General features: G+C 64.9%; 52 protein-coding genes and 1 pseudogene (2 of these 53 only partly in view). 25 read left to right on the forward strand and 28 right to left on the reverse strand.

What is annotated here, in order from left to right; genetic code table 11:
• Together YUU_RS0120205 and phaR are read right to left on the reverse strand one after the other, a co-directional pair.
• On the reverse strand, positions 1-1,189 hold the beginning of the coding sequence (locus YUU_RS0120205; RefSeq protein WP_027524033.1) for a PAS-domain containing protein. The gene continues 1,679 nt to the left of window position 1, outside the view; the window shows 1,189 of its 2,868 coding nt (coding positions 1-1,189); it begins with the start codon at positions 1,187-1,189; its stop codon lies beyond the left edge, outside the window.
• 394 nt (positions 1,190-1,583) lie between these two features.
• Entirely contained in the window at positions 1,584-2,174 is a 591-nt protein-coding gene (gene phaR, locus YUU_RS0120215) for a polyhydroxyalkanoate synthesis repressor PhaR (RefSeq protein WP_027524034.1), read from the reverse strand.
• Between the two features lie 316 nt (positions 2,175-2,490).
• Between phaR and YUU_RS0120220 the strand changes: the two genes are divergently transcribed.
• From YUU_RS0120220 to YUU_RS0120230, 3 genes are all read left to right on the forward strand, one after another.
• A complete protein-coding gene (locus tag YUU_RS0120220) occupies positions 2,491-3,669 on the forward strand; it encodes an acetyl-CoA C-acetyltransferase (RefSeq protein ID WP_027524035.1) in 1,179 nt (392 codons plus the stop codon).
• Positions 3,670-3,880: 211 nt separating this feature from the next.
• Positions 3,881-4,606: an acetoacetyl-CoA reductase gene (gene phbB / locus YUU_RS0120225; RefSeq protein ID WP_027524036.1), complete on the forward strand. Its 726-nt coding sequence runs from the start codon at positions 3,881-3,883 to the stop codon at positions 4,604-4,606.
• A 206-nt stretch (positions 4,607-4,812) separates the two neighbouring features.
• Complete coding sequence (locus tag YUU_RS0120230) at positions 4,813-5,682, forward strand: DMT family transporter (RefSeq protein WP_027524037.1); 870 nt, start codon at positions 4,813-4,815, stop codon at positions 5,680-5,682.
• Between the two features lie 16 nt (positions 5,683-5,698).
• On the opposite strand, the gene YUU_RS0120235 is transcribed toward YUU_RS0120230, so the two are convergent.
• On the reverse strand, positions 5,699-6,121 hold the full coding sequence (locus YUU_RS0120235) for a cupin domain-containing protein (RefSeq protein WP_027524038.1): 423 nt from the start codon (positions 6,119-6,121) through the stop codon (positions 5,699-5,701).
• Positions 6,122-6,130: 9 nt separating this feature from the next.
• A complete protein-coding gene (gloB, locus tag YUU_RS0120240; protein ID WP_027524039.1) occupies positions 6,131-6,898 on the reverse strand; it encodes a hydroxyacylglutathione hydrolase in 768 nt (255 codons plus the stop codon).
• Positions 6,899-7,006: 108 nt separating this feature from the next.
• Here gloB and YUU_RS0120245 point away from each other — a divergent pair, with 108 nt between their 5' ends.
• A complete protein-coding gene (locus YUU_RS0120245; protein ID WP_027524040.1) occupies positions 7,007-7,750 on the forward strand; it encodes a methyltransferase domain-containing protein in 744 nt (247 codons plus the stop codon).
• A gap of 66 nt (positions 7,751-7,816) precedes the next feature.
• Here YUU_RS0120245 and YUU_RS0120250 read toward each other — a convergent pair whose 3' ends face one another.
• Both YUU_RS0120250 and prmC read right to left on the reverse strand, forming a co-directional pair.
• The gene (locus tag YUU_RS0120250; protein ID WP_027524041.1) at positions 7,817-8,581 is read right to left on the reverse strand and encodes a DUF4167 domain-containing protein; all 765 of its coding nucleotides are present in this window, start codon (positions 8,579-8,581) and stop codon (positions 7,817-7,819) included.
• 469 nt (positions 8,582-9,050) lie between these two features.
• Positions 9,051-9,887 (reverse strand): peptide chain release factor N(5)-glutamine methyltransferase, encoded by an 837-nt coding sequence (prmC, locus tag YUU_RS0120260; RefSeq protein WP_371260493.1) that lies wholly within the window; start codon positions 9,885-9,887, stop codon positions 9,051-9,053.
• Positions 9,888-10,034: 147 nt separating this feature from the next.
• Here prmC and YUU_RS0120265 point away from each other — a divergent pair, with 147 nt between their 5' ends.
• Positions 10,035-10,460: an HIT domain-containing protein gene (locus tag YUU_RS0120265; RefSeq protein ID WP_027524044.1), complete on the forward strand. Its 426-nt coding sequence runs from the start codon at positions 10,035-10,037 to the stop codon at positions 10,458-10,460.
• Positions 10,461-10,474: 14 nt separating this feature from the next.
• Here the strand turns inward: YUU_RS0120265 and YUU_RS0120270 are convergent, their stop codons facing one another.
• From YUU_RS0120270 to YUU_RS0120285, 4 genes are all read right to left on the reverse strand, one after another.
• Positions 10,475-11,173: an ABC transporter ATP-binding protein gene (locus tag YUU_RS0120270; RefSeq protein ID WP_027524045.1), complete on the reverse strand. Its 699-nt coding sequence runs from the start codon at positions 11,171-11,173 to the stop codon at positions 10,475-10,477.
• On the reverse strand, positions 11,170-13,044 hold the full coding sequence (locus YUU_RS0120275) for an ATP-binding cassette domain-containing protein (RefSeq protein WP_035662848.1): 1,875 nt from the start codon (positions 13,042-13,044) through the stop codon (positions 11,170-11,172). The genes YUU_RS0120270 and YUU_RS0120275 overlap by 4 nt, the downstream gene beginning before the upstream one ends.
• 8 nt (positions 13,045-13,052) lie before the next feature.
• Complete coding sequence (locus YUU_RS0120280; protein ID WP_027524047.1) at positions 13,053-13,928, reverse strand: branched-chain amino acid ABC transporter permease; 876 nt, start codon at positions 13,926-13,928, stop codon at positions 13,053-13,055.
• 105 nt (positions 13,929-14,033) lie between these two features.
• Positions 14,034-15,380, reverse strand: coding sequence for a substrate-binding protein (locus YUU_RS0120285; protein WP_027524048.1), 1,347 nt, complete (start codon positions 15,378-15,380; stop codon positions 14,034-14,036).
• Between the two features lie 241 nt (positions 15,381-15,621).
• Between YUU_RS0120285 and YUU_RS0120290 the strand changes: the two genes are divergently transcribed.
• Both YUU_RS0120290 and YUU_RS0120295 read left to right on the forward strand, forming a co-directional pair.
• Positions 15,622-16,227: a hypothetical protein gene (locus tag YUU_RS0120290; RefSeq protein WP_027524049.1), complete on the forward strand. Its 606-nt coding sequence runs from the start codon at positions 15,622-15,624 to the stop codon at positions 16,225-16,227.
• A 117-nt stretch (positions 16,228-16,344) separates the two neighbouring features.
• Positions 16,345-16,803: a helix-turn-helix domain-containing protein gene (locus YUU_RS0120295; RefSeq protein ID WP_027524050.1), complete on the forward strand. Its 459-nt coding sequence runs from the start codon at positions 16,345-16,347 to the stop codon at positions 16,801-16,803.
• Here the strand turns inward: YUU_RS0120295 and prfA are convergent.
• The 3 genes from prfA to YUU_RS0120310 all read right to left on the reverse strand — a co-directional run bounded on the left by prfA (position 16,800) and on the right by YUU_RS0120310 (position 21,752).
• Positions 16,800-17,885, reverse strand: a complete 1,086-nt coding sequence (gene prfA / locus YUU_RS0120300) for a peptide chain release factor 1 (protein WP_027524051.1) — start codon at positions 17,883-17,885, stop codon at positions 16,800-16,802. The two genes, YUU_RS0120295 and prfA, sit on opposite strands and share 4 nt — an antisense overlap.
• Before the next feature lie 56 nt (positions 17,886-17,941).
• Positions 17,942-20,209, reverse strand: a complete 2,268-nt coding sequence (gene ptsP / locus YUU_RS0120305; protein WP_027524052.1) for a phosphoenolpyruvate--protein phosphotransferase — start codon at positions 20,207-20,209, stop codon at positions 17,942-17,944.
• 286 nt (positions 20,210-20,495) lie between these two features.
• Complete coding sequence (locus YUU_RS0120310; RefSeq protein ID WP_027524053.1) at positions 20,496-21,752, reverse strand: aspartate kinase; 1,257 nt, start codon at positions 21,750-21,752, stop codon at positions 20,496-20,498.
• Positions 21,753-21,900: 148 nt separating this feature from the next.
• Between YUU_RS0120310 and YUU_RS0120315 the strand changes: the two genes are divergently transcribed.
• The 3 genes from YUU_RS0120315 (at position 21,901) to YUU_RS0120325 (ending at position 24,344) form a co-directional block, all read left to right on the forward strand.
• Entirely contained in the window at positions 21,901-22,368 is a 468-nt protein-coding gene (locus YUU_RS0120315) for a PH domain-containing protein (RefSeq protein ID WP_027524054.1), read from the forward strand.
• Positions 22,369-22,382: 14 nt separating this feature from the next.
• Positions 22,383-23,156 carry a bifunctional 2-polyprenyl-6-hydroxyphenol methylase/3-demethylubiquinol 3-O-methyltransferase UbiG gene (ubiG, locus tag YUU_RS0120320; RefSeq protein ID WP_027524055.1) on the forward strand — a complete coding sequence of 258 codons (774 nt, stop codon included), beginning with the start codon at positions 22,383-22,385 and terminating at the stop codon, positions 23,154-23,156.
• Between the two features lie 288 nt (positions 23,157-23,444).
• The gene (locus tag YUU_RS0120325; RefSeq protein WP_027524056.1) at positions 23,445-24,344 is read left to right on the forward strand and encodes an EamA family transporter; all 900 of its coding nucleotides are present in this window, start codon (positions 23,445-23,447) and stop codon (positions 24,342-24,344) included.
• On the opposite strand, the gene YUU_RS0120330 is transcribed toward YUU_RS0120325, so the two are convergent.
• From YUU_RS0120330 to YUU_RS0120345, 4 genes are read right to left on the reverse strand one after another with little or no spacing between them, the layout of a single operon-like run.
• The gene (locus YUU_RS0120330) at positions 24,341-24,820 is read right to left on the reverse strand and encodes a DUF1178 family protein (protein ID WP_027524057.1); all 480 of its coding nucleotides are present in this window, start codon (positions 24,818-24,820) and stop codon (positions 24,341-24,343) included. The two genes, YUU_RS0120325 and YUU_RS0120330, sit on opposite strands and share 4 nt — an antisense overlap.
• Positions 24,817-25,701: a carbon-nitrogen hydrolase family protein gene (locus tag YUU_RS0120335; RefSeq protein WP_027524058.1), complete on the reverse strand. Its 885-nt coding sequence runs from the start codon at positions 25,699-25,701 to the stop codon at positions 24,817-24,819. The genes YUU_RS0120330 and YUU_RS0120335 overlap by 4 nt, the downstream gene beginning before the upstream one ends.
• The gene (gene grxC / locus YUU_RS0120340) at positions 25,698-25,973 is read right to left on the reverse strand and encodes a glutaredoxin 3 (protein ID WP_027524059.1); all 276 of its coding nucleotides are present in this window, start codon (positions 25,971-25,973) and stop codon (positions 25,698-25,700) included. Before grxC ends, YUU_RS0120335 begins: the two co-directional genes overlap by 4 nt.
• 35 nt (positions 25,974-26,008) lie before the next feature.
• Positions 26,009-26,818, reverse strand: coding sequence for a ComF family protein (locus YUU_RS0120345; RefSeq protein ID WP_027524060.1), 810 nt, complete (start codon positions 26,816-26,818; stop codon positions 26,009-26,011).
• A gap of 255 nt (positions 26,819-27,073) precedes the next feature.
• On the opposite strand from YUU_RS0120345, the gene YUU_RS0120350 reads away from it, so the two are divergent.
• Positions 27,074-27,922 (forward strand): methyltransferase domain-containing protein, encoded by an 849-nt coding sequence (locus YUU_RS0120350; RefSeq protein ID WP_027524061.1) that lies wholly within the window; start codon positions 27,074-27,076, stop codon positions 27,920-27,922.
• Positions 27,923-28,054: 132 nt separating this feature from the next.
• Here the strand turns inward: YUU_RS0120350 and YUU_RS0120355 are convergent, their stop codons facing one another.
• The 3 genes from YUU_RS0120355 to YUU_RS0120365 form a co-directional block, all read right to left on the reverse strand.
• Positions 28,055-28,465 carry a (deoxy)nucleoside triphosphate pyrophosphohydrolase gene (locus YUU_RS0120355; RefSeq protein ID WP_027524062.1) on the reverse strand — a complete coding sequence of 137 codons (411 nt, stop codon included), beginning with the start codon at positions 28,463-28,465 and terminating at the stop codon, positions 28,055-28,057.
• An 8-nt stretch (positions 28,466-28,473) separates the two neighbouring features.
• A complete protein-coding gene (gene argJ, locus YUU_RS0120360) occupies positions 28,474-29,715 on the reverse strand; it encodes a bifunctional glutamate N-acetyltransferase/amino-acid acetyltransferase ArgJ (RefSeq protein ID WP_027524063.1) in 1,242 nt (413 codons plus the stop codon).
• 108 nt (positions 29,716-29,823) lie between these two features.
• Complete coding sequence (locus tag YUU_RS0120365) at positions 29,824-30,747, reverse strand: peptidylprolyl isomerase (RefSeq protein ID WP_027524064.1); 924 nt, start codon at positions 30,745-30,747, stop codon at positions 29,824-29,826.
• A gap of 342 nt (positions 30,748-31,089) precedes the next feature.
• Here YUU_RS0120365 and secA point away from each other — a divergent pair, with 342 nt between their 5' ends.
• On the forward strand, positions 31,090-33,930 hold the full coding sequence (gene secA / locus YUU_RS0120370) for a preprotein translocase subunit SecA (RefSeq protein WP_027524065.1): 2,841 nt from the start codon (positions 31,090-31,092) through the stop codon (positions 33,928-33,930).
• Positions 33,931-34,151: 221 nt separating this feature from the next.
• Here secA and YUU_RS0120375 read toward each other — a convergent pair whose 3' ends face one another.
• On the reverse strand, positions 34,152-34,595 hold the full coding sequence (locus YUU_RS0120375; protein WP_027524066.1) for a MarR family winged helix-turn-helix transcriptional regulator: 444 nt from the start codon (positions 34,593-34,595) through the stop codon (positions 34,152-34,154).
• A 179-nt stretch (positions 34,596-34,774) separates the two neighbouring features.
• Between YUU_RS0120375 and YUU_RS0120380 the strand changes: the two genes are divergently transcribed.
• The 7 genes from YUU_RS0120380 (at position 34,775) to YUU_RS0120410 (ending at position 42,288) form a co-directional block, all read left to right on the forward strand.
• Positions 34,775-35,962: a substrate-binding domain-containing protein gene (locus tag YUU_RS0120380; RefSeq protein WP_027524067.1), complete on the forward strand. Its 1,188-nt coding sequence runs from the start codon at positions 34,775-34,777 to the stop codon at positions 35,960-35,962.
• 171 nt (positions 35,963-36,133) lie between these two features.
• Complete coding sequence (locus YUU_RS0120385) at positions 36,134-37,648, forward strand: amidase (RefSeq protein WP_027524068.1); 1,515 nt, start codon at positions 36,134-36,136, stop codon at positions 37,646-37,648.
• Between the two features lie 36 nt (positions 37,649-37,684).
• A complete protein-coding gene (locus YUU_RS0120390; RefSeq protein ID WP_027524069.1) occupies positions 37,685-38,542 on the forward strand; it encodes a branched-chain amino acid ABC transporter permease in 858 nt (285 codons plus the stop codon).
• A gap of 3 nt (positions 38,543-38,545) precedes the next feature.
• Positions 38,546-39,763, forward strand: a complete 1,218-nt coding sequence (locus tag YUU_RS0120395) for a substrate-binding protein (RefSeq protein ID WP_027524070.1) — start codon at positions 38,546-38,548, stop codon at positions 39,761-39,763.
• Between the two features lie 6 nt (positions 39,764-39,769).
• Entirely contained in the window at positions 39,770-40,873 is a 1,104-nt protein-coding gene (locus tag YUU_RS0120400) for a branched-chain amino acid ABC transporter permease (protein ID WP_027524071.1), read from the forward strand.
• Positions 40,860-41,594, forward strand: a complete 735-nt coding sequence (locus tag YUU_RS0120405; RefSeq protein ID WP_027524072.1) for an ABC transporter ATP-binding protein — start codon at positions 40,860-40,862, stop codon at positions 41,592-41,594. The genes YUU_RS0120400 and YUU_RS0120405 overlap by 14 nt, the downstream gene beginning before the upstream one ends.
• Complete coding sequence (locus YUU_RS0120410; RefSeq protein WP_027524073.1) at positions 41,587-42,288, forward strand: ABC transporter ATP-binding protein; 702 nt, start codon at positions 41,587-41,589, stop codon at positions 42,286-42,288. The genes YUU_RS0120405 and YUU_RS0120410 overlap by 8 nt, the downstream gene beginning before the upstream one ends.
• 194 nt (positions 42,289-42,482) lie before the next feature.
• Here YUU_RS0120410 and YUU_RS0120415 read toward each other — a convergent pair whose 3' ends face one another.
• The 4 genes from YUU_RS0120415 to YUU_RS51240 form a co-directional block, all read right to left on the reverse strand.
• Positions 42,483-44,054, reverse strand: coding sequence for a murein L,D-transpeptidase family protein (locus YUU_RS0120415; protein WP_245288057.1), 1,572 nt, complete (start codon positions 44,052-44,054; stop codon positions 42,483-42,485).
• A gap of 466 nt (positions 44,055-44,520) precedes the next feature.
• Positions 44,521-45,480 carry an acetyl-CoA carboxylase carboxyltransferase subunit alpha gene (locus tag YUU_RS0120420; RefSeq protein ID WP_027524075.1) on the reverse strand — a complete coding sequence of 320 codons (960 nt, stop codon included), beginning with the start codon at positions 45,478-45,480 and terminating at the stop codon, positions 44,521-44,523.
• A gap of 219 nt (positions 45,481-45,699) precedes the next feature.
• On the reverse strand, positions 45,700-46,713 hold the full coding sequence (xerD, locus tag YUU_RS51235; protein WP_051389813.1) for a site-specific tyrosine recombinase XerD: 1,014 nt from the start codon (positions 46,711-46,713) through the stop codon (positions 45,700-45,702).
• Between the two features lie 17 nt (positions 46,714-46,730).
• Complete coding sequence (locus YUU_RS51240; protein WP_035662856.1) at positions 46,731-46,877, reverse strand: hypothetical protein; 147 nt, start codon at positions 46,875-46,877, stop codon at positions 46,731-46,733.
• A 157-nt stretch (positions 46,878-47,034) separates the two neighbouring features.
• Here YUU_RS51240 and YUU_RS51245 point away from each other — a divergent pair.
• From YUU_RS51245 to YUU_RS0120450, 3 genes and pseudogenes are all read left to right on the forward strand, one after another.
• Positions 47,035-47,648, forward strand: a pseudogene (locus YUU_RS51245) (shikimate kinase).
• Entirely contained in the window at positions 47,645-48,793 is a 1,149-nt protein-coding gene (gene aroB, locus YUU_RS0120445) for a 3-dehydroquinate synthase (RefSeq protein WP_027524076.1), read from the forward strand. Before YUU_RS51245 ends, aroB begins: the two are co-directional and overlap by 4 nt.
• Positions 48,794-48,820: 27 nt before the next feature.
• A complete protein-coding gene (locus YUU_RS0120450) occupies positions 48,821-50,125 on the forward strand; it encodes an HlyC/CorC family transporter (protein ID WP_027524077.1) in 1,305 nt (434 codons plus the stop codon).
• 164 nt (positions 50,126-50,289) lie between these two features.
• Here the strand turns inward: YUU_RS0120450 and YUU_RS0120455 are convergent, their stop codons facing one another.
• Complete coding sequence (locus tag YUU_RS0120455) at positions 50,290-50,565, reverse strand: BolA family transcriptional regulator (protein WP_027524078.1); 276 nt, start codon at positions 50,563-50,565, stop codon at positions 50,290-50,292.
• 119 nt (positions 50,566-50,684) lie between these two features.
• Between YUU_RS0120455 and YUU_RS0120460 the strand changes: the two genes are divergently transcribed.
• Positions 50,685-51,320 (forward strand): J domain-containing protein, encoded by a 636-nt coding sequence (locus tag YUU_RS0120460; RefSeq protein ID WP_027524079.1) that lies wholly within the window; start codon positions 50,685-50,687, stop codon positions 51,318-51,320.
• Between the two features lie 212 nt (positions 51,321-51,532).
• Here YUU_RS0120460 and YUU_RS0120465 read toward each other — a convergent pair whose 3' ends face one another.
• On the reverse strand, positions 51,533-52,627 hold the full coding sequence (locus YUU_RS0120465; protein ID WP_027524080.1) for a citrate synthase/methylcitrate synthase: 1,095 nt from the start codon (positions 52,625-52,627) through the stop codon (positions 51,533-51,535).
• 73 nt (positions 52,628-52,700) lie between these two features.
• Here YUU_RS0120465 and YUU_RS0120470 point away from each other — a divergent pair, with 73 nt between their 5' ends.
• Positions 52,701-53,930 (forward strand): citrate synthase family protein, encoded by a 1,230-nt coding sequence (locus tag YUU_RS0120470; protein WP_027524081.1) that lies wholly within the window; start codon positions 52,701-52,703, stop codon positions 53,928-53,930.
• A 194-nt stretch (positions 53,931-54,124) separates the two neighbouring features.
• Here the strand turns inward: YUU_RS0120470 and YUU_RS0120475 are convergent, their stop codons facing one another.
• Positions 54,125-54,784 carry a DedA family protein gene (locus YUU_RS0120475; RefSeq protein ID WP_027524082.1) on the reverse strand — a complete coding sequence of 220 codons (660 nt, stop codon included), beginning with the start codon at positions 54,782-54,784 and terminating at the stop codon, positions 54,125-54,127.
• 295 nt (positions 54,785-55,079) lie between these two features.
• Between YUU_RS0120475 and cobS the strand changes: the two genes are divergently transcribed.
• Positions 55,080-56,058, forward strand: the 5' portion of a protein-coding gene (gene cobS / locus YUU_RS0120480) for a cobaltochelatase subunit CobS (protein ID WP_027524083.1). Its footprint extends 20 nt past the window's final position; 979 of the gene's 999 nt are visible here — the first part of the coding sequence; the start codon lies at positions 55,080-55,082; its stop codon lies beyond the right edge, outside the window.

The following is a 56,058-nucleotide window of genomic DNA, read 5'->3' on the forward strand; positions in this document are numbered from 1 at the left end:
CGACCGCGCGCTCGCGCTCGGTGATGTCCTCGTAGGTCGCGACGAAGCCGCCCTCGGGCAGCGTGCAGTAGCGCACCGACACGACGGTGTCGTTGGCCATGCTCCGCCGCATCGACGAGTCGTCGCGGCTCGCTATGCGCGCGCGGGCGGCTTCCAGGATCTGCTGCGGACTGTACTCGGATGCGAAGGCGCCATTCGCCATCGACCGCTCGATCAGCTCGGCGAGATGCGTGCCGGGCCTGGTCTCCTCGGGCGACAGCCGGTAGATCTCGCGGTAGCGGTTATTGCAGACCTTGAGCCGCATGTCGCCGTCGTAGAAGGCGAGTCCATGCGCCATGTTCTCAAGCGCCGCGTCGAGCATGATATTCTGCTGCTTCAACGCCTCCTCGTACCGCAGCCGCTCGGTGACGTCTTCGTGCACCGTCACCCAGCCACCGTCGGGCAGGAAGCGCGATATCGCCTGCACCATGCGACCGTCGTAGCGCATCAGGAGCACGGCGTCCGAGCTCTTGCTGCGCACATCGTTCATCCGTCTGTCGTGGAATTCCTCCGCAGACATTCCGGGCAGATTGCCGCGCGAGATCCAGTGCCCGATCACGGCACTGTGCGACACGCCGGGTTTCACGATTTCGGGGTCGAGGTTGTAGAGGCGCAGAAACCGCTCGTTGCAGACGACGACGCTGCCTTGCGCGTCGTACATGATGAGACCGTGCGACATGTTGGTCAGCGCATGCTGGCTGCGCTCGGTCTGTACGCGCAGCTCCGCCTCGAGCCGGTCGAGGCGGGTGACGTCGTCGCAGATTGTCATCCAGCCGCCCTCGGGGAGCGGCTTCAGGTCGAGCGCCAGCACCAGGCCGCTGGACAGCCGCTGCTCCGTCCGGAAGTGCTTGCCGTTCGTGATCTGCGTGACGCGCTCCTGATAGAGCTTGTCGATCTCGCTCGCCGGAAAGTTGCCGCGCGAAGCGCTATGAGCCAGCACCTCGCGATAGCTCGTCCCGGGGCGCACCACCTCGGGCGACATGTCGAAGAGGTCGACATAGCGGCGGTTGAACAGCACGATCCGGTTGTCGGAATCGTAGACGCAGACACCCTGCTCCATGCGATCGAGCGCAAGCTGGCTCAGCGCGAGCAAGGCTTCGGGCCCGTGCTGGACGCTCGCGCGCGGCTCTGTCGTGCTGGGCGTCGTCATCGGCAAAGGCGCTTCGTCAGGAGCGGGACAATGAACGGGCGTAATCGGGAACCGGAGCTTAAGCCGCCATCCGGGAAGATTGTCTTAAGCGCCTTAGTTTACGGACCGTGACCGCCGGTGCGGATTCTGCAACTGATCGTCGGGCAAACGGCTGCATGCCGACGAGAAGCTGTGTCCGCGATTTGGGATGACGAGATCGAGACACACGCGTGCCGTACTCTCGGTGTCATCGCCCGACTTGATCGGGCGATCCGGTACGCCGAGATGTCCGTGATCAATCGATAAGCCGCGGCGTACTGGATTCCCCGCTTTCGCGGGGAATGACGGCGGCGGGTGTGGTCACGGTCGATGCAAATTGCTGCGCAGGAAGAAGTGGCACGCGCGACGGAGGAGCCTACTCCTCCTTCTTCGACATCCGCTCGAGGCGCTCCTGCATGTCCTTCATCTGCTGGCGCAGTTCGTCGATGTTGTCGCTCTTCGGCGCCTCGCCGTTGGCTTCCGGCTCGGGCTCCGGCGTTGCGGAGCGCTGCGGGGTCGCGAACGGCTTGAACATCGAGAAGGTCTGCTGGAACAGCTCCATGTTGCGGCGGACCTGCTCCTCCAGTGGCGCAAAGGGCGTGCCGGACAGGGTATTGGCGAGCTGCTTGCGGAATTTCTCCTGCTCCTGGGTCAGCGTCGCGAGCGACTGCTCCAGATATTTCGGCACCACCATCTGCATGCTGTCGCCGTAGAAGCGGATCAGCTGGCGCAGGAAGGTGGTGGGCAAGAGGTTCTGGCCGGCCTTGTTCTCCTGCTCGAAGATGATCTGGGCGAGCACCGAGCGGGTGATGTCGTCGCCGGTCTTGGCGTCATAAACCAGGAAATCCTCGCCTTCCTTCACCATGGCGGCGAGGTCTTCCAGCGTCACATAGGTGCTCGTTCCGGTGTTATAGAGCCGGCGGTTAGCGTATTTTTTGATTGTGGTGGGTTGGTCTGATTTCGCCATGGGCTCTCACTTGCAAACGCTGAGAACGGGAACCCGGCGGGCTATGCCGCAGGGCGGGAAGAGTACGCAACGCAACAAAATAAGCATTTTCAAAGGGCTCACGCTACCGTTTTGTGCGCCACGGTTAATTGCAGAGCAAAAACTTGCTTGCGAAAGCGACAGATGCGCTATTCTGAATGCGCTGCGGTATGAATCTGCCCCTCCGCCGATTGACATGCCGCAACGACGTTAACAGGATGCCGGGTGAGACTGGCGAGCCTTTTCGGATCGCTTGCCTGCCCCCATTTCAAAGAACCTCAAGCCCCAGGAGATGCCCATGTCAGACGATGTTGTCATCGTCAGCGCCGCCCGCACCCCGGTCGGAAGCTTCAACGGAGCCTTCGCGACCCTTCCCGCCCACGACCTCGGCGCCATTGCCATCAAGGCCGCGCTGGAGCGCGGTGGCATCGAGCCCGGCCGGGTCTCCGAAGTCATCATGGGCCAGATCCTGACCGCAGGTCAGGGCCAGAACCCGGCCCGTCAGGCCTCGATCGCGGCCGGCATCCCGGTGGAGAGCCCGGCCTGGGGCGTCAACCAGCTCTGCGGGTCGGGCTTGCGCTCCGTCGCACTCGGCTACCAGGCGCTGCTCAACGGCGACTCCGACATCGTGGTTGCCGGCGGCCAGGAATCCATGAGCATGGCCCAGCACGCCCAGCATTTGCGCAGCGGCGTCAAGATGGGTGCCCTCGAGCTCGTCGACACCATGATCCGCGACGGGTTGTGGGATGCCTTCAACGGCTACCACATGGGCAACACCGCCGAGAACGTGGCCAAGCAATATCAGATCACCCGCGCCCAGCAGGACGAGTTTGCGGTGGCCTCGCAGAACAAGGCTGAAGCCGCGCAGAAGGCCGGCAGGTTCAAGGACGAGATCGTTCCGGTCACAATCAAGACCCGCAAGGGCGACGTCGTGGTCGATGCCGACGAGTATCCGCGCCATGGCGCTACTATCGATGCGATGACCAAGCTGCGGCCGGCCTTCGAGAAAGATGGCTCGGTGACTGCCGGCAATGCGTCGGGCATCAATGATGGCGCCGCTGCCGTCGTGCTGATGACCGCCAAGCAGGCGGCCAAGGAAGGCAAGAAGCCGATCGCCCGCATCGTGTCCTGGGCGCATGCCGGCGTCGATCCGAAGATCATGGGTACGGGGCCGATTCCGGCTTCGCGCGCCGCGCTGAAGAAGGCAGGCTGGAACATCGCCGACCTCGACCTGATCGAGGCCAACGAGGCCTTTGCGGCGCAGGCCTGCGCCGTCAACAAGGACCTCGGCTGGGATACCTCGAAGGTCAACGTCAATGGCGGCGCGATCGCGATCGGACATCCGATCGGCGCCTCCGGCGCACGCGTGCTGGTGACGCTGCTGCACGAGATGCAGAAGCGCGATTCGAAGAAGGGTCTCGCCACGCTGTGCATCGGCGGCGGCATGGGTATCGCCATGTGCGTAGCACGTGACTGAGAACGGGTGCGTTGCACGCGACTAAACAGGCAGCGGTTGCAACTCAAATATTCTTCGCAACCGCGTAAGCCTCGACTAAAGACAGGCGCCCGGCTCACCGCCGGGCGTTTTGTTCTTGATGTCCGTCAATCCACCCGCATAATCCGTCAGTAAAAACGATCACTCAAGTCTCTAGAAGCGCCCAGGGAAACGTCGAGGGAAGGAATACAATATGGCACGTGTTGCATTGGTCACGGGTGGTACGCGGGGCATCGGTGCTGCGATCAGCAAGGCGCTGAAGGCGGCCGGCTACAAGGTCGCGGCGAGTTACGCCGGCAATGACGCGGCGGCGGAGAAGTTCAAGGCCGAGACCGGCATCAACGTCTACAAATGGGACGTCAGTTCCTTCGACGGCTGCGCCGAGGGCGTGAAGAAGGTCGAGGCCGAGGTCGGCCCGGTCGACGTACTCGTCAACAATGCCGGCATCACCAAGGACGGCGCCTTCCACAAGATGAGCGTCGAGCAATGGAATGCCGTGATCGGCACCAATCTCGGCTCGCTGTTCAACATGTCGCGCCAGGTGATCGAGGGCATGCGCGCGCGTAAATTTGGCCGCATCATCAACATCTCGTCGATCAACGGCCAGAAGGGTCAGTTCGGCCAGGTGAACTATTCCGCCGCAAAGGCCGGCGAGATCGGCTTCACCAAGGCGCTCGCACTCGAGAACGCCAAGGGTGGCGTCACCGTGAATGCGATCTGCCCGGGCTACATCAACACCGAGATGGTGCAGGCGGTGCCGAAGGACGTGCTGGAGAAGGCGATCCTGCCGCTGATTCCGATCGGCCGCCTGGGCGAGCCCGAGGAGATAGCCCGCGCGGTGGTGTTCCTCGCAGCGGATGAGGCCGGCGCCATCACCGGCTCGACACTGTCGGTCAACGGTGGCCAGTACATGGTGTGATGCGCAAGCATCACGCCCGATCACAACCGTCTCGACGTCATGCCCGGGCTTGTCCCGGGCATCCACCCATGCACTGTCATTCCGGGGCGACTCCAACGGGTCCGGCCTTTGGCCGGCCCGATGACAGGCTCGGAGCCGAACCCGGAATCTCGAGATTCCGGGTCCGGCGCTTTGCGCCATCCCGGAATGACGAGGTATCCTCTCTGATGGCTCCCCGCTCCGCGACACTGATCGGATTGACCGCAATCCTGATGTGGTCCCTGCTCGCGGTGATGACGGTCGCGACCGGCAAGATCCCCGCGTTTCAGCTCGCTGCGATGACGTTTGCGATCGGCGGCCTCGTCGGTCTCCTGACCTGGATCGGTCGCAGTGGCGTGGCAGCGAGCCTGCGCCAGCCGCCGGTCGTGTGGGCCGTCGGCGTCGGCGGCCTGTTCGGCTATCACGCGCTCTATTTCCTCGCGCTGCGCTTCGCACCGCCGGCCGAAGCGGGCCTGCTCAATTATCTCTGGCCGCTGCTGATCGTGCTGTTCTCGTCCTTCCTGCCGGGCGAGCGGCTCGCCGTGCATCACGTCGTCGGCGCCGTGCTCGGCCTCGTCGGCACCGTGCTGCTGTTCGCCGGCAATACGAGCGGCTTTGCGCCGGGCCAGTTGCCGGGGCTGATCGCAGCCTTCATCGCTGCCTTCGTCTGGGCAACCTATTCGGTGCTGTCGCGCCGGCTGAAAGCGGTGCCGACCGATGCGGTTGCCGGCTTCTGCCTCGCCACCGCGCTGCTCGCCGCGCTGATGCATGCCGCGCTCGAGACCACGGTGTGGCCGGAGACGACGCTGCAATGGCTCTCGGTGATCGCGCTCGGCATCGGTCCGGTAGGTGCTGCGTTCTACGCCTGGGACATCGGCATGAAGCGCGGCGACATCCGCGTGCTGGGCGCGGCGTCCTACGCGACACCGCTGCTCTCGACGGCCTTTCTCATCGCCGCCGGCTTCGCCAAAGCCAGCGCCAACATCGCCTTCGCCGCGATCCTGATCGCCGGTGGCGGCTTGATCGCGGCGAAGGACATGGTGTTGCGGAAGCGGTGAGGGCGTTTGCCCGCCGCTAGGGCTCCCAGCCCTTCGGCGCGAGCTCGAACTTTGCGAACTCGAAGGCCGGCGCCACGGTGCAGCCCACCAGCGTCCATTCGCCTGATGTCTCCGCCATCTGCCAGGCCTGCGCCGGCACGATCGCTTGCGGCCGCTCGCCGTGCGCGAGCCCGGTGCCGAGCCGCACCTCGTGCTGCGAGCAGCCCTCATGCGCAATGCGCAGCGTCAAGGGGCTGCCCGCGTAGTAGTGCCAGACCTCGACCGCATCGATGCGATGCCAGTGCGAGCGCTCCCCGCGCGCCAGCAGGAAGTAGATCGAGGTCGAGCGTGAGCGTCCTTGCGCGTCGGTCGTCTGGTCGCGAAACGTCTCACGGTAGTGCCCGCCCTCGGGATGCGGTCTCAGCTCCAGGCGCGCGATGATCTCGGCTGCTGTCGGCATCGATCCCCGTCAGGACTTGTTCTTGCGTTCGCGCAATTCGCCGAACACGATGGCGCCATCGGCGCCCTTCATGTGTAGCTTGGCTGCAACCGAGGGGTCATCGGCGCGCAGGAACACATTTGTTCGCTTCTCATCACCAAGCAGTGAGGGGATCGTGGGCTTGTTCTCGGCGCGGAGCCTGGTCACCTCTGCCGCGCGGGCCTGGAGCGCCTGATTGTCAGGCTCGATGGTGAGCGCGAACTTGACGTTGGAGGCGGTGTATTCGTGGCCGCAATAGAGCTTGAAGTCGTCGGGCAGCGCCCGCAGCTTCAGGAGCGAATCCCACATCATCGGGTAGTTGCCCTCGAACACGCGACCGCAGCCGATCGAGAACAGCGTGTCGGCGGCGAACACCGTCTTCTCGGCGTCGAACACGTACGAGACATGGTCGAGCGTATGACCGGGCGTCTCTAGGACGCGCGCGAGCAGGCTGCCGACCTTGATGACGTCGGCATTGACGACGCGCAAATCGACATTGGCGATTTTCGTCGTCTTGTCATGCGGCGCGACGACGCGGCAATTATATTTCTGCTTCAGCTCGGCGACGCCGCCGATATGGTCGCCATGGTGATGAGTGATGAGAATGTCGGTGAGCGTCCAGCCTTCGCGCTCCAGCGCCTTCAGGATCGGCCCGGCTTCGGGCGCGTCGATCGAGGCGGTTGCCTTGGTTTCCGTATCGTGGATCAGATAACCGAAATTGTCGTTTAAACAGGTGAAAGTACGAATTTCGGCGGCCATGACATCTCCATCGCGCTCAGCCCCGGCAAACAGATATGGCGTTAACGTTGCGCAGGCAATGCAATATTCCGCGCGCCCAGGCCGCCGGGCGCATGTTACATTGCGGCCATGAGCATTGATGTCATTGATCTGCGTGACTTCTATTCGCGCCGCCTCGGGATCGTGGCGCGCCAATTGATCAATCGCGGGATCAGGGAACGCTGGCCGGGTGCCGAGGGGCAGCGGGTGCTCGGCATCGGCTATCCCACCCCCTATCTCGGCCTGTTCCGCGAGGACGCCGAGCGCTGCATCGCCTTCATGCCGGCCGCTCAGGGCGTGTTGAAATGGCCCACAGGCCGGCCGGCGCTGGCCTCTCTGGTCGATGAGTTCTCGCTGCCGCTGCCGGATGCCGCGGTTGACCGCATCCTGCTCGTCCATGCGCTCGAGATCTGCGACGATCCGGCGGCGCTGCTGCGCGAGGTGTGGCGGGTGCTGGCGCCATCGGGCCGCGTCATTGCAGTGATCCCGAACCGGCGCGGGGTGTGGACTCGCACCGAGAACACGCCCTTCGGCCATGGCCGGCCGTATTCGCGCGCACAGATCACCGACCTGCTGCGCCAGACCTGGTTCACGCCGACCGCCTGGGGCGAGGCGCTGTTCATGCCGCCCTATGCCGGCGGCTGGCTGTTGAAGTCGGCGCTGATGTGGGAGAGTGCGGGCGCCGCGCTGTCGCTGCCGTTTGCTGGCGTGCACATCGTGGAAGCGACCAAGCAGGTCTATCGCGTGATCCCGGCGAAGCGCGAACGCGCGCGGCTGATCCCTTCTTTGAAGCCCGTGCTGGTGCCGTCCTCGACGACGGTGACGCGGAGCTGACAGCAAAACGCCCCGCGGGCCGGGGGCGTTTTTTCATGTCGGATAAATCGAAGCGGGCTTTGCGGCCTACTCACCGGGCGCGAGATCGTCGCTCGAGGCGGCCGGCGCTGCCTCGCGGTCGGGGCGCGGGCCATGCGGCCGGCGGCGCCGCCGCGGATAGCGCTCACCGCCACCGCCGCCTTCGAAGCCACCCTGGCCGCCATTGATCTGCGGCTGTGCGCCGGTGATGAAGGAGGGCAGGCGATCGACGCTGCCGGCATCCGCAATCACCGGCTGCGGCTGGTTCTGCGGTTGCGGTTGCGGCTGGGGCTCATATTGCGGCTGCGGACGGTGGTCGCGATCGCGATGCTCGCGCGGCTGCTGCTGGTTGCGCTGATAGGGCTGGCCCTCGCCGCGCTGGTGGTCACGCTGATGGTCGCGGTCGCGCATATAGGGCTGCTGCTGGGGCTGCGGGACGAAGCCGGGCTCCTGGCCGAAGTTCGAAAAACTCTCGCCGTCGTCTTCGCTGTCGTCGCTGCTGACGACGACCTCTTCACCGCTGCGCGGCTGTTGTTGGTTCTGGCGGAATTGCTCCTGGGCGGCCGCGATCAGGCGGAAATAATGCTCGGCGTGCTGGTAGTAGTTCTCGGCCGCAACCGGGTCGCCGGAAGAGCGCGCGTCGCGCGCAAGCTGAAGATATTTTTCGGCGATGTGCGAGGCTGTGCCGCGGATCTTGATGTCGGGTCCGTTGGACTCGTAAACCCGGGTCATCGGGTTCTGGCCGCGCCGGTTATTGTTGTTGTTGTTGTTATTCCGGTTGCGCATCCGCTGCTTGTTCTGACCGTTTCTCATGTCCTGCCTTTAATTCCAGCCCTTGAAAAGTTCGTACGCGTTACTGCTGTTGAGAGTGACCTGAATTGCTGCGACGCAGGCTTCATACGCGCGCAGCGCACGCCTCAAGACCCTGCCGAGTTCCTGTCAATGTCGTGACCTTCGCGTTCAACCAAGACGCGTTCCCCATCGCCAGCGCCCATCGCCGGCGAACCCATTCATTCTGCCTGCCGAAACAAGCCCTGGTTTCTTGCGTAAATCTTCAAGCGCAATATCAGGCTTTCGTTCACTTTGCGGTCGGAAAGCAGCGCAGCTCCACGGGCCATCGCGCTTAACAGGACCTGCGGCTTGGAACCTTCAATCCAGTGCAGCTCTCGCCTTGAGAGCCCGGCTTTCGCCCGTAGGTCTACGGGGCCGGCACCGATGTTTGACCGGAACGTAGTCGTTCCCACGGGATATTCCAAGAGGTTTTTGCTGCCCAATCGGGCTTTTATGGGGGCATTTTTCGGGCCGACACGGCCCTTAAGACGCCCGCCAGGTCAGCCTTGGGCGGCCTGTCCACCTCTAACGCCGCAGCTGCCATCAAGGTTTCAATGCCGCGTGCCTGACCTTGTCCGGCCTCCACCACCAAGGCTCCGCCGGGGGCCAGAAGCTCCGCCGCCTGCGGTATCAGGGCGCGGTAGGCGTCGAAGCCGTCCTTGCCGCCGTCGAGCGCAAGGCGCGGATCGTAGTCGCGGACCTCGACGCTCAAATTCGCGATGTCGCCCGAGGGAATGTAGGGCGGGTTCGACACGATCAGGTCGAAGGGACCCGCGAGCGCGGCTGCGTAGTAGCAGGCGATGAAGGCGGAACGGTCGGCGAGGCCAAGCGCTGTCGCGTTAGCCTTCGCGGTGCCCAGCGCGGTCAGGCTGACATCGGTGCCGACGCCGAACGCATCCGGAATCTCATGCAACAGCGCAAGCAGGATTGCGCCCGAACCCACGCCGATATCGGCGATCCGCGGCGGCCGTCCTGAGACGGGACGTTCGCGAAAGATCTCCAGCGCCAGCTCGACGACGGTCTCGGTGTCGGGCCGTGGCACCAGCGTTGCGTCCGAAAGCTGAAGGGTGAGGCCCCAAAATTCCCTGGTTCCGAGAATGCGCGCGACCGGTTCGCCCACGAGGCGACGCTGCGCGTAGCGTTCGAGCTGCGCGGCCTCGGTGGGCGTGAGTGGCCGGCTCGCCTGCGTGATCAGCCCGGTCAGATCGAGGCCCAGCACGGCTCCGACGAGCAGGCGCGCCTCGATCTCGGCCTCGTCGATGGCGGCCGACCGCAGCCGCGCCGCCAAAATGCGCCGCGTGCTCTCGATACTGCTCCCGGGAACGAAATCTGTCACCGCTGGACCATCCTGCCTCGCCACGTGGATAGGACGATGGCCCTGCTTGCGTCAACGGAAGCGGTCGCGTTTGATCGGCGAAAATGCACGGTAACAGCCATGCCGACCTATGACGATCAGAATGTCTTCGCAAAGATTTTGCGCGGCGAGATTCCCTGCCTCAGGATCTACGAGAACGACCGTGTGCTGGCCTTCCTCGACATCATGCCGCGCTCGCCCGGCCATACCCTGGTGGTCCCCAAGGCGCCTGCGCGCGGCATCCTGGACATCGCCGAGGACGATCTTGCCGAGGTGGCACGTGCTGCCAAGCGGATCGCGATTGCGGCGATGAAGGCGTTCGGCGCCGACGGCATCATCATCCAGCAATTCAGCGAACCCGCGAGCGGGCAGGTGGTCATGCACCTGCACATGCATGTCATGCCGGTCACGGCGGGCGTCGAATTGCTGCCGCCGCAGACGCGACAGGAAGATCCCGCGGTGCTCGCCGATCACGCCAGACGGATGATTGCCGCGCTCGGCGGTTGATCCTGTGAAGCGGATCAGACGCCGAGCCAGCGTTGCAGAAGCTGCGGCTGGGCCTTCAGCTCCTGGGCTGGGCCCTCGTGCACGATGTGACCGTTGTTGATGATGTAGATGCGCTTGGCGAGCGCGAGCGTTGCCGCCAGGTTCTGCTCGACCAGCACGATGGTCTGGCCGGCGGCGGCGAGATCGCCGCATGCCCTGACGAGATCGCGGACGATCACGGGGGCAAGCCCCTCGAACGGCTCGTCCAGCAGGATGATCTTGGGATCGCGCACCAGCGCGCGCGCGATTGCCAGCATCTGCTGCTCGCCGCCGGAAAGCTCGTTGCCGCGATTGCCGCGCCGTTCCTTCAGCCGCGGAAACATCTCGTAGATGCGATCGAGCGGCCAGCGCTTCACCGCGGTGAAGCCGGCAATGACGATGTTCTCCTCGACGGTGAGGCTGCCGAAGATGCGGCGTTCCTCGTGGACCAGCTGCATGCCGGCCCGCGCGATCCTGTGGCTGCGGCGCCCGGCGATGTCGGTGCCGTCGAAGATCACGGTGCCGCTGCGCGGCCTCACCACGCCCATCAGGCTCTTCAACGTCGTGCTCTTGCCGGCACCGTTGCGGCCGAGCAGCGCGACGACCTCGTGCCGCTCGACGCGCATGGCGACGTCGAACAGGATGTGCGAATCCCCGTAATAGCTGTTCAGGCCGTTGACCTCGATCAGGCTCATGCGGCGATCTCTCCATGCACGCCGCCGAGATAGGCTTCCTGCACGGCGGCGTTGGTCCTGATTTCCTCCGGCGTGCCCTCGAGCAGCACGCGGCCCTCCTGGAGCACGGTGACGCGCTCGACCAGCTCGAACAGCGAATCCATGTCGTGGTCGATGATGATCATGGTGCGGTCGCGCGCGATGGCCTTGAGCAGGCGCACGGTTTCAATCCTCTCACGCGGGCTCATGCCCGCGAGCGGCTCGTCGAGCAGCAGCAGCCGGGGCGAGGTGGCGAGTGCGAGCCCGATCTCCAGCCGGCGCTTCTCGCCATAGGCGAGCTCGGCAACCGGCGTGTCGGCCCGCGCGGCCAGATTGACGAGATGAAGCGTATGCTCGACCTGCCGCGACAGGCCCTTCACGGTGGAGAGCTTGCGGAACAGATCGAGGCGGAACTTGCCGCGCAATTTTGCGAGCGCCGCGATGGTCAGGTTCTGCCGCACGGTCAGGCCGGCGAAAAGCTGGTTGACCTGGTAGCTCTTGGTCAGGCCGAGCTGGCAGACATCGGTGATGCGCTGTCCCGTGATATCGCGGCCCTCGAACACGATGCGGCCCGAGGTCGGCGCGATCTCGCAGGTCAGCATCTTGAAGAAGGTCGACTTGCCGGCGCCGTTGGGGCCGATGATGCCGCGCAGCTCGCCATGATTGACGCTGAAGTCGAGGTCGCTGTTGGCGACGAGGCCGCCATAGCGCTTGGTCAGGCCGGTGGCTTGAAGGATTGGACCCGGACGGTGGTCGCGTTTGGTCCCCGCCGGCGCAGGAACGACAGGCGTTCGTTCCGCTATTTCGGCCTCCGCGGCGTGCTGGCCTGCTACGGCTGGCGCTTCCTCGGCCGGAGCCGCGGCCCGCTTGCCCGTGACGAAGCCGAAGAGGTTGATGAGTCCGCCGACGATGCCGCCGCGCAGGAAGCAGACCAAAGCCACGAAGGCGACGCCGAGCACGAGCTTCCAGGCGGCCCCTAACCCCATCGCGGCCTGCAGGAAATCCTGGAGGAACAGCCAGACGGCAGCGCCGACTAGCGGGCCGAACAGCGTGCCGCGGCCGCCGATCGCGGTCTGCATCACGAGCTGGCCGGAGGTGTCGAACGTGAAGGCGTCCGGCGGCATGAAGGCTTGCAGCACGCCGAGCAGTCCGCCGGCAAAGCCGGCATAGGCGGCGGCGATCACGAAGGCGGTGAGCTTGTAGCCGTGGATGTTGTGGCCGACCGCGGTTGCGCGCAGCGGATTGTCGCGGATCGCGCTGAAGATCGCGCCGACCGGCGAGCGCACGATCCTGAGCGCGATTACGATGCCGATGAAGTAGCAGAGCGCGATGAACTGGTAGAGCGACCAGCCATCGGTGAAGTGAAGCGTAATGAAGCCGAGATCGAAGCTCGGCGTCGGCACGCCCGGCAGGCCGTTCTCGCCGCCGGTGAAGTCGGCCAGCGGATTGAACTCGACGAAGAAGAACACCTCCGCGATCGCCACCGTGATCATGGCGAAGTAGATGCCGGTACGGCGCAACGCGATCAATCCGACCAGGTAGCCGGTCGCAGCCGCGGCGATCATGCCGATGATCAGCGCGCCCAGCACGTTGCCGAAGCCGGCGCGGGTCAGAAGCCAGGCGGCGACGAAGCCGCCGGTGCCGTAGAAGGCAGACTGGCCGAACGACAACAGCCCGGTGAAGCCGAACAGGATGTCGAAGCCGAGGCCGAACAGGCCCCAGACCAGGATCCGGTTCACGGTGTTCGGCGCAAAGCCAAGATGGGGCAGCAGGACAGGTGCGACGATCAGGCCGGCCGCCGTCAGGATCTCGATCAGATAGGGAAGCTGCCTGGACTTCGCTTGCTTGGGCATCGGACCACTCATTCGCGCCCCTGCACGCCGAGCAGGCCATGCGGTCGCACCACAAGCACGAGCGTCATCGCAGCAAACAGCATCACATAGGCATAGCCGGGGTTGAACATGGAGGTGACGCTGATGATCTCGCCGGCGATCAGGCCGCCCAGAATGGCGCCCGGGAACGAGCCGACGCCGCCGATCACCACCACCACGAAGGTCTCGACCAAAATGTCGTCGCCGACGCCCGGTGTCAGCGACACCACCGGCGCGTTGATGATGCCGGCAAATCCAGCGGCCATCGCGCCGATGCCGAACACGACCATGAAGACGCGGTAGACGTCGATGCCGAGCGAATCCACCATCACGGAGTCCTCGATGCCGGCGCGCACGATCATGCCGAGTCGGGTCCGGTAGAGTACGAGGAACAGCGCGCCGAGCGCGACCGCGACGATGCCGACCACCGCGAGGCGATAGGTCGGATAGAACATGAAGCCGAGATTGGTGATGCCCTGGAACAACGGCGGGGGCGGGACGATCTGCGACTGGCTTGAGAAGATCAGCCGAACGATCTCGACGAAGCAGATGCCGAGACCGAAGGTGACGAGAAGCTGGTCTTCATGCGGACGCTGGTAGAAGTGGCGGATGATCACCCGCTCCATCGCGATGCCGAGGAGCATTACGAACAGCGAGCCCGCGATGACGGCGATGATGAACGAGTGGGTGTACTGAAAGGCGACGAAGCCGGCGTAGCCGCCGATCATGAACATCGCGCCATGCGCGAGGTTCAATACGCCGAGCGTGCCGTAGATGATGGTCAGGCCCGAACTGATCAGCGCGAGCAGCGCGCCGAGCGCGAGCCCGTTGAAGAGCTGGGAGATGAGATTGGGCCAACTGATCATGAGTGCGTCTTGATTCCGAGCCGCGCGAACCGACGCGCCGATCCGCAAAAGGCTGACGCCGCAGGCGTGGCAACTGCCCGCGGCGTCACAGGGGTCAACCCAGGTTCACGAGTACTCGCCGAGATGGCAGCCGAACGCGTCCGGCTTCTGCATCAGGCCCTCACTGGGGACGATCTCGACGACGTCGTAATAGTCCTCCTTGTTCTTCATGTCCTTTTCCATCTTGCCCTTGACGATGATGACAGGACGGACGCACTGATGGTCTTCCGCGCGATAATGGACGTCGCCGACGAAGGAGGGGATGGTCTCGCCCTTCTCATAGGCCTTGATGACGTCAGGCGGATAGAAGCTGCCGGCTTCCTCACACATGCGCGCCCAGTGCGCGAAGCTGACATAGGCGTTCTCGGCGCCCCACTCCGGCTTGTAGCCGTACTTCGCCGCGAAGGCGTCGTTGAACATCTTGGCGAGCGGGAACTTGTCCTCGATCGTCCACCAATAGTCGGTCGCGGCATAGACGCCCTGCATCAGGCCGCCGGTCTCGCGCGCGATGAACGGCACCTGGTAGGGAATCACGAGCTTCATCCTGTCGAGCACGCCGAACTGCTTGGCCTGCTGGGTCGAGAGAACGGCATCGTGGCCCCAGTTGACGTTGATGAGCACGTCGGCGCCGGAGTTCGCGACGTTGAGCAGATATGAGGAATAGTCGGGCGCGCCGAGTGGCGCGACCTGGTTCGTCGCGGTCGTCCATCCCGCGCTTGCCAGAAAATCCTGCATCGACTTCGTCACGGTGTGTCCGTAGGTGTAGTCGGGCGTGAGGTAAGCGGCCTTCTTGTTCTTGCCAAAGGCTTTGACCATCACCGGGCCGATCGCCGCGGCCGCCGTCTGGCCGAAGAAATCCTGGCGGAAGCCGTAGCGGACGCAATCCTTGCCGGTGGTGTCGTTCGAGCCGGAGATGCCGCACACGAAGAGCACCTTCTCGCGCTGCGCGAGCTTGTTCAAGGCGACTGCGACCGCGCTCGACGTGCCGCCGGTGATCATGATCGCCTTGTTCTCGCTGATGAAGCGCTGCTGCGCCTGCACCGCCTCGTTGGGCTTGGCGGCGGAATCGGCGACACCGAATTTCAGCTCCTTGCCGAGCACGCCCTTGCTGGTCTTGGGCGAGATCTTCTTGATCAGATCATGCCCGCTGTTGATGTGCTCGATCGCGAGCTGATAGCCCTTGAGCTCGTCCTCGCCCTGCACCGCATAGGTGCCGGTGCGCGGCACGGAGATGCCGATGAAGACAGAAGAGCCCGAGGCGCCCGCCGGATAGGTGCCGAGCGCGGGCTTGTCGTCGGCGAGCGCGGGCATCGCCGGCAGCAGCGAGCCGCCGATGATGCCGGCGCTGCCTTGCAGCAGGCGTCGGCGCGAAAGTCTTGAATTCAGGCCGCGGCTGATGAAGCTGTTTGTCATGATCAAGTTCCTCCCGAGCATGTTTGTTTGGGGGACGTGACCATCCATCGGCGCTGCTCCCAGCCTTGCCGGTTGCGCGTCGTGTCACATCCCCGTGTAACTCTTGCCGCAAGCATTGCTTGTGATGTCTCGCTGTCAATTTCGCCTTTGGTCTAGGTGAGAAAATTGTCCCGCAAAAACATATCGTGTTACGATACATATTAGCCTTTATGAGTACGTACTCGATGGTTCGGCAGACGACATGACGCGGCAAACGAGAGTGGCAGGTGTCAGGAAGCGGCGGTCATGGCCGCGGAACTCGCGGCGGGCAGCGGCGGATGGTGACGGCCACCGGACCACGCCGCAGGCTCTCGACGCTTTTCGCGCGCCGGAGGCGCGCAATCGGCCGGACGGCTGGCGCAGCTCGCCGGCCGGTCAGTCGAACCTGGCGCCCGGCCCGATGAAGACGCCGAGCGTGCGCGCCCAGAACGTGCTCAAGGAGCTTGCGGTCGAGCTGACGGGTGAGCAGCCGCCGAAGGGAAGCTGGTCGCCGTCACGCGAGTTGCTGCTCGCGCTGACTGCCGAGCGTCTTGCGACCGCGCGCAATTGCGGCCCGCACACGACACGCGAGATCATCGCCTGGGCGCAGGGCTGCGGCGTCACGATCAAGCCGGCGGTCCGGCCCGGCGGATCACTGCCGGAGATGTGGACGCGGCTGATCGCCAACGCCGCATCCGGCGCACTCACCAGCACCGAGATCGCCGGCGCGTTGCAGCGGTCGATCCGGCGGCGAAGCGTGCGCATCCCGATCGCGTTCCAGATCATCCTGGTGAAGATCCTGCTCTCGAATTTTTCCGACTTCGAATAGGCGGGCGGATAGCTGTGCATCCGCGGTGCCGGCCGGTTGGTCCGGAGCTGGCCGCTTGCTAGCCTTGACCTATCCGCTCCTGTCGGCGGGTGGTGAGATCGAGGCGGACGGCGCGGCATGGTTCAACCGAAGAAGACGACAACGCCGGCGCGGCCCGAGGGCGCGGCGATGCGCGAGGCCGACTATCAGGCGCTGGCGCAATTCCGCTACCAGGTGCGAACCTTCCTGGCCTTCAGCGAGGCCGCGGCCCGGCGCGCCGGTCTGGCGCCCCAGCAGCATCAGGCCCTCCTCGCGATCAAGGGGGCTGCCGGGCCGGAAGATGCGACCATCGGCGACGTCGCGCGCTTCCTGCTGATCCGGCATCACACTGCGGTCGAGCTGATGAACCGGATGGCGAAGCTGAAGCTGATCACCCGGGTTGCCGATCCGCAGGATGCCAGGAAGGTCCGTCTCAAGCTGACAGCCAAGGGCGAACAGAAGCTGCGGTCGCTCTCAAAAATCCATCTCGAAGAGCTGCGCGCGGCAAGCCCTGCCTTGAGCAAGATCCTGCGATCATTCCGCACGAAGAGGCGTTAGGCCGCAGCACCCTGCGCCGCGAGCTGGGCGGCCTGATGCTCCGTGGTCAGGGCGTCGATCAGCTCGCCGAGCGCTTCGCCCGCGATCACCTGCGGCAGCTTGTACAGCGTCAGATTGATGCGGTGGTCGGTGACGCGCCCTTGCGGAAAATTGTAGGTGCGGATGCGCTCGCTGCGGTCGCCGGAGCCGACCTTCTCCTTGCGGTCGGCCGAGCGCGCCGCCTCGACACGCTGGCGTTCGGCGTCGTAGATGCGCGAGCGCAGAATGTTCATCGCGGACGCCCTGTTCTTGTGCTGCGAGCGGCTGTCCTGCATCATCACGACGATGCCGGTCGGGATGTGGGTGATGCGGATCGCCGATTCCGTCTTGTTGACGTGCTGGCCGCCGGCTCCTTGTGCGCGCATGGTCTCGATGCGCAGATCCTCGTTCTTGATGTCGACGTCGACATCCTCGACCTCCGGCAGCACCGCGACGGTCGCGGCGGAGGTATGGATGCGGCCTTGCGTCTCGGTGTCGGGCACGCGCTGCACGCGGTGCACGCCGGATTCGAACTTCAGCTTGGAGAACGCACCGCGGCCCTGCACCTCGGCGATGATCTCCTTGTAGCCGCCGACGGTGCCTTCGCTCGCCGAGATCACCTCGACCTTCCAGCCCTGCAAGCCGGCAAAACGCTCGTACATCCGGAACAGGTCGCCGGCGAACAGCGAGGCCTCGTCGCCGCCGGTGCCGGCGCGGATTTCCAGCACCACGTTGCGGTCGTCCATGGCGTCCTTGGGTAACAGCGCCACGCGGATCTTCTGCACGAGATCCTCGATTCTGGGCGAGAGATCGTCGCGCTCTGCCTCGGCCATGCCGCGCATTTCGGCGTCGGTCGCGGGGTCGGCGATCAGCGCCTCGGTATCGGCGAGCTCCTTCACCGCAGACCGATAGGTCTTCACCGCCTCGATCAACGGGCTGATCTCGGCGAGCTCGCGCGTGACCTGCACATAACGCTCGGAGGAGAGCTGGCCGAGCGACTCGGCCTCGAGCGAGGCATGATGTGCAAGGAGGACGTCCAGTTTGGCTTCGGGGAGTGACGACATCGATCAAGTCTCAGGTGCAAAAAGGGGCGAGGCGGACGGCTTTTCGGACCGGCCCGCTACAACGACAGCCCTTCGGCCTCGGCAAATTGCGTCAGCTTCTGCCGGATCGAGACGGTGCCGGTCGGCGCATCCAGGAGCGGATCGAGCATCGCGGCCGCCTTCTTGGCGTCGAGCTCGAGGACCATCGCCTTCACCGGCCCGAGCGCGGTCGCCGACAGTGACAGCGAGCGGTAGCCCATCGCGATCAGCGCCAGCGCGCCGATCGGCTTGGACGCCATCTCGCCGCACAGCGAGACGGACTTCTGCGCGGCCTTGGACTTGCGCACGATCTCGCGCAGCACGCGCAGGATCGGTGCCGACATGGTGTCGAAGCGGTCCGAGACCTTGGCGTTGCCGCGATCGACCGCGAACAGGAACTGGAACAGATCGTTGGAGCCGACCGAGATGAAATCGACCTTCTTCAGGAGCTCGTCGAGCTGGTAGAGCAGCGCCGGCACCTCGACCATGGTGCCGATGTCGATGCGCTCCGGCAGCGTGTGGCCGTGCTGGCGCAGATATGTCAGCTCGCGCTCGACCAGCGCCTTCGCCGAATCGAATTCGGCGACCTCGGAGATCATCGGGAACATCACGCGCAGCGCCCGGCCGCCGCCGGCGCGCAAGAGCGCGCGGATCTGGCCGCGCAGCAGGCCGGGGCGGTCCAGGCCAAGCCGGATCGCGCGCCAGCCGAGCGCGGGATTCTCCTCGATCACCGCCTCCATATAGGGCAGCGCCTTGTCGCCGCCGATGTCGAGGGTGCGGAAGGTGACGGGCTTGGTGCCGGCGGCATCGAGCACGGTGCGATAGAGCGCGAGCTGGTCGCTGGTGCGCGGCAGGCTCTGGCCGACCATGAATTGCAGCTCGGTCCGGAACAGGCCGATGCCGGCGCTGCCGGTGTCGTCGATATGCGGCAGGTCGATGGCGAGACCCGCGTTGATCATCAGCTCGACCGCCTCGCCGTCCTTGGTGACGCAGGGCCGGTCGCGCAGTGCCAGATACTGCGCCTGGCGCCGCGCGCGGAAGCGCACGCGCTCCGCATAGGCCGCCTCGATCTCCTGCGAGGGTCGTACATAGATCGAGCCCGAGGTGCCGTCGACGATGATGGCGTCGCCGGGATCGGCGATACCCGGCGCGTTCGGCACCTCGCCGACCGCGGGGATGCCGAGCGCGCGCGCCACGATCGAGACGTGCGAGTTTGCGGTGCCTTCCTCCAGCACGATGCCGCGCAGCCGCTTGCGGTCGTAGTCGAGCAGCGCCGCCGGTCCCATCGCGCGTGCAATGACGATGGCGTTGTCGGGCAGTTGCTCGCGTGACGGCGCGTGATCCTGGCCGACGAGCTGCCGCATCAGGCGGTAGCCGAGGTCTTCGAGATCGTGCAGGCGGTCGCGCAAATAGGGATCGGTGGAGCGCAGCATGCGCGCGCGGGTGTCGGACTGCACGCGCTCGACGGCAGCTTCCGCGGTGAGGCCGGTCGCCACCGCTTCATGCAGCTTGTGCGACCAGCCCTGGTCGTTGGCGAACATGCGGTAGGCTTCCAGCACGTCGCGGTGCTCGCCGCCCTCGGCGACGTCGCCGCGCTCCAGCATGCGGTCGAGATCGGAGCGCAGCTTGGCGAGCGCGGTGTCGAGCCGCTTGATTTCCTTCGGCAGGTCCTCGGCAATGTAGTCCTTGATGACGACGCGCGGTTCGTGCAGCACGACATGGCCAAGCGCGATGCCCTCCGACAGGATCGCACCGACCTTTTGCGCGGAATGGCGCGCGGCCGGTTCGAGGCCGGGCTGGGCGAGCGCGGACAATTCGCCCGAGGCGATCAGCTCCGCCAGCACCATTGCGGTGGTCTGGAGCGCCTCCAACTCCTCCTCGACATAATTGCGCTTGGCGCGGTTCTGCACCACCAGCACACCGAGCGTGTTGCCGGCGCGCAGAATCGGCACGCCGAGGAAGGAGTGGTAGATTTCTTCGCCGGTCTCGGGACGGAACGAGAAGGCCGGATGACTCTGGGCGTCGCTGAGGTTGAGCGGGGTCGCCTCGCTGGCGACGAGGCCGACCAGGCCCTCATGGGCGCTCAGCACGGTATGGTGCACGGCCTCGCGGTTGAGGCCTTCGGTGGCGTAGAGCTCGAGGGTATTGTCGACGCGCAGCACATAGACCGAGCACACCTCGGCCACCATGTTGGCAGCGATCAGCACCACGATCTTGTCCAGCCGCTCCTGGGCCGAGACCTGCTCCGCCATGGTTTCGCGGAGCCGTCTCAACAAGACGCGGGGACCTCCCGACGCGCTCCGCATGTGCCGTCAATCTCCTCCATCTGCCTGGCCCGGCGGGGTAGCCGGCGGCTGGCCCAAAACTCCAGAGAAACAACAAATTTGCTCTTCCGGCGTCGGCACGAGCCCAAATCTTTTCAGATTTAGCGCCTGCGCCGAATCGGCACCGCCTGAACTGGGGCACAGTCTGCGGCAGCCCACCCTGTTCGCCGTATAGCGAATTGAGGCTTGTTTTGCCAAGCAAAACGCCTGCCAAACGCGAAGGTGTGTACACCTTCGCGTTTGCTGCGGTCGCTAACAGAAAATTCGTCTAAACCTGATCGAGACCGTAGAGCGTGTGCAGGGTTCGCACCGCAAGCTCGGTATAGGCGGTGTCGATCAAAACCGAGAATTTGATCTCGGAGGTTGTGATGGCGCGGATGTTGATATTCCGTGCCGCGAGGGCCGAGAACGCCTGGGCGGCGACGCCGGCATGGCTGCGCATGCCGCTGCCGATCACGGAGATTTTGGCGACGTCGGTGGCGCTATCGAGCCGCGCATAGCCGATCTTGGCCTTGGCGGCGGCGATCGTGTCCCTGGCGCGGGCGTAGTCGGTCGCCGGCACCGTGAAGGTCAGGTCCGTGGTCTTGCCGTCCTCGGAGACGTTCTGGACGATCATGTCGACGTTGATGTTGGCGTCCGCGAGCGGCCCGAAGATCGAGGCGGCGACACCCGGCTTGTCCTCGATCTGGCGCACCGAGATCTGGGCCTCGTCCTTGGAGAAGGCGATGCCGGTGACGACGTGGTTTTCCATGATCTCCTCCTCGCTGCAGATCAGCGTGCCGGGCGGCTGGTTGGCATGCGGGTCGATGTCCTCGGGCTTGTCGAAGCTCGACCGGACGAAGATCGGCATGTTGTGGACCATGCCGAGTTCCACCGAGCGGACCTGGAGCACCTTGGCGCCCTGGGAGGCAAGTTCCAGCATGTCCTCGAACGCGATCTTGTCGAGCCGGCGCGCTTTCGGCACGATGCGCGGGTCGGTGGTGTAGACGCCATCGACATCCGTGTAGATGTCGCAGCGGTCTGCCTTGACGGCGGCGGCGATCGCGACCGCCGAAGTGTCGGAGCCGCCGCGGCCGAGCGTGGTGATTCGGCCGGTCTCGGGATTGATGCCCTGGAAGCCGGCGATGACCGCGACCTCCTTGCGCTCCTTGAAACGGTTGATGATCTCGTTGCCGTCGATGTCCTCGATGCGGGCCGAGGCATGGGCGTCGCTGGTCTTGATCGGGATCTGCCAGCCCTGCCAGGAGCGGGCCTGGATGCCCAGGCCCTGGAGCACGATGGCCAGCAAGCCCGACGTCACCTGCTCGCCGGAGGCGACCACGGCGTCATATTCACGCGCATCGTGCATGGGCGAAGCTTCGGTACACCAGGCGACCAGCTCGTTGGTCTTGCCGGACATCGCCGAGACCACCACGGCAACCTCGTGGCCGGCGTCGACCTCACGCTTCACATGGTGTGCGACGTTGCGGATACGTTCAATATTGGCGACGGATGTGCCGCCGAATTTCATCACGAGGCGGCTCATGACGACGCGTGCATTCCCTCTTGAGGATCAGTATGGTGGCCCGCGCTGGACGGGGTAGCTACCGACCGCGCGTATACAGAGCGGCGGGGCCGGGGGCAAGCCGGTTCCTGACGGACCCGTCGGGGCGGGGAATGGGTTAATCGAGGTTATGGCGCGTTATATCGACAAGATCCTGCAGCCCGGCGAGAAGGTGCTGTATTCGACCAATGCGCACTGGATCTTCTATTCCCCGGCGATTCTGGCCTGGATCGTGGCCCTGGTCCTGCTTCTGATGTCCCGGCAGACGACCACCGAGGGCCTCGTGCTGCTGTGCCTCACGGCCGGTGGCCTGGTGGCACTGGGCGCCCTCTATTGGACACTGAAGGGCTGGTTCCACCGCTTCACCACCGAAACCGATGTGACCAATTTCAGGGTTGTGCATAAGACCGGGTTCATCACCCGAAAGACCTTTGAAATGAGCCTCGACAAGGTCGAAAGTGTCGATGTCGACCAGACCATTCTGGGTCGCATCTTCAACTACGGCGATGTGACGATCCGCGGCGTGGGCGAGGGGATCGAGAAGATCCAGACCATCGCGTCCCCACTTGCCTTCCGCAATTCGATCACCGTGCGGTAGGACGGCGCGTTTTCATGAGCATGCAGCAGAATAGTTCCGCCACCACGATTGTTAGCCAGTCCTCGACCGTCGACGCCGGCGAGGTCGCCAAGTTCTCAAAGCTCTCCGCCGAGTGGTGGGACCCCAACGGCAAGATGGCCCCGCTGCACAAGATCAATCCGCTGCGGCTCGGCTATATCCGCGACGCCGCCTGCCGCAAGTTCGAGCGCAACGTGCGCAGCCTCAACTGCCTCGGAGGTCTGCGCGTGCTCGACATCGGCTGCGGTGCGGGGCTGCTCTGCGAGCCGCTGTCGCGGCTCGGGGCGCAGGTCATCGGCATCGATCCTTCGGCAAGCAACATCGCGGCTGCAAAGCTGCATGCCGACAAGGGGCATCTGTCGATCGACTATCGCTGCACCACGGTCGAGGAGGTCGATCCGCGCGAGCGCTTCGACATCGTGCTGGCGATGGAGGTGGTGGAGCACGTCACCGACGTCGGCGTCTTCCTGAGCCGCTGCGCCGCCATGCTGAAGCCGAACGGGCTGATGGTGGTCTCGACGCTGAACCGCAACTGGAAGAGCTTTGCGCTCGCCATCGTCGGCGCCGAATACGTGCTGCGCTGGCTGCCGCGCGGCACCCATGAGTGGAACAAGTTCGTCACCCCCGACGAACTCGCCAAATATCTGCTCGACAACCGCCTCGTCATCACCGAGCAGACCGGCGTCGTCTACTCGCCCTTCGCCGACAGATGGAGCCTCTCGTCCGACATGGACGTGAACTACATGGTCGTGGCGGAAGGGATGGTGTGAGCGGGCATGCTGGCTTTGAGGGTCTCGCTGCAACAGCACTAAAGGTGTCGTCCTGGCGAAGGCCAGGACCCATAACCCCAGGGAGAGGTTGTGGCGCGCTGGTAACCACGAGTCTTCGCCAAACTACTCCCTGGGGTAATGGGTCCTGGATCTGCGCTTCGCTTGTCCAGGACGACGACGAAGTTTGTAGCAGGAGCATCGCTCCTATGACGTGAGCCCAATTGACCTCTTGAGTCGGTCTCGGCAGTTTGGGCTACGATTACTGCATTCCCAGCCATTCCCCCGCCCATGTTCACCATCACCAGCCTTTGGATTCCCTTCACCGTCATTGCCGCACTCGGGCAGGTGGCGCGCAACGCGATGCAGCGGTCGCTGACGAAGCCGCTGGGCACCTGGGGCGCGACCAACATCCGCTTCCTGTTCGGCTTTCCGTTCTCGGTGCTTTTCCTGGCCGTCGTGCTGGTCGTCTCGGGCGATCATCTGAGCGCGCCGCCGTCCGTGTTCTGGCCGTGGCTGCTGTTAGGGGCGCTCAGCCAGATCGTCGCCACCGGATTGATGCTGCTCGCCATGAACGATCGGTCGTTCGTGGTGACGACGGCTTACCTGAAGACCGAAGCGATCCAGACCGCGATCTTCGGCTTCGTCTTCCTCGGTGATCACCTGACCTGGCTCAAGGTGCTGGCAATCGTGATCGCGACCGTCGGCGTCGTCATCACCGCGCTGCGTCCCGGCGGCGAGAAGAGTTTTGCCGAATTGAAGCCGACCATCATCGGCCTCGTTGCCGCGGCGGCGTTCGCGCTGTCAGCCGTCGGCTTCCGCGGCGCGATCATCGCGGTGCCCGGCGTCTCCTTCGTGACGGCGTCCTCGTTCACGCTGGTGCTGGGCCTGTTCGTGCAGACGCTGATCCTGACGGTCTACCTGCTCTGGCGCGCACCCAAGATCCTGCGTGCCATCCTCGGCCTCTGGAAGCCGTCGCTGCTCGCCGGTTTCATGGGCGCCTTCGCCTCGCAATTCTGGTTCCTGTCCTTCGCGCTGACCGCCGCGGCCAATGTCCGCACGCTCGCACTGATCGAGGTGCTGTTCGCGCAGGGCGTAGCCTACTACTCGTTCAAGCAGCCGGTTTCGCCGCGCGAAATCTTTGGGATCGTGCTGATCGTGGTCGGCGTGGCGATACTGGTCGGTGCCTAGTTCCGGTCTTCCGGCAGCACCGGCAGCGGCGACACCTCGATGCCTTCATCGATCAGCGCCTTGGCTTCATCGGGCGAGGCCTCGCCGTAGATCGGGCGGTGCTCCTTGTCGCCGTAATGCATGGCGCGGGCTTCATTCGGGAAGCGCTCGCCGACATTGTCGGCATGCTTCACGATGTGGTCGCGCAATTCCTTCAGCTTGGTGCGCAGCTCGCGCTCCTGCGCCATCATCAGCGAGGCCGGCTGCTGCGGCGTGACCTCGGTCGCGGGCGCGGGTGCCGGGGTTGGCTCGGGAGCGCGCTCGCGGCCCTTCTTGCCGACGATGCGTGGCGCCATGATCGCCTTGTCGACCTTGGCCGAGCCGCAGATCGGGCAGGTCACGAGCTTGCGCTTGACCTGCTGGTCGTAAGCCGACGAGCTCTGGAACCAGCTTTCGAACGCGTGGTCCCGCTCGCAGCGGAGGGCATAGCGGATCATGCCGATCCCCGCACCAGATGCAGATGATCAGGGCCGGCCTTCGGATCGGCGACGCCGAAGCGGCGGCCGTGTTGCAGCGATGGAATCGCCTTTCGCGCGGTGTCGACCTTGGCCGGATCGATCTTGGCCATGATGATGCCTGGCTCGACATTGCCTTCGGCGAGGATTTCGCCCCAGGGATCGATGATCAAGGAGTGACCATAGGTCTCGCGCTTGTTCTCGTGCAGGCCGGCCTGCGCCGCGGCAAATACGAAGCACCCGGTCTCGATCGCGCGCGAGCGGAGCAGCACATGCCAATGCGCTTCGCCGGTCTTGCGGGTGAAGGCGGAGGGTACGGTGATGAACGACGCGCCAGCCTCTGCCAGCGCGCGATAGAGCGCGGGGAAGCGCACGTCGTAGCAGATCGTGAGCCCGACACGGCCCCAGGGCAGGTCGGAGATGACAGCAGTCTCGCCCGGCTGGTAGTTGGCGGATTCGCGATAGCTCTCGCCGTCCGGCAGCTCGATGTCGAACATGTGGATCTTGTCGTAGCTCGCCAGCAGATTGCCGTCGGGGCCGATCAGGAAGGAGCGGTTGACCGCCTTCTCCGGCGAGTAGCGTAGCGCCAGCGAGCCGATATGCAGATGGATCTTCAATTCGGCGGCGAGCGCGCGATAGGCTTTCAGCGACTTGTCGTCCTCTTCGCTGGCGAGGTGATCGAACAGCGCCTTGCGGTTCAGCTGCATCATGTTGCTGACTTCGGGCGTCTGCACGTAATTCGCGCCGTTCGCCGCCGCCTTTCGAATCAGCTTGCTTGCCTGCTCGAAGCTCGGTTCAGGCAGAAGGCCGGTGCGCATCTGCACCATGGCGGCGGTGAAGGTACGATCCTGATTCTGGCTCATGAGACGGCCTTGACGCTTTCGAGCAGCGCATCGAGCTTGCCTTCGCGATCGAGCGAATAGAGCTCGTCGCAACCGCCGACATGCTTCTCGCCGATCCAGATTTGCGGGAATGTCGAGCCCTCGCCCGCACGGTCATACATCTCCTGGCGCCACGACGGGTTCTTGGCGATGTCGAACTCGGTGAAGGCGGCCTTCTTGCGGGCCAACAGCGACCTGGCCGCGGAACAATAGCCGCAGCCCGGCCTCGTATAGATCTCGACAGCAATGCTCATCTCGCCTGATGCTCTCAATTCATGAATTGATCGAATTATATGGGACGTGACCCGGTCTCCACAACCCGGGCAAAGACCAGTGCGTCGACGTGCGCTGCCTTGGCGCGGAGCAAGGCCCGGGCGCAGGCATCCAGCGTCGCGCCGGAAGTCAAGACGTCATCTATGAGGACAATACGCCGGCCCTGCACCTCGGCCTGGTGGTCGGCAGATACCTGGAATGCGCCCTGCACATTGGTGGCGCGCTGGGCGCGCGACAGCCCGATCTGCTGCTCGGTGGCGCGGATCCGGCGCAGGATGTCGCCTTTCACCTTGACCCCGGTCTGGCGCTCGATCACGCGGGCCAGCGCGCCCGACTGGTTGTAGCGGCGGCGCCAGGCCCGCCGCCAATGCAGCGGCACCGGGACCAGCGTGTCGGCCTCGCCGAGCAGCTCGCGCCCCGCGCGCGCCATCCAGCGGCCCATGGCCGGCGCAAGGTCGGTGCGGTCCTGGTATTTCAGCGAATGTACCAGCGTGCGCGCGACGTCGTCATAGCGCACCGCGGCGCGCGCCCGATGATAGGCGGGCGGGCTCGCAATCGCCTCCATCGACAGCATCTCGGGGCCGGGATCATAGACAAAGGGGATGCCGAGCCGCGGACAGTAGGGCGGGGCGATGAACGACAGTTTTGCCCAGCAGGCCGCACAGACGCCCTCGCCATCGACCGGCTCGCGGCAGGACACGCACAGGGTCGGCAGCGCGATATCGAGCGCGAGCCTAGCCGCGCGCGACAGCATGCGGTGCCCGGCCGTCCATGTGGCGCGTAGAGATGCGGATATGGAACGGTTGGGGGCGCTGGCGGATTCCATGGGCGAGAGGCTAGCGCTACGCCGCAGAGGGCTCAAGCCGCGCTCCGGTCTCTTGCCCCGGACGCAGCGCAGCGCCATAAGCGCGTTTACGCGCGTCTTCGACGCGCTATGGCGGTGCGCTGCCGAGCCGGGCCTAAAGCGTGCACTCGGAAGCGTGGGTCCCGGATCAGCGCAGCAGCGCAAAGAGCGCTGCAGCGCGTCCGGGACACGAGGGAGAAGATTGCCAGAAACATCGTAATCGGCGTAACCAGCGGCATGGCGCAAAACCCGCAAATCCCGCCCGCCCTGTTCGATCGCGCGCTTCTGCATATGCGGCAGTCCCGTGTGCGCGCGCAGGGGCCGGTCAGCTTCCTGCTCGACCGCGTCGACGAGGACATGGCCGACCGGCTGGCGGCGGTGATGCGCGACTTCGGCGCTGTTGCCGATCTCTGGACCCCCGGCGAGGGCCTGGCGGCGCTGCGCTCACGCTTCGGCAACGCGCAGCGGATCGAGCTCGATGCGGCGGGCGAGGAGAAGCTGCCCCTGGCGCCGGAAAGCCTCGATCTCGTGGCGTCTGCGCTGGCCCTGCAATTCGTCAACGATTTGCCGGGTGTGCTCGCGCAAATCCGTCGGGCGTTGAAGCCCGACGGTCTCTTGCTCGCCGCGATGGTCGGCGGCGACAGCCTGACCGAGCTGCGCCAGGCCTTTGCCGCGGCCGAGGCCGAATGCGAGGGCGGAGTGTCGCCGCGTGTCGCGCCGTTCGCTGATCTGCGCGACATCGGCGCATTGTTGCAGCGGGCGGGCTTTGCGCTTCCGGTGACCGATGTCGATCGAATCGTCGTGCGCTACGCGAATGCCTTCGCGCTGATGCAGGATTTGCGGCGCATGGGCGCAGCCAACGTGCTGGTCGAGCGGCGGCGGACGCCGACACCGCGCGCGACCATGCTGCGGATGGCCGAGATCTATGCCGCGCGGTTTGCGGATCCCGACGGTCGCATCCGCGCAACGTTCGACATCGTCTGGCTCTCCGGCTGGGCGCCGCATGCGAGCCAGCAGCAGCCGCTCAAGCCCGGCTCGGCCAAGGCGAGCCTTGCGGAGGCGGTCAGGAAGGTTAAGCGCGACTAGTCTAGCGTGTCCCGGACGCGCTGCAGCGCCCTTGCGCTGCTGCGCAGAGCCGGGACCCAGCCAGTGCCCTCTGGGCCCCGGCTCTGCAGCGCACCGCAAGAGCGCTGCGCTGCGTCCGGGGCATGAGCATCCTCACATCAGCAGATCGATCAGATGCGGTATCAGCGGAATGTCCGCCGGCGGCATCGGATAGTCGCGCAGCTTGTTGGCGCGGACCCAGGCGAGGGTCTGGCCTTCGCGCGCGGTCACCATGCCTTCCCAGCGCCGGCAGATGTAGAGCGGCATCAACAGGTGGAACGTCTCGTAGGCATGGCTTGCGAAGGTGAGCGGCGCCAGGCACGGCTCGCTGACGGTGATTCCGAGCTCCTCATGAAGCTCGCGAATGAGGCTCTGCTCCGGCCGCTCGCCAGGCTCGAGCTTGCCGCCGGGAAACTCCCAGAGGCCGGCAAGCGTCTTGCCCTCGGGGCGCTGCGCGATCAGGACGCGCTTGTCGGCGTCAACAAGCGCGCAGGCCACCACCAATGTCAGTTTGAGTTCGGCCATGCCTGAACTTACGATCGATAGTCGCCGTTGATCGCGACATATTCCTTGGTGAGGTCGCAGGTCAGCACGCGGTCGCGGCCCTTGCCGAGGCCGAGCGAGACCTTGATCGCGATCTCCGGCGCCTTCATTGCCTCCGACACCTGCGCTTCATCATAGGACGGGTCGCGCGCGCCGCTTTTCGCAACGCGGATACCGTTGAAGGAGATCGACAGCTTGTCGCGATCGGCGGGCTCGCCGGCCTTGCCGACCGCCATGACCACGCGGCCCCAATTGGCGTCCTCGCCGGCGATCGCCGTCTTCACCAGCGGCGAGTTCGCGATCGACATCGCGATCTTGCGCGCCGACGCCTTGGTCTTGGCGCCTTCCACGGTGATCTCGACCAGCTTGCGCGCGCCTTCGCCGTCGCGGGCGACCTGCTCGGCGAGGTTGGCCAGCACCTCGTTGAACGCCTTGATGAAGGCCTTCAGGCGCGGGTCGCTAGGGCGGCTGATTCTGGGCGCGCCGTGCTCGGCGGCAGCGCCGGTCGCGAAAGCCAGCAGCGTGTCCGAGGTCGAGGTGTCGCCGTCGATCGTCACCGCGTTAAAGGTGTCCTCGACGCCGCTCTTGAGCAGCGCCTGCAGCGCGGCGGGCGCGATCGGCGCGTCCGTGAAGATGAACGACAGCATGGTCGCCATATCGGGTGCGATCATGCCGGCGCCCTTGGCCATCCCGTTGATGGTGACCTTGGCCTTGCCGAGCTTCACGGTTCTGGTTGCGACCTTCGGGAAGGTGTCGGTGGTCATGATCGCCTTGGCGGCACCCAGCCAGTCGGCGGGCGCGGCGCTCTCGGCGAGGCGGGCGAGCACGCCGTCGAACTTGGTCGCATCCAGCGGTTCGCCGATGACGCCGGTCGAGGCCAGGAAAATCTCGCTTTCGCTACAGCCGACCGCCTTGGCCGCGATCTTGGCGGTCAGCGCCGTCGACGCCCGGCCGGTCTTGCCGGTGAAAGCATTGGCATTGCCGGAATTGACCACCAGCGCGCGCGCCTTGCCGCCTTTCAGCTTGGCGCGGCACCATTCCACCGGCGCGGACGGGCATTTCGACTTGGTGAAGACGCCGGCGACCGCGGTGCCCTTGTCCAGAAGCGCGAGCAGCACGTCGGTGCGGTTCTTGTAGCGGATGCCGGCCTCGGCCGTTGCCAACCTGACGCCCGCGATGACGGGCATGTCGGGAACATGTTTCGGGGCAAGCGGGGAGACGGAGGAGGACATCGCGGGGGCGCCTTTTGGGAAGCAAATCCAGATAAGCAGATGCCCGGCACGAGGCCGGGCATCACGATGCTTAGATACTATTGGCGTCAGCGAAGTGACAGCGAATTCTTACTTCTTCGCTGGCGGCGCCATCTTGTTGTCGGCCGGCTTGTCAGCCGGCTTCGCCGCGTCGGCCGGCTTGGCCGCGTCGGCAGCCGGCTGGTCGAGCCGCTCGACCTTGGCTTCAGTGCGCAGCTTCGCGACATAGTCGGCCTGGGCCTTGCGGGTGACGTAGTTCTCGATCTGGGCCTTGACCTGGTCGAAATCCGGCGCCTTGCGGCTGCGCTTTTCCTCGACCTTGATGATGTGCCAGCCGAACTGCGACTTCACGGGGTCGGAGATCTTGCCCGGCTCCAGCGCGAAGGCGACCGCCGAGAATTCCGGCACCATCTGCTCCTTGGTGAAGAAGCCGAGGTCGCCGCCGTCGGCGGAGCCCGGATCCTTGGACTTCTTCTTGGCGAGCTCGGCGAAATCGGCGCCCTTGTCGAGCTCGGCCTTCACGGCCTTGGCCTCGTCCTCGGTCTCGACCAGGATGTGGCGGGCGCGCACCTCCTGCTCGCCGGTGATCTGCTTGGAGGCCTCCTCATAGACCTTCTTCATGGCGTCGGGGGTGGTCGCCGACTTGCCTTCCTGGGCGAGCAGGCTGTCCATCAGAAGCCGGTTGCGGGCGAACGCCAGGCGCTTCTTGAACTCCTCATTGTCGGCGATCTTCTTGTCCTCGGCGGCCTTGGCGACGATCTTCATGTCGATCAGGAAGGCCAGCACGTTCTCGTCCTTGGTCGCCGGGTCCATCTGCGCCAGCGAGGGGCCCAGTTCCTCCTCGGCGAGCGCGACGTCGCTCTTCTTGATCTCCACGCCATTGACCTTGGCCAGGACCGGGTCGTCGGCAGCCCGGCCGGGACCCGCGATCAGCGCCAGCGCAAGGCAGCCCGCAAGGGCGGTGGCAAGGCCGAAGCGCAGGCCGGTTTTCGTTACCGGGAACGAGGTGGTCATGGAAAATCCTTATCCTGAAGGGGGTATTTGGGCGGGGCGGACACTCGCCCAATCGGGGTGCCTTGGCAACGCGAAAAACCTGTCAAAATGATGAATTACCGGAAAGCCGGCCGCCGTTGACAAGGCTCAGACCGGGCCATATCTCTGGCCGGTCGCGTCCATGGCGATAGCGTTTATTTTGCTGCGTTTTTGGCCGTTGAACCCAGATTTGCTCAATTCCCACCCATATGGCGGATGACCCCGGAACGGGGTCTTGGCCGCGAGGCGTCACGGTGAGTTGATAGGCAAGTTGGTGACAACCTCTTGGCTGCAACGCGGTATTCGCGAACACAGGAATTTGGCATGATCGGCGCGCTCGCCCGCAAGTTTTTCGGCTCCGCCAACGACCGGCGGGTGAAGGGATACCAATCCCGCGTCAACGCGATCAACGCGCTCGAGCCGGAACTTTCAAAACTCTCGGACGAAGCCCTCAAGGCCCGCACCGCCGAATTCAAGCAGCAGATCGCAAGCGGCAAGACGCTGGACGACCTCCTGGTCCCGGCCTTCGCCACCGTGCGCGAGGCGGCCAAGCGCACGCTCGGCCAGCGCCATTTCGACGTCCAGCTCATCGGCGGCATCGTGCTGCATGAGGGCGACATCGCCGAGATGAAGACCGGTGAAGGCAAGACGCTGGTCGCAACGCTGGCGGTCTACCTCAACGCGCTCGCCGGCAAGGGCGTCCACGTCGTCACCGTCAACGACTACCTCGCCCGCCGCGACTCCGCCTGGATGGGCCAGATTTACGGCTTCCTCGGCATGACCACCGGCGTGATCGTGCACGGGCTCGACGATACCGAGCGCAAGGCGGCCTATGCCTGCGACATCACCTACGGCACCAACAACGAGTACGGCTTCGACTATTTGCGCGACAACATGAAGTACCGGCTCGAGGACATGGTCCAGCGGCCGCATTACTACGCGATCGTCGACGAGGTGGACTCCATTCTCATCGATGAAGCCCGCACCCCGCTGATCATCTCCGGCCCGCTCGACGATCGTTCCGACTTCTACAACACCATCGACACCTTCATGCCGAAGCTGGAGAAGGTCACGGACTACGAGGTCGACGAGAAGCAGCGCACGGTGACCTTGACCGAAGGCGGCATGGAGAAGCTGGAGACGCTGCTGCGCGATGCCGGCCAGCTCAAGGGCGAGTCGCTCTACGACGTCGAGAACGTCTCTGTCGTGCACCATGTTAACCAGGCGCTGCGCGCCCACACGCTGTTCACACGCGACAAGGACTACATCGTCCGCGAAGGCGAGGTCGTGATCATCGACGAATTCACCGGACGCATGATGCCGGGCCGTCGTTATTCGGAAGGCCTGCACCAGGCGCTCGAGGCCAAGGAGCATGTCGCGGTTCAGCCAGAGAACCAGACGCTCGCCTCGATCACCTTCCAGAACTATTTCCGCATGTACGAGAAGCTGGCGGGCATGACCGGCACGGCGGCGACCGAAGCCGACGAATTGTTCGACATCTACAAGCTCGAGGTCGTGGAGATCCCGACCAACCTGCCGGTCGCGCGTCTCGACGAAGACGACGAGGTCTACCGCACGCAGAAGGAAAAATACGTCGCCATCCTCGCCGAGATCGAGCGCGCCAATGCGCGCCTGCAGCCGGTGCTGGTCGGCACGGCGTCCATCGAGAAGTCGGAAGTGCTCGCCGAGTTTTTGAAGCAGAACGGCTACAAGCAGATCGATTTCGGTAAAGAGAGCGCGCTGGAGAAGCTCTACGCCGCCGCCCGCGCTGGCAAGCCGGCAAAGCTGTTTGCGGTGCTGAATGCGCGCTTCCACGAGCAGGAAGCCTATATCGTTGCGGAAGCCGGCGTTCCCGGCGCGATCACGATCGCGACCAACATGGCGGGACGCGGCACCGACATCAAGCTCGGCGGCTCCCTGGAGATGCGTATCCAGCAGGAGACCGCAGGGATCGAGGACGAGGCCGAGAAGGCCAAAAAGATCGAGCAGATCAAGGCCGACATCGAGCATTTCCGCGACATCGTGCTCAAGGCCGAGGAGACCGTCGAGATCGAGCCGGCGAAGGGCGGTAAGCCCGCCAAGACCGTGAAGAAGCCCGGCGGCCTCTACATCATCGGCTCCGAGCGTCACGAGTCCCGCCGCATCGACAACCAGCTCCGCGGCCGCTCCGGCCGTCAGGGCGACCCCGGTCGTTCAAAATTCTTCCTGTCGCTGGAAGACGATTTGATGCGCATCTTCGGCTCGGATCGTCTCGACAGCATGCTGCAGCGGCTCGGCCTGAAAGAGGGCGAGGCCATCATCCATCCCTGGATCAACAAGGCGCTCGAGAAGGCGCAGCAGAAGGTCGAGGCGCGCAACTTCGACATCCGCAAGAACTTGCTCAAGTTCGACAACGTCCAGAACGACCAGCGCAAGGTGATCTTCGATCAGCGCGTCGATCTGATGAAGGACGAGAACGTCGCCGAGACCATCGCCGACATGCGCCATGCCTTCATCGACGACCTCGTCGCCAAGCACGTGCCCGAGCATGTTTATGCCGAGCAGTGGGACGTCGCAGGCCTCAAGGAAGAGCTGAAGCGCGTGCTCGATCTCGATCTGCCGGTCGACGACTGGGCCAAGGAAGAGGGCATCGCCGACGAGGAGCTGCTCACGCGCATCGAGAACCGCGCCGACGAGCACATGGCGGCCAAGGTCGCGCAGTGGGGTCCCGACGTGATGCGTTACGTCGAGAAGACCATTTTGCTGCAGACGCTCGATCATCTCTGGCGCGAGCACCTCATCATGCTCGACCATCTGCGCCAGGTCATTGGCCTCCGCGGTTACGGCCAGCGCGATCCGTTGCAGGAGTACAAGACCGAGGCATTCAATCTCTTCCAGGAGATGAGCGCGCACTTGCGCGAGGCCGTCACAGCGCAGCTCATGCGCGTCGAGATCATCCCGCCGGAGCAGGAAGCGCCGGTCATTCCGGCGATGGAAGCGCACAAGCTCAATCCTGATACCGGCGAGGACGAGATGGCCTTCGCCAACGTGACGCTGGCCCCCCAGGCCAACGCCGCGCAGCGCGATCCGAAGAACCCCGCATCCTGGGGTAAGGTCGGCCGCAACGAGGACTGCCCCTGCGGCAGCGGCAAGAAGTACAAGCACTGCCACGGCCGGTATGCGTGAGGACTGAGGTGCGCCGCGTGACCTCTGAGACGCGACGCTCTCGCCTCACTCTCCACTGTCGTCGCCCGGCTTGACCGGGCGACCCAGTACGCCGCGGCTCCTCCGCTCAACCACAACCGTCTCTGGGATACTGGATCGCCCACTTTCGCGGGCGATGACGATCGCGTGTGTGGTGCGCAGCTTGGTCCACATCATCAAGCCACGACATCTGCACGAACCGCTCAATTCGAGCTATCGATCAGACTCTCCAGCAGCCGCTTCAATTCGCTCGTCGACTTGTCGCCGTAGCTCTCGACGATGTGCTCCTCCTGGTCGACCGCGAGCGAGTTGAGCTTCTTGCACAGCACCTTGCCGCGGTCGGAGATGAACATCAGGACCTTGCGGCGGTCGTTCGGGTCCTGCACGCGATAGACCAGCGCGTCGGAGACCATGCGGTCGATCATCTTGGTCAACGTCGGATGGTTGAGCAGCACGGCATCCGCGAGTTCGCCCATCGAATGACCGTCGCCGTCGGACAGGACTTTGAGGATGCGCCACTGCTCGACCGGTACGCCCTCCTTGCTCAATCGCAGCTCAAGCTGGCGGTTGATCTCCCGGTTGGCTTGCGCCAGCAGGTAGGCGAGGTGCTCGGTGATGGGGGAGTTCTCTTTCGGCGGTTTGGCCACGGCTTAAGACTTCGTATTGGTGCAAATGAGTGAATGTCTTGCAATTGCTGCTGCATCTATATGCACTTCAATTCTTGAATATTCAATATTTTCAAAATAGGATGATTGCCCAACAAAAGGGCGGATGCCGAGGTCGCCCGCTGAATGTGCTTTAGGTCTGGTACCGGACAGGAGTTGGTGTGGGCTCGACGGTCAACTTCCCGGCTTCCGGCGGGCCCGCCTTTCCGCCGTCCCTGCTGTTGAGGAATCTGTCGTCGCCGGCGATCGATTGGGCATTGTCGCCGAGCGATCACTCGTTCTTCCGCCGGCGCGGCGCCAGCAGCAAGCTTCGCATCGGCGGCTTCATCTGCTGCAGCGGCTCGCCCGGGGTCTGGGGTCCGTGCGCCACCAGCAGCGCGCAGCTCGCCGTCGCCGAGATCAACAAGCGCGGCGGCATTCTCGGACGCGAGATCGAGCTGTCGATCTACGACGCCGGCGGGCCGCTCGACGAGATCCTCGATCGTGCCGAGCAGGCGATCGCCTTCGACGAGGTCGATCTCATCGTAGGCCTGCACACCAGCGCGGTCCGCGTCGCCTTGCGCAAGGTCACCACGCGCCACCGCATCCCCTACATCTACACGCCGGTCTATGAGGGCGGCGAACAGACGCCGGGCGTCATGGCGATCGGCGAGACGCCGCGCTGGCAGAGCCGGCCGTCGATCCACTGGCTCGCCGACGTCAAGAAGGCCGCGCACTGGTACCTGATCGGCAGCGACTATGTCTGGCCCTGGCAGTCGCATCGCGCGGTGAAGCGCTACATCAAGGAGACCGGCGGCCACGTCGTGGGCGAGGAGTTCGTGCCGCTCGGCGAGGACAATCACGAGCCGCACCTGGCGCGGATCCGCGCCGCCAAGCCCGATGTCGTGCTGATCTCGCTGATCGGCACCGACAGCATCACCTTCAATCGCGCCTTCGGCGAATGCGGCCTCGGCGCGACCACGCTGCGGTTTGCCGGTGCGATGGACGAGACCGTGCTGCTCGGCATCGGCGCCGACAACTCCGAGAACCTGTTCTGCGCCTCCGGCTATTTCCCCGCCGTCGGCTCGCGCGCCAATGACGATTTCCAGAGCCGCTACAGCGCGATGTTCGGTCCGAACGCCCCGCCGATCGGCTCGCTCGGGCAATCCAGCTATGAGGGGCTGCGCTTCCTCGAAGCGGTTGCGGCCAAGGCCGGCACACTGGCGATGGGGCCGATGCTCGCGGCGGCGCGCAGCGTCGTCTACAGCGGCGCGCGCGGCCCCGTCACGGTGCGCAACGGCCACGCGAAAATGCCGATGTATCTCGCCGAGGCCGATGGTCTCGACTTCAAGCTGATCAAGCCGATCTGACACCGGCGCGGATATCCGCAAAGCGCGCCTCTTCAAAATAATACTTGAAAAGGAAAATATTTCCGTTTTGAATGTTGCGACAAGGCCGGTGGGTCTGCGCTCGCAAAGCGGACCGCGGCCGCACGCCCCAGAGACCGTCCAGGGATCGTTCAAAGCTTTGAGGAGAGCGTCGTGTCAGTTGTCCTTCCCACCCCAACCCAGCTCCGCAGCGTCGCCCAGCAGTGCGGCCTTGCGCTGACCGATGAAGACGTCGCCTCGTTTCGCGGCCTGATGCAGGGCTCGATCGAGGCCTACAATCTCGTCGCGGCGATGCCCGACGAACTGCCGCCGGTGAAATATCCGCGGACGCCGGGCTACCGGCCCTCGCCGGACGAAAACCCGCGCAACGCCTGGTATCGCAAGTCGACCGTGAAGGGCGCCCCCAGCGGCAAGCTCAAGGGCAAGACGGTTGCGCTGAAGGACAACATCATGCTCGCTGGCGTTCCCATGATGAACGGCTCGGCGACGCTGGAGGGCTATGTGCCCGATTTCGACGCCACCATCGTCACGCGCATGCTGGACGCCGGCGCCGAGATCGCCGGCAAGGTGCACTGCGAATCCTTCTGCATGTCCGGCGGCAGCCATACCGGCGCGGTCGGTCCGGTGCACAATCCGCACAAGATGGGCTATTCGGCCGGCGGCTCGTCCTCCGGAAGCGGCGTCGTCGTCGCGCTCGGCGAGGTCGACATGGCGATCGGCGGCGACCAGGGCGGCTCGATCCGCATGCCGTCCTCGTTCTGCGGCATCTACGGCATGAAGCCGACCTGGGGCCTCGTGCCCTACACCGGCATCATGCCGATCGAGATTTTTGTCGATCACACCGGCCCGATGACGGCGACGGTCGCCGACAATGCGCTGCTGCTCGAGGTGATCGCCGGCGACGACGGCTACGATCCCCGCATCAAGTCACCCAAGGTCGACGAGTACACCAAGGCGCTGGGGGCCGGCATCAAGGGCATGAAGATCGGCATCCTCAAGGAGGGTTTTGAGCTGCCGACCGCAGAAGCAGCCGTCAATGAGAGCGTGCGCGAGGCGGCGAAGCGCTTCAGGGATCTCGGCGCTACCGTCGAGACCGTGTCGATACCGATGCATCTCGCAGGTCCCGCGATCTGGACGCCGATCGGCACCGAGGGCATGACCCAGACCATGATGTATGGCGACGGCTACGGCCTCAGCCGCGGCGATCTCTATTCGACCTCGCTGATGGATTTCCACCGCGGCTGGCGCCGGCAGGCCGATTCCCTCTCCGAGACGACCAAGCTGTTCCTTCTGCTCGGCACCTACATCAACAACACCTTCGGCCCCCGCTATTACGGCAAGGCGCTCAACATCTCCCGCCGCCTGACGGCGGCCTATGACAAGGCGTTCGGCGATTACGACCTCCTGCTGCTGCCGACGACGCCGATGAAGGCGACGCCGTTGCCGCCGGCCAATGCCTGCCGCGAGGACTATGTCGCTCGCGCGCTGGAGATGATCGCCAACACCGCGCCATTCGACATCACCCATCACCCCGCAATGTCATTGCCGTGCGGCATGGTCGACGGCCTGCCGGTCGGGCTGATGCTGGTCGGCCGCCACTTCGAGGAATCGACGATCTACCGCGCCGCGCATGCCTTCGAGCAGATCGGCGACTGGAAGAAGATGTGAGGCGAGACGTGATGCCGGCTGGGTGGATCGCAACGTATGGCTAACGCATTCGTCGCGGCGTTCGAAATCCTGAGCTTTGGCGCGATCATCGTCCTGATCGTGCTGGGGCTCGGGATCATCGCCAGCATGATGGGCATCTTCAACTTCGCGCAAGGAGAGTTCGTCCTGCTCGGGGCCTACATCACCTATCTCGCCTATAGCCACGGCCTGCCGATCTGGGCCGGCATGGTCGCCGCGCCCTTCCTGGTCGGGGCGCTCGGCTTCGCGCTGGAGGGGCTGATCATCCGCCGCTTCTACGCTGCGCCGATCGTCGCCATGCTCGGCACCTATGCGCTCGGCCTGATCATCCGCGAGTCCGTGCGCGGGCTGATCGGCGGCTTCTATCTGACCGTGCCCGAGCCGATCGGCGGCTCGATCGACATCGGCACCATGCACATCTCGACCTGGCGCTTCATCATCATCGTGATCACGCTCCTGGTGATGGGCGCCTGCTATCTCCTGCTCTCGCGCACCAGCTTTGGCCTACGCGTGCGCGCCACGCTGGAGAACCCGGCTCTGGCGCGCGCCTCCGGCATTTCGACGCCGCTGATCTACGGCGTCACTTTTGCCTTCGGTGCGGCGCTCGCAGGGCTTGCCGGCGCGCTGATCGTGCCGGTCTTCAGCCTGTTTGCCGATCTCGGCATCCGCTTCCTGATTCAAGGGTTTGTCGCCGTCATGGTCGGCGGCGTCGGATCGTTCATCGGACCGGTCGCGGGCGCCGGCGTCATTGGCACGCTCAGCGCCGCGCTGCCATGGGTCATGGCGCCCGTCATCGCCGACGTCCTCGTCTTCGTTCTTGCAATTGCCTTCATCAAATTCCGGCCGCAAGGCCTCATCGCTGGAAAAGGGGTTTAGTCCATGTTCGATCGCGTCAATCTCACCCGCCGCCGCTTCCTCTCCAATTTCGCCTTTGCTTCCGGCGCGATCGCGACCGGCGCCGCCAGCTGGGTGATTCGTCCCGACTGGGCGAACGCGGCGGAGGGCCCGATCAAGGTCGGGATTGCGACCGACCTCACCGGCCCGATCGCCTATGCCGGCAACGCCGACGCCAACGTCGCCAAGATGGTGATCAAGGAGATCAATAACACCGGCGGCCTGCTGGGCCGGCCGCTCGAGCTCTACATCGAAGATACCGCCTCGAACGAATCCGTGGCCGTCGGCAACGTGCGCAAGCTGATCCAGCGCGACAAGGTCGACATGGTGCTGGGCGGCATCACCTCGTCGATGCGCAACGCGATCAAGGATCCGATCGTGGCGCGCGGCAAGACGCTCTACATCTATCCGCAGCTCTACGAGGGCAAGGAGTGCACGCCGTTCCTGTTCTGCACCGGGCCGACGCCGGCGCAGCAATGCGACGAGTTCATCCCCTGGCTGATCAAGAACGGCGGCAAGAAGTTCGCGCTGCCGAGCGCCAACTATGTCTGGCCGCACACGCTGAACGTCTATGCCCGCAAGGTGATCGAATCCAATGGCGGCGAGGTGGTGTTCGAGGAATACTACCCGCTCGACCAGATCGACTTCTCGGCAACCGTCAACCGCATCATCTCCAACAAGGTCGACGTCGTCTTCAACACCGTGATCCCGCCCGGCGTCGGACCGTTCTTTAAGCAGCTCTATGAAGCGGGCTTCCTCAAGAATGGCGGACGGCTCGCTTGCGTCTACTACGACGAGAACACGCTCAACATCAACCAGGCGAACGAGATCGAGGGCCTCGCAAGCTGCCTCGACTATTTCAAGGTGCTGACCAAGGAGGACCCGGTCAACGCCAGGATCCAGGCCGCCTATGAGAAGGATTTCCCCGGCAACTTCCTGTTCGCCGCCGGCAGTGCCGCGACCGGCACCTACCGCGGCTTGAAGTTGTGGGAGGCCGCGGTCAAGGAGGCCGGCAAGATCGATCGCGAGTCGGTTGCCGCCGCACTCGATCACGCCAAGATCGCGGAAGGTCCGGGCGGGCCGGCCGAAATGGTGCCGGGCAAACGCCACTGCAAGATGAAGATGTACACGGCGGTGGCCAAGGGCGGCAATTACGAGATCGTCGGCCGCAGCGACGGGCTCGTCGATCCCAAAGAGTGCTGAGACCGAATGCTGAAGTCGATGAGTGTGGTAAGAGAAGCCATCGACGCCGATGTCGGCGACGAGCCGGACGGTGCGATGGCTGAAAGCGAAGCGCGGCAGGCCGCCTCGGGACGAAAGGTCCTGCCGATCGTCGAGGGTCTGGTGCTGCTGGCGGCGCTGATTGCGCCGCTCGTGCTGCAGGACTATCTCACGGTGTTTGCGACCCGCGTCATCATCCTGGCGCTGTTCGCGCTGTCGTTCGACCTCGTCTGGGGCTATGCCGGCATCATGAGCTTCGGCCAGGCCCTGTTCTTCGGCTCGGCCGGCTACGGCGTGGCGCTGCTGGCGCGCGATCTCGACATCACCAACATCTTCCTGGTGCTCCCTGCGGGCACGATCATCGGTCTCACCTTCGCACTCCTGCTCGGCGGCTTCCTGCTGCTCGGCCGGCATCCGTCGAGCGTGATCTTCGTCGCGCTCGGCACGCTGACCGGCTCCTACGCCGCCGACCGCCTCGCGCGCGGCTGGTATTATCTTGGCGGCCAGAACGGCATCCCCTCGATTTCGCCGATGACGCTCGGCTCCTACGAATTCTCCGAGGGGCCGGTCTTCTACTATCTCACGCTCGGCATCCTCGTCGTCGCCTATCTCCTGTGCCGCTTCCTGGTGCGCTCGCAATTCGGCCTGGCGCTCGCGGGCCTTCGCGAGAACGAGCAGCGTATCGCATTCTTTGGCTACAAGGCCCAGCATCTCAAGGCCATCGTGTTCGCGGTCGGCGGCACCATCGCCGGCCTTGCCGGCAGCCTCTACGCCTTCCACGAAGGGTTTGTCTGGCCCAACATGGTCGGCGTCGTCGTATCCACCCAGGTCGTGCTCTACGTGCTGTTCGGCGGCTCCGGCACGCTGATCGGCGCCGTGATCGGCACCGTGATCATCGAAGGCGTCAGCTTCTGGCTGTCGGACAATTATCGCGACATCTGGCCAATCATCTTGGGCGTGCTGCTGCTGTTCGTCATCCTGTTCCGTCCCCTAGGCCTGATCAGCTTCGTGTTAGGAGAACGCGAGCGCGTCGGCAGCTTTGGTGCGAAGCCCAAGGAGACTGAAAAGGAGAAGCGCAATGCCGCTTCTTGAAGCCGCAGGCATCACGAAAATCTTCGGCAAGCTCACAGCGCTCGATGGCGCCACGCTTACCGTCGGCGAGAACGAGTTTCACGGCCTGATCGGGCCGAACGGCTCGGGCAAGAGCACGCTGATGAAGTGCATCGCGGGCGCCGAGGTGCCGACGCAGGGCAAGGTCTCTTTCGTCAACGCCGACATCACCGCATTCACGCCGACCGAGCGCGCGCGGGCCGGCATGAGCCTGAAATTCCAGATCACGAGCGTGCTGCCGACGCTCACGCTGTACGACAACATCCTGCTGGCGCTGCAGGCGCAGTCCTCGCTGTTCGATCTCGTGTTCTCGCGCACCCGCGGCGCGCTGCATGACCAGGTGATGGCGATGCTGACGCAGTTCCGTCTTGCGAGCCGCGCCTTCGATGCGGCGGCGACGCTGTCGCACGGCCAGCAGCAATGGCTGGAGATCGCGATGGCGCTCGCTGGCAAGCCGCGGCTTCTGCTGCTCGACGAGCCGACCGGCGGCATGAGCCTGGAGGAGCGCCGCGTCACCGGTGAGTTGCTCGCGCCGATCAAGCAGCACTGCTCACTCGTCATCGTCGAGCACGATCTAGATTTCATCCGCGACATCTGCGACCGCCTCACCGTGCTCGACCAGGGCAAGGTGCTGGCATCAGGTACGGTGTCGGAGATCCAGGCCAACAAGTCCGTCCAGGAGATTTATTTGCGCCGTGCCTGAGCAGGAGTTTTTGCATATCAAGCATCTCGACGCCGGCTATGGCCGCAGCCAGGTGCTGTTCGACGTCAGCCTCGGCATTCCCTGGCGCGGCGGCGTCGCTGTGCTCGGCCGCAACGGCGCCGGCAAGACCACGCTGATGAAGACGATCGTCGGCGAGCTGCCGGCGTGGAAGGGCGATGTCGCCTTCGATGGCCACGACATCAGCCGCCGCGCTACCCAAGAGCGCGTGCGCGCCGGCATCGGCTACGTGCCGCAGGAGCATTCGGTGTTCGCCCGTCTGTCGGTACGCGACAATCTCGCCGTCGGCTCGCTCGCGGCCAAGGATTCCGCCGCCGTCGACCGCGTGCTGACGATCTTCCCGAAGCTCGGCCAGCGCCTCGACCAGCCCGCCGGCACGCTCTCCGGAGGCGAGCGCAAGATGCTCGCCATCGGCCGCGCCATGCTGGGCGATCCAAAACTCCTGCTGCTGGACGAGCCGACCGAAGGCGTCTGGATCGGCGTCATCGAGGAGATCACCGAGCGCCTGATCGAGCTCGCCAAGCAGATCGCGGTGATCATCGTCGAGCAGCACCTCGACCTCGCGCTAAGAGTCGCCGACTACGCTTACGTCCTCGACCGCGGCCGCGTCGCATTGCAGGGCGCGGCGGGAGATGTGCGAGAGAATCCGGAGCTGCTAAGGTATCTGGCGCCGTAGGGAATTTCAGGTGCCCCAACTTGTCGGGCGGGCACAGCCGGTGCGCGCACTCCGCGTCTCGTCGCACGGCTCGACCGGGCGACACAGTTCGCCGCGGCCTCTCCGTATCCTCGCGCTGTCTCTGGAATACTGGATTCCCCGCTTTCGCGGGGAATGACGGCAGAGTGTGTCGCTGGACGCGACGAAGACGTCGCCTACTTCACCGCCCCGAACCGGCTGTCGAATGAGTTCGACGACATCACCGGCGCGGCGCCTGCGAGTTGCGCGTCTTTGCTGCCGGCTGCCGCCGCGCTATCCGACACCGACGGCTTCAGCGGCGGGCGTGAGGCGGCGACCTTGGTGTCGGCCGGCTTCGGCTCGGCGGGTTTGGCGGCTGCGACCGGCTTGGCTGCTTCCTTAGCAGTTTCCTTGGGGGCGTCCTTCGCGTCCTTGGCCGTGCCGTGTCCCGGCGCGAACCGGGTCACCGCGGCCTTCAGCCGGGATGCCGCCGTGGGCGGAGTCGCCGAAGCGGTGGTGGCCGGCGGCGGCGATGCGGTCGCCGTGGTGTCGGCACTACCCATGCCCATCTTGCGGGCGAGGCCGGAGAAGAAGCCGCCGCCTTGCGAATTCTCTTTGTCAGTGGGCGCGGCGGCCGCGACGCGGGTGTTGCTGGCTTGCGCAGGGGCGGCGACGACCGGCTCGCTCTGCGGGCTTGCTGCGGCAGGCTCGAGGTTCGGCCTCGGCGGATTGACGGTGCCGGGGATCGTGCCGGGCGCCTTCGACATCGCCAGCATCTGCAGCGTGGAGCCTTCGGCGCCCTCGGACAGGCCCGTCGAGCCTTCCGGAATCTTCGCGGCGAACACCTTGTTCATGCCGCCGTCGATACCGGTATTCATGCGCGCCATCGGCGTGCCCTTGGCGACGAGCCTGGCGTATTCCGCCTCGTCCTTCTGCTCCTTCTCGCGCACGGCGCTCGCGATGTCGTCGGGGATCACGTAGGCCGGGCACTTTGCGGAGGCATCGAACACGGGATCGCGCTTGGCGTCCGGCGTCTTCGCCGCGTCGAAGACGTACTTCTTCTCGCAGAAATCGACCTTCGGCTCCTGCCGCGTCACCTCGAAATGATCATTGCCTTCCTTGATCATCTTCCAGAAGGCCATGTTCGGATTGTTGCGGTGCTTGGCCATGTTCACCGGCGTCATTCGGAACGGATAGGCCTGGAACTGGAACGCCTTCTGGCCGCCGAAGAAGGACTCTCGCCCGAGCGAATAGATCTCCGCGATCTGCTCGTCCGTCATCGCGTAGCAACCGCGCGAGGAGCAGTCGCCGTGCACCATCAACTGCGAGCCGGAGCGGCCGAGCGCGCGGTCGAACGCGTTGGGATAGCCGGTGTTGAACGAGAGGTAATAGGCCGACTGCGGATTCATCTGGCTGGGGTTGATCGAGTAGAACCCCTCGGGCGCCTGGCGGTCGCCTTCGCGCACCTTCGGCCCGAGATCGCCCGACCAGCGGCAGATCGGATAGGTCTTGAGCAGCGCGAACTGGCCGCTTCGGGTCTGCTTCCAGACCTCAAGCTCGGCCTCCTGCTTGAACAGGCGGACCAGGATCGGCGATTGCAGATCCATGTCCTTCTCGGTCATCGCGGCGAGAAGCTTTGGCGAGACGGGTTGGTTGGCCTTGGCGTTGGTCGCAAGCGAGACCTGATCGGTGTCGCAGCCAGCCAGCAGCACGCTGGTGACAAGCGCAACCGACGTCAAAAGCGCGCGTGCAAGCGAGCTAGAAATCAAGATGGACCCCACACTCACCGGGCAAATCGCAAAACCCCCAGGTTTGGAGCATGGCCTGACCGGCGATCCGGACCCGCGATTGACGGGCTTTTTGCAGACCAAGCCCCAGCGCTTATGCCCTGAAGCCATTGATTAAAATCTTACCCTCTGGGCCAAACCGTCGCAACCCAGGCGCGGATCACGAGCCCGTTGCCCCATAGGGATGGTCAACAAAGACTAAATCAGGGCGTAGCGGCTCAATTACGGCCGGGATCGCCGATTCGGGCGAAAAAAGGGTTAATGGGGTGTTAGCGGGCTATTGAGGCCGTCATTCGGGGATGGTCTCGTGCCCCGGACGCGACGCAGCGCGGAGCGGTGCGTCGCTGAGCCGGGGCCCATGCCGCAGGTGATCGTGTGGCCTGCTGGGTCCCGGCTCTGCGGAGCAGCGTTGCACGCTGCACCGCGTCCGGGACACGGCACCCCCAAATCACGCCAGTTTGCGGCCGATTTCGAGGAATTTCTGCCGGCGCTGCTTGCGGATGGCGTCCGCATCAAGGTTGCGCAGCTCGATGAAGGCCTGCTCGATCGCCTCGCCCGTGGTGGCGATCATGGCGGCGGGGTCGCGGTGGGCGCCGCCGACGGGTTCTTTGAGGATGCTGTCGATGACGCCGAAGCGCAGCATGTCCTGGGCTGTGATCTTCATGCTGTTGGCGGCTTCCTGGGCCTTGGTGCCGTCGCGCCAGAGGATCGAGGAGGCGGCCTCCGGCGAGATCACGCTGTAGATCGCATGCTCCAGCATCAGGACGCGGTTCGCCGTGGTGATCGCGATCGCGCCGCCCGACATGCCCTCGCCGGTGATGATCGCAACGTTCGGCACGCCTAGCGACAGGCAGGCGTCCGTCGAGCGCGCAATCGCTTCGGCCTGTCCGCGCTCTTCCGCGCCGATGCCGGGATAGGCGCCGGCAGAATCGACGATCGACAGCACGGGCAGGCCAAACCGCTCGGCCATCTCCATCAGCCGCACCGCCTTGCGATAGCCTTCGGGCCGCGCCATGCCGAAATTGTGCTTGATGCGGCTCTCGGTGGAATCGCCCTTTTCCTGGCCCATCACGCAGATGGCTTCGCCGCGGAAGCGGCCGAAGCCTGCGACCAGCGCCTCGTCCTCGCCGAACTTGCGGTCGCCGGCGAGCGGGGTGAATTCGGTGACCAGGCCGTTGATGAAGTCGGAGAAGTGCGGCCGCTGCGGATGGCGGGCGACCAGCGTCTTCTGCCACGGCGTCAAATTCGCATAGAGATCGGCGAGCGCCTGCGCCGCCTTGTCCTCGATCTTGCCGACCTCCTCGGCAATGTCGCCGGAGGCCGAGAGCGCGCGCAATTCGTCGAGCTTGGAATCGAGCTCGGCGACGGGCTTTTCGAAATCGAGATAGCTGCGCATGAGGTCTGACATCGGTTCAATATAGGGGGCAGGGTGGGGAGACGAAGCAGATTTCCGGCGGGACAGAGAAGTGTAGCGTCTTCAATGGCTTGGCGCGGGATAAGAGCAGCCGCGCGCCAAATCGCGACAAAGGCAGACGGCTCTTTCTGCGGAGACGGGGCGGAAGTCAAGGCGGATGGTGGTGGCTCTCGTGTCCCGACTCCAACCTCCGCTGTCGTCCCGGATCTGCGCTTACGCTTGTCCGGGACGACGGCGGAGGTTGCTTCGCCTCTCCGCCAGCGGGTGCAGGTCGCGCACCAGGCTCTTCAGGCGCTCCTCCACCACATGGGTATAGATCTGCGTCGTCGAGATGTCGGTGTGGCCGAGCAGCGTCTGCACGATGCGCAGGTCGGCGCCGTTGTGGAGGAGGTGGCTGGCAAAAGCGTGGCGCAGCACGTGCGGGGAGACGAGGCGCGCCTGAAGACCGGAGGCGACCGCGAGCTCCTTCAGGTCGCGGGCAAAATGCTGCCGCGTCAGGTGGCCGCTTTCGCCGAAGGAGGGAAACAGCCATTTCGAGGCGGCGAGGCTGCCTTTCTTGTTCGACTTGCCGTCGCCCCTGCTGTCGCCTTTGGCGGCGTCCGTTGCCGCAAGATAATCCGCCATCGCCTGCCGCGCGGCCTCGTTGAGTGGCACCAGGCGCTCCTTGTTGCCCTTGCCGCGCACCACGATCATGCGCGCGTCGCGCTTTGCGGCCGAGCGCGGCAGCGACACCAGCTCGGAGACACGCAGGCCCGTGGCGTAAAGTACTTCGAGCAGGCAATAGAGCCGCAAGCTGCGCAGCCGCTGGGAGGGCGACGCGTCCGCCGCCTCACTCAGCTCCTTGGCGCGTCTCAGCATGCGATCGACGTCGGCAATCGACAGCACCTTCGGCAGGCTGCGGCCGCGCTTCGGTCCCGAGAGGATCGCGGCGGGATCGTCGCTGCGAATGCGCTCGTTGAGCAGGAAGCGAAACAGGTGCCGCATCGCCGACAGGCGGCGGGCGACGCTGGTCGATTTGAACCCGCGCGTATCGAGATCACCGAGATAGTCGCGCAAGACTTGCGTGTCGGCGCCGATGAAATCCTGGCGCTTGTGGGCGAGGAAGTCGGAGAAGTCGGTGAGGTCGCGCCGGTAGGCGTCGAGCGTATTGGGGCCGGCACCTTGTTCCGCCGCGAGCATGTCGAGGAACAGGCCGGTCAGTTGGGTATTGGAGGGCTTTGCTGGCATGCCCCGGAGGCTAGCGCCTATTTCTTGAGAAACTTGTCAGGCGAGATGGTCACGGTCATTTCCCGCGACTTTGGGCTGACGAAATTCGCCAGCGCGAAGATCACGCCATAGACGATGCCGGCGAGTACGGCGACGACCGTCAGGAAGCGGAACAGGCTGGGCATCGGGCGAAGTCTCGGTAGGGGTCTCGTCGGGGCGAATTAACCAATGAAATCATCCAACATGTTCGCCGTTTCGTGGCAAGAGTCTCTGGCGAGGGTCCCTTCGGGGTCGTATAGGTGGCCCCAGATGCCGCCTTTGGCGGCAGATTGAGCGAGATCCATGTCCGAGGCCGCCGTACCAGCACCAAGCTCGCCCGAGCCCGACATCCTGTCGGCGCTTGCGGGCCGCTCGATCGTGCTGGTCGGCATGATGGGGGTCGGCAAATCCACCATCGGCCGGCGCCTCGCGGCCCGGCTCAAGCTGCCTTTCGTCGATGCCGACACTGAGATCGAGGCGGCTGCCGGCATGACCATACCGGAAATCTTCGAGCGCCACGGCGAGCCTTATTTTCGCGACGGCGAGACGCGGGTGATCGCGCGCCTCCTGGACGGCGGCCCGCTGGTGCTCGCCACCGGCGGCGGCGCCTTCATGCGCGAGGAGACGCGCGCGCGCATCGCGGCCAAGGCGGTCTCGATCTGGCTCAGGGCCGATCATGACGTCATCATGCGGCGGGTGCGCCGCCGCGCCGATCGCCCGCTGCTGCAAACCGCCGATCCGGAAGGGACGGTAACCCGGTTGCTCAGCGAACGCGAGCCGGTCTACCAGAATGCCGACCTCACGATCTCCTCGCGCGACGTGCCGCATGACCGGATCGTGGAGGAGTGCCTGGAGACGCTGCGCGACTATCTCTGCGGCGCTCCCCACCCTTCAATGTAGCGAGTGCCGCGAGATGACCGCGCCGTTGAAACATTCAGATCCTGTTATCGTCGACGTCGCGCTCGGCGAGCGCACCTACGACATCGTCATCGGCCGTGAGGTGCTTGCCTCGCTCGGCGCGCGTGTCGCGGCCCTGCGCCCTGGCGTGCGCACCGCGATCGTCACCGATCGCACCGTCGCAAAGCATTGGCTGGAGCCGGCTGAAGCCTCGCTCGCGGCCGCGGGCGTTCCGACCTCGCGCATCGTCGTCGAAGAAGGCGAGATTTCCAAAACCTATGCCGGGCTCGAAAAGGTCAGCGAGGCGCTGATCGCTGCGAAGATCGAGCGCAACGATCTCGTCATTGCGCTCGGTGGCGGCGTGGTCGGCGATCTCGCCGGCTTTGCGGCCGCGATCCTGCGCCGCGGCGTCGACTTCGTGCAGGTGCCGACCTCGCTTCTGGCTCAGGTTGATTCCAGCGTCGGTGGCAAGACCGGCATCAACTCGCCGCAGGGCAAGAATCTGCTTGGCGCCTTCCACCAGCCGGTGCTGGTCATTGCCGACACCGCCGTGCTCGATACGCTGTCGCCGCGGCAGTTCCGCGCCGGCTATGCTGAGGTCGCCAAATACGGCGTGCTCGGCGACGAGGCCTTCTTCACCTGGCTGGAGAAGAACCACGCCGACATCTTCAAGGGCGGCTCGGCGCGCGAGCACGCGATCGCGACCTCCTGCCGCGCCAAGGCAGGCGTCGTCTCGCGTGATGAGCGCGAGACCGGCGAGCGCGCGCTGCTCAATCTCGGCCACACCTTTGGTCACGCGCTGGAAGCCGCCACCGGCTTCTCCGACCGGCTGTTCCACGGCGAGGGCGTGTCGATCGGCATGGTGCTGGCGGCGGAGTTCTCCGCAAGGCTCGGCATGATCGGTGCGGCGGATGCGGCGCGCGTCGAACGTCACCTTGCGGAGGCTGGCTTGCCAACGCGTCTTCAGGATATCGCGGGCTTTGCGCAGGAGGGGCTTGTCGACGCCGACGCGCTGCTGGCGCTGATGGCGCAGGACAAGAAGGTCAAGCGCGGCAAGCTCACCTTCATCCTCCTGGAAGCAGTCGGGCGCGCCGTCATCGCCAAGGATGTCGAGCCGTCGCTGGTACGCGATTTCCTCAACGACAAGCTCGCGCGCAAGGCGTGATGAGCGATTGATATCGGCGGTTGGGTCATGGATTGGCTCGGATTCTCCATCGTCGTCTTCTGTCTCCTGGTCTCGGCGTTCTTCGCCGCGAGCGAGACCGCGCTGACCGGCGCCTCGCGCGCCAGCATGCTGCGGCTCTCCAGGCAGGGTCATCGCGAGGCCGATGTCGTCTCCCAACTGCTCGATATGCGCGAGCGCCTGATCGGCGCGCTGCTGCTCGGCAACAACATCGCCAATATCGGGGCGTCGGCGATTGCGACCGGCATCTTCACCACCTGGTTCGGTGAGGTCGGCGTGCTCTACGCGACCGGTGTGATGACCGCGCTGGTCGTGATCTTCGCGGAAGTCTTGCCAAAGACCATCGCCATCAACGCACCCGACCGCGTCGCGCTCGCCGTGGCGCGTCCGATGCGGCTGACGATGTACGTGCTCGGGCCGCTATTGACGGTGGTGGAAGTCATCGTGCGCCTGTTGATGCGGCTGTTCGGTCTTGCCGGCGAGCACCAGGCGATCCTGTCGCCGACCGAGCGCCTGCGCGGCGCGGTCGACCTCTTGCACCATGAAGGCAAGGTCGAGAAGCAGGACCGCGACATGCTCGGCGGTCTCCTCGACCTGCGTGAGCTTCAGGTGTCCGACGTCATGATCCATCGTACCGAGATGATGATGATCAACGCCGACCTGCCGCCGGAGGATCTGGTGCGCGAGGTGCTGGCGACCGAATACACCCGCATCCCGCTGTGGCGCGACAAGCCCGAGAACATCATCGGCGTGCTGCACGCCAAGGACCTGTTGCGCGCCATTCGGGCCTCCGAAGGCGACACCTCGCGCATCGACGCCTCGACCATTGCGCTGCCGCCCTGGTTCGTGCCGGAGATGCGCACCGTATCCGAGCAGCTAAAAGCCTTCCGCCGCCGCAAGACCCATTTCGCGCTCGTCGTCGACGAGTACGGCGAAGTTGAAGGTCTTGTGACGCTGGAAGACATTCTGGAAGAGATCGTCGGCGATATCTCCGACGAGCACGACGTGGTCGTCGCCGGCGTGCGCGCCCAGCCAGACGGTTCGGTCGTGGTCGACGGCTCGGTGCCGATCCGCGATCTCAACCGCGCCATGGACTGGCGTCTGCCTGATGGAGAGGCAACGACGGTCGCCGGCCTCGTCATTCACGAGGCGCGCTCGATCCCGGACCGCGGCCAGAGTTTTACGTTCCACGGCTTCCGCTTCCGAGTGCTGCGCCGCGAGCGCAACCGCATCACCGCACTCCGTATTTCGCCGGTGCCGCGCGAAGCGGAGGTGGAGGAGGCCAAGCCGAGGCGGGCAGGGACGTCGTTCTAGCTTCACGCGCTTCTGTCGACCCTCATGGTGAGGAGGCGCGAAGCGCCGTCTCGAACCATGCAGGCCCGGCGGCAGCCTCTCGGCCTTCATACTTCGAGACGCGCGCAAGGGCGCGCTCCTCAGGATGAGGGAAAATGGCGCGATTTGTTGCTCGAATAGGGCGGTTAGCTCCCGCCTTCCCCCGGCGCCTGCGCGTGGATGGCCAGCGCGTGCACGCCGCCGGAGAGTTCCGCGGCCAGCGTCGCATTAATCATGCGGTGACGCTCGACCCGGCTCTTCCCTTTGAAGGCATCAGACACGATATAAACCCGGAAATGCGTCTCGCCGCCCGGCCGGTGGCCCGCATGGCCTTCATGCAAATGTGATTCATCGACCACTTGCAGGCTGTCCGGCGAGAAAGCTTCGCGCAACTTGTTGCTGATAGTGTCTTGTGTAGCCATGTCGTTGCCTGTCATGTGAGCCATAAAGTCGCGCGATCGCGTTTCTTTAATCCCGTGCTTCTACGCCAATCGCAATGTCAAGACTTGAAGGTTTTTGCATTGCGTAGTCAAAGTTAGCCATGCCGATCGATTCATCAAAATTCTTCGACTCCATCCGCGTCAAGCCGAGAGGTGCGAAGCCGGAAGCGAAGCCGCGCGAGACCGTGGTCGCCTGCGAATGGACCGGCTGCCAGAACAAGGGCAGCCACCGCGCGCCGAAGGGCCGTGAGAATTCGCGCGAGTACTGGCACTTCTGCCTCGATCACGTGCGCGAGTACAACCAGAACTACAATTTCTTTTCCGGCATGAATGCCGACGCCGTCGCGCGCTACCAGAAGGATGCGCTGACCGGCCACCGCCCGACCTGGAAGATGGGCGCCAATGGCGGCGTCAAGAAGGGTGCGGAAGCCGAGATCGATGGCGCCTTCGATCCGTTCAGCATGTTCAGCGAGATCAACGGCCGCGCCAACTGGCGGCGCGGGCCGGAGGCCCAGCCCAAGGCTGAAACGCGCAAGGTGATGAACGCCGAGCGCAAGGCGCTTCAGGTCATGGGGCTCGGCCCCGACGCCACGCTCGCCGACGTCAAGACCAAGTACAAGGCGCTGGTGAAGCAGCATCACCCGGATGCGAACGGCGGCGACCGCTCCACCGAAGACCGCCTGATCGAGATCATCAAGGCGTATAATTATCTGAAGACGGTGGTGAAGGAGTCGTAGGCCCCCGCACCCTGGCGCGCGCTCGCTGCTTTCCCTTCTCCCCTTGTGGGAGAAGGTGGCGCGAAGCGCCGGATGAGGGGTTGGGTCCGCGAGTTCACTGCAAGAGATTCGTCCGCCGAGAGAACCCCTCACCCGTCTCGCCGCTGCGCGGCGAGCCACCCTCTCCCGCAAGGGGAGAGGGGACAGCACGCTCCATCCGGGCTAGACGTCGCTCAATCCTTCGGCATCGCTCCCACATACGACGAACTCGGCCGGATCAGCCGTCCTGTCCGCCGATGCTCGAGTGCATGCGCGGTCCAGCCTGCAGAGCGCGCTACCGCGAAGATCGGCGTGAAGGCCTGGCGCGGGATGGCGAGGGCATCGAGCAGGATCGCGGTGAAGAACTCGACATTGGTCTCCAGCGGCCGATCCGGATTCTTCTTGCGCAGCGCGGCGCGGATATAGGCCTCGACCTCGCCGGCAAACGGCAGGTCGGCGCCGTCGGCGGAAAGCCGCTCGATTGCGGCCTTCAGCACGTCGGCGCGCGGATCGCGCACGCGATAGACGCGATGGCCAAAACCCATCAGCCGTTCGCCGCGCGCCAGCGCCGCATCGACCCACGGCCTAATCCGTTCGCGCGAACCGATTGCATCCAGCATTTCCAGCACCGGCTCCGGCGCGCCGCCGTGCAGCGGTCCCGTCAGTGCGCAGTAGCCGGCGGTGACGGCGGCGAACAGATCGGCCTGCGTCGAGGCCACCACGCGCGTGGCGAAGGTCGAGGCGTTCATGCCGTGATCGCAGACCGTGACGAGATAGGCGTCCAGCGCCGCGACCTCGCGCGGCTCGGGCATAGCGCCACGCAGCATCTTCAGCGTATCGGCGGCATGGCTCGCATTCGGATCGGGCGCGACCGGATCAAATCCCTTCGCCTGTCGCACCAGCGCGCCGGCAATCACCGGAAACGCGCCGACGATGGTCGCCTCGTGCTCGAGCCCGTTCTCGGCGCGAAGTCCTGCGACCGCCGCGCGAAACCCGTCGATGATGCCCATACCGCGCGTTGCCGGCAAAAGATCCGGCAGCCGCGCAAAGGCGCGTTCGCGTGCAAGCCCGAGGCTCGCGCGCACATTGGCTTCGCTGAGCGTGCCTCTAGATGCGCCGTTCCAGAGCCGGGCGGTGACGCCCTCGAAACTCGACTGGCGGGCGAGGGTGCCGACATGCTCGCCGGCAATGATGAGCTCGCCGCGCTCGCCGTCGACATGGCTGAGCACGGTCTCGGCGGCGGGAACCCCGTCCAGCCCAATCTGGCTTTTGGTGAGGTGGATGTTCATGGCCTGTCTCCTTTCACGATGAGAAAGGTCAGGCCTCTCGACAGATTGATCAATCTTGATTACATAAATCAATATGAAAAATTCCGAGGAGCTGTACCTCTCGGCGCGGGAGGCCGCCGCGGAACTCGCGATCTCGCCGGCGACACTCTACGCCTATGTCAGCCGCGGCCTGATCCGCTCCGAGCCGACGGCGGATTCGCGCAAAAACCGCTACCGCGCCGAGGACGTCCGCAACCTGAAAGAGCGTCGCGTCCCGTCGCCGGAGCCGCGGGGCCTGCGCAGCTTCGACGCCGACCTGCCGGTGATGGACACGGAGATCTCGACCATCACCGAGGAGGGCGCGATCTATCGCGGCGTGAACTGCGTCGACCTCGCTGAGCGGGACACGCTGGAGCATGCCGCGACGTTGCTCTGGGACGTCTCCGGCGTCGATCCCTTTGCATCGGACAATTGCCCCCAGGTCTCGGACGAGATGCGCGCGATCGCGGAGGCCGCGCGCCGAGCAGCCCCAATCGACCGCGCCATCGCGGTGCTGGCGCTTGCCGCGAGCGCCGATCCCCGCGCCTTTACCCGCGCGCCCGATGGCCGCGCGATGGTCGGAGCGCGCATCGTCCGGCTGCTGGTCGCAACCATGCTCAATGCCGAGCCCTCGTCCGCGCCGCTACATCAGCAGATCGCCAGCGCCTGGGCACCCGACAACAAGCATGCGGCTGATCTCGTCCGCCGCGCGCTGGTACTGCTGGCAGAACACGAACTGAATGCGTCGACCTTCACCGCACGCTGCGCGGCTTCTACCGGGCTCAATCTCTACGATGCCGTCATTGCTGGTCTCGCCGCGCTGAAAGGCCCGAAACATGGCGGCGCCGGCGTGCTGGCCTCGCAGCTCGTGAAGACGCTGGTGGATCGCGATGTCGAGCCGATGGTGCGTGAGCGCGTCGCGCTCGGCGAGCATTTTGCCGGCTTCGGCCACGGCGTCTACAAGCGCGGCGATCCGCGCGCACAGTCGCTGCTCAATGCGTTGGCGAGGGCCGGCGCGCCGCGCAAATTCACCCGCGAGGTGCCGGAGCGGATTGCGGAGGCGACCGGCGAGTTCGTCAATATCGACTACGCGCTCGCCGTGCTGGTGCACGCCCTGCGCCTGCCGGCCGGCAGCGAGCTCGCGCTGTTCGCAATGGCGCGCAGCGTCGGCTGGATCGCGCATGCGAGCGAACAATTGCAGCACGGAAGGCTGATCCGCCCGCGGGCGCGCTATGTTGGGCCAGCGCCTGGGCGGCGGGCGGGGACAGTCGATACGAAGGGCTGAGATCGCTCCTCGCCCCAGATCGCTCTGCCACCCCCGAGCTCTCCATCGTCGTCCTGGCGAAAGCCAGGACCCATACCGCGGAATCTATCGATTAGGGACGCTAGCAGTACCGGACGACGAATCTTCGCCGAACCACTCCCTGGGGTAATGGGTCCTGGCTTTCGCCAGGACGACACCTGTGGTGTGGCGGCCCTCTAACCCTCCGGCTTTGCCGGCACGACCCTGCTGCCGTGCCTCCGGCGGATGCTCCAGATCACGAGGCCCACAACGATCGCGACGCCGACGACAGTGAGCATCCAGATGTGCTTGGCGGGATGCCCGTGGTGCGGCAGGCCGGAATAGCTGTGCCAGGCCGAAATCGCGAGGTCGCCCGGCAGCACGTGCGCCGGCGCCCAGACCAGGATTGCAGGGATATTGACCGCATAGAAGCGCGCCGGCGCCATGCCGACCGCACCGGCGGTGACCGGTACGAAAGCCCGGATTGGTGGGACAAAGCGGGCGAAGAACACCGCCCAGGTGCCGAACCGGCGGAAGAAGGTCTCGCTCTCCTCGATCACGCGGGGATAGTTGGTCAGAGGCCAGCTATTGAGGATCTCGCGCTGCTGCTTGTGTCCGATCCAGTAGGCCGAGCCGTCACCCAGAATGGCGCCGAGGGCGGCGGCCAGTAGCACCCCTTGTAGTTTCAGTTCGCCGCCCGGGATCAGGGCGCTCAGCGCCAGGATGATGGTCGAGCCGGGAACGACCGAACCCACCACCGGAACAGCCTCCAGCAGCGCCGCGAGGAAGAGAGTCAGGTAGGCCAGCCCAGCATGGGCCGAGACGAAGTCTATGAAGGGATCGAGGAAGGACGTCACGTCGTCTCTGTATCGGGCAGGAGCATTTGGGTTCAGACCTTACACAAGTAGGGCGCGGCCGCCAAAGTGCCAAAGCGGGCGGCGAACGCTTGAAGGCCATGGAATTTCGGCGTGATTCGCAGGGCAGCCTTCCAAAAATCGCGTTCCTTGCCTATCTAAATGAAATGACAACGGAACTTTGATTGGGGCGCGGGCTTCTGCCGGCTCGTGGTCTCTGATAGGTTCGCAACTGCACCCAGCCGCCGCCAAAGTGCAAATAACTGGTCTCGGGACCGCCCGGGGCCTCGGAGGATGAATGACGACCGCCGCCCTGTCCAAAGTTGAGGAAGTCAACGGTTTGCCCGACATGAAGGTGTCGGTCCGCCAGGTCTTCGGGATCGACAGCGATCTCGAAGTGCCGGCCTATTCCGAAGTCGATCCTCACGTGCCCGAAGTCGATGCCGATTACCGTTTCGACCGCGCCACCACGCTCGCGATCCTCGCAGGTTTCGCCAAGAACCGCCGCGTCATGGTGACGGGCTATCACGGCACCGGCAAATCCACCCATATCGAGCAGGTCGCCGCGCGCCTCAACTGGCCCTGCGTGCGCGTCAACCTCGACAGCCACATCAGCCGTATCGACCTCGTCGGCAAAGACTCGATCGTGGTCAAGGACGGCAAGCAGGTCACCGAATTCCGCGACGGCATTCTGCCCTGGGCGCTCCAGCACAACGTCGCGCTGGTGTTCGACGAATACGACGCCGGCCGCCCGGACGTGATGTTCGTGATCCAGCGCGTGCTGGAAGTCTCCGGCCGCCTGACGCTGCTCGACCAGAACAAGGTGATCAAGCCGCATCCGGCGTTCCGGCTGTTTTCGACCGCCAACACCGTCGGCCTCGGCGACACCTCGGGCCTCTATCACGGCACCCAGCAGATCAACCAGGGCCAGATGGACCGCTGGTCGATCGTCACCACGCTCAACTATCTCGGGCATGACGAGGAAGTGGAGATCGTGCTGGCGAAGGCCAAGCACTATCGCACCCAGGAAGGCCGCGACATCGTCAACAAGATGGTTCGCCTTGCCGATCTCACCCGCAACGCCTTCGCCAATGGCGATCTGTCGACGGTGATGAGCCCGCGCACGGTGATCACCTGGGCCGAGAACGCCGACATCTTCGGCGATATCGGCTTCGCCTTCCGCGTCACCTTCCTCAACAAGTGCGACGAGCTCGAGCGTCCCCTGGTCGCCGAGTTCTATCAGCGCTGCTTCAACGCGGAGCTGCCGGAATCGGCGG

Origin of the sequence: Bradyrhizobium sp. Ec3.3 (genome assembly GCF_000472925.1) — a bacterium.
Classification (GTDB): domain Bacteria; phylum Pseudomonadota; class Alphaproteobacteria; order Rhizobiales; family Xanthobacteraceae; genus Bradyrhizobium.

Excerpts from the sequence above, each read along its gene's own strand:
- YUU_RS0120390 (WP_027524069.1), top strand. The coding sequence starts at position 37,685 with ATGGCTAACGCATTCGTCGCGGCGTTCGAAATCCTGAGCTTTGGCGCG.
- YUU_RS0120345 (WP_027524060.1), bottom strand. The coding sequence starts at position 26,818 with ATGGAATCCGCCAGCGCCCCCAACCGTTCCATATCCGCATCTCTACGC.
- YUU_RS0120460 (WP_027524079.1), top strand. The coding sequence starts at position 50,685 with ATGCCGATCGATTCATCAAAATTCTTCGACTCCATCCGCGTCAAGCCG.
- phaR (WP_027524034.1), bottom strand. The coding sequence starts at position 2,174 with ATGGCGAAATCAGACCAACCCACCACAATCAAAAAATACGCTAACCGC.
- secA (WP_027524065.1), top strand. The coding sequence starts at position 31,090 with ATGATCGGCGCGCTCGCCCGCAAGTTTTTCGGCTCCGCCAACGACCGG.
- YUU_RS0120310 (WP_027524053.1), bottom strand. The coding sequence starts at position 21,752 with ATGAGCCGCCTCGTGATGAAATTCGGCGGCACATCCGTCGCCAATATT.
- YUU_RS0120400 (WP_027524071.1), top strand. The coding sequence starts at position 39,770 with ATGCTGAAGTCGATGAGTGTGGTAAGAGAAGCCATCGACGCCGATGTC.
- ubiG (WP_027524055.1), top strand. The coding sequence starts at position 22,383 with ATGAGCATGCAGCAGAATAGTTCCGCCACCACGATTGTTAGCCAGTCC.
- YUU_RS0120250 (WP_027524041.1), bottom strand. The coding sequence starts at position 8,581 with ATGAGAAACGGTCAGAACAAGCAGCGGATGCGCAACCGGAATAACAAC.
- YUU_RS0120270 (WP_027524045.1), bottom strand. The coding sequence starts at position 11,173 with ATGAGCCTGATCGAGGTCAACGGCCTGAACAGCTATTACGGGGATTCG.
- prfA (WP_027524051.1), bottom strand. The coding sequence starts at position 17,885 with ATGTCGTCACTCCCCGAAGCCAAACTGGACGTCCTCCTTGCACATCAT.
- YUU_RS0120350 (WP_027524061.1), top strand. The coding sequence starts at position 27,074 with ATGGCGCAAAACCCGCAAATCCCGCCCGCCCTGTTCGATCGCGCGCTT.
- YUU_RS0120395 (WP_027524070.1), top strand. The coding sequence starts at position 38,546 with ATGTTCGATCGCGTCAATCTCACCCGCCGCCGCTTCCTCTCCAATTTC.
- grxC (WP_027524059.1), bottom strand. The coding sequence starts at position 25,973 with ATGAGCATTGCTGTCGAGATCTATACGAGGCCGGGCTGCGGCTATTGT.
- YUU_RS0120455 (WP_027524078.1), bottom strand. The coding sequence starts at position 50,565 with ATGGCTACACAAGACACTATCAGCAACAAGTTGCGCGAAGCTTTCTCG.
- YUU_RS0120470 (WP_027524081.1), top strand. The coding sequence starts at position 52,701 with ATGAAAAATTCCGAGGAGCTGTACCTCTCGGCGCGGGAGGCCGCCGCG.
- YUU_RS0120465 (WP_027524080.1), bottom strand. The coding sequence starts at position 52,627 with ATGAACATCCACCTCACCAAAAGCCAGATTGGGCTGGACGGGGTTCCC.
- YUU_RS0120315 (WP_027524054.1), top strand. The coding sequence starts at position 21,901 with ATGGCGCGTTATATCGACAAGATCCTGCAGCCCGGCGAGAAGGTGCTG.
- YUU_RS0120265 (WP_027524044.1), top strand. The coding sequence starts at position 10,035 with ATGCCGACCTATGACGATCAGAATGTCTTCGCAAAGATTTTGCGCGGC.
- xerD (WP_051389813.1), bottom strand. The coding sequence starts at position 46,713 with ATGCCAGCAAAGCCCTCCAATACCCAACTGACCGGCCTGTTCCTCGAC.
- aroB (WP_027524076.1), top strand. The coding sequence starts at position 47,645 with ATGACCGCGCCGTTGAAACATTCAGATCCTGTTATCGTCGACGTCGCG.
- YUU_RS0120275 (WP_035662848.1), bottom strand. The coding sequence starts at position 13,044 with ATGCCCAAGCAAGCGAAGTCCAGGCAGCTTCCCTATCTGATCGAGATC.
- argJ (WP_027524063.1), bottom strand. The coding sequence starts at position 29,715 with ATGTCCTCCTCCGTCTCCCCGCTTGCCCCGAAACATGTTCCCGACATG.
- YUU_RS0120295 (WP_027524050.1), top strand. The coding sequence starts at position 16,345 with ATGGTTCAACCGAAGAAGACGACAACGCCGGCGCGGCCCGAGGGCGCG.
- YUU_RS0120420 (WP_027524075.1), bottom strand. The coding sequence starts at position 45,480 with ATGTCAGACCTCATGCGCAGCTATCTCGATTTCGAAAAGCCCGTCGCC.
- YUU_RS51240 (WP_035662856.1), bottom strand. The coding sequence starts at position 46,877 with ATGCCCAGCCTGTTCCGCTTCCTGACGGTCGTCGCCGTACTCGCCGGC.
- YUU_RS0120220 (WP_027524035.1), top strand. The coding sequence starts at position 2,491 with ATGTCAGACGATGTTGTCATCGTCAGCGCCGCCCGCACCCCGGTCGGA.
- YUU_RS0120280 (WP_027524047.1), bottom strand. The coding sequence starts at position 13,928 with ATGATCAGTTGGCCCAATCTCATCTCCCAGCTCTTCAACGGGCTCGCG.
- YUU_RS0120235 (WP_027524038.1), bottom strand. The coding sequence starts at position 6,121 with ATGCCGACAGCAGCCGAGATCATCGCGCGCCTGGAGCTGAGACCGCAT.
- YUU_RS0120450 (WP_027524077.1), top strand. The coding sequence starts at position 48,821 with ATGGATTGGCTCGGATTCTCCATCGTCGTCTTCTGTCTCCTGGTCTCG.
- ptsP (WP_027524052.1), bottom strand. The coding sequence starts at position 20,209 with ATGCGGAGCGCGTCGGGAGGTCCCCGCGTCTTGTTGAGACGGCTCCGC.
- YUU_RS0120405 (WP_027524072.1), top strand. The coding sequence starts at position 40,860 with ATGCCGCTTCTTGAAGCCGCAGGCATCACGAAAATCTTCGGCAAGCTC.
- YUU_RS0120285 (WP_027524048.1), bottom strand. The coding sequence starts at position 15,380 with ATGACAAACAGCTTCATCAGCCGCGGCCTGAATTCAAGACTTTCGCGC.
- YUU_RS0120290 (WP_027524049.1), top strand. The coding sequence starts at position 15,622 with ATGACGCGGCAAACGAGAGTGGCAGGTGTCAGGAAGCGGCGGTCATGG.
- YUU_RS0120325 (WP_027524056.1), top strand. The coding sequence starts at position 23,445 with ATGTTCACCATCACCAGCCTTTGGATTCCCTTCACCGTCATTGCCGCA.
- YUU_RS0120335 (WP_027524058.1), bottom strand. The coding sequence starts at position 25,701 with ATGAGCCAGAATCAGGATCGTACCTTCACCGCCGCCATGGTGCAGATG.
- YUU_RS0120365 (WP_027524064.1), bottom strand. The coding sequence starts at position 30,747 with ATGACCACCTCGTTCCCGGTAACGAAAACCGGCCTGCGCTTCGGCCTT.
- gloB (WP_027524039.1), bottom strand. The coding sequence starts at position 6,898 with ATGGCCGCCGAAATTCGTACTTTCACCTGTTTAAACGACAATTTCGGT.
- YUU_RS0120230 (WP_027524037.1), top strand. The coding sequence starts at position 4,813 with ATGGCTCCCCGCTCCGCGACACTGATCGGATTGACCGCAATCCTGATG.
- YUU_RS0120355 (WP_027524062.1), bottom strand. The coding sequence starts at position 28,465 with ATGGCCGAACTCAAACTGACATTGGTGGTGGCCTGCGCGCTTGTTGAC.
- YUU_RS0120330 (WP_027524057.1), bottom strand. The coding sequence starts at position 24,820 with ATGATCCGCTATGCCCTCCGCTGCGAGCGGGACCACGCGTTCGAAAGC.
- YUU_RS0120245 (WP_027524040.1), top strand. The coding sequence starts at position 7,007 with ATGAGCATTGATGTCATTGATCTGCGTGACTTCTATTCGCGCCGCCTC.
- phbB (WP_027524036.1), top strand. The coding sequence starts at position 3,881 with ATGGCACGTGTTGCATTGGTCACGGGTGGTACGCGGGGCATCGGTGCT.